A 57671-nucleotide genomic window follows, 5' to 3' on the forward strand; every position below is an offset into this window, starting at 1 on the left:
CGGAGGGGCCGCTTTGAATGTGAGTTCAGGCGCGGCGCCTATGTCTATATGGGCGAAGGGGACCTCGCGGTCAATATGCTGGAAAACGCCGCCAGCGTCACCTGCTTTCCCCTGAAAATGTATCAGGGCGTCTCCGTCTTTATGGATCTTTGGGCCGCCGGGAAATATTTTGAAGCACAGCTGCCCGGCTTCCAGATTCATCTGGACGGGCTGCGCGAAAAGCTCTGTCCCGAAAACCGGTGCTTTGTTCTGAAATCTCCGGACCGGATACAGCGGATTTTTGACGATATCTACCGGGCGGACTGGGAAACACAGGCGGGATATCTGCGGCTGAAAACACTGGAGCTGCTTTTTGTGCTGGAAGATTTGCCGTCCTCTCCTTATGAAACAATCCCTTATTATGACGCGAATCAGGTGCGGAAGGTAAAGCATATCCGGGACCACCTGACGCGCTCCCTCGAGAAGGACATCACGCTGGCACAGCTGGCGCGGGAGCACGGAATCAGCCTGACGGGCCTAAAAAACTGTTTCAAATCCATTTACGGAAAGGGCGCTTCGGCTTACCGGCGGGAATACCGTGTTCAGACCGCCGCGGAGCTGCTGCGCGACAGGACGCTTACCGTAGCGGAGATCGCGGGACGGGTGGGGTACGAGAATCCCAGCAAGTTTTCATCCGCCTTTAAAGAAATCATGGGGATGAGCCCCTCGGAATACCGCAATAAATAGCTGGCCTTTCGGAGCAGCCGGGGCTTTTTGGAGTGGAAATCCCTTTTTGCATCTTCTACAATAACTTATGGTTAGCGATTGCTAACTGAATATTTTGTATGTTGAAGGAGGAAATTTATGCATAAGCAAAAAACGGGGATTCCGCGCCTGCTTGAGTTTGCGGGGAAGTACAAAGCTCTTGTTGTGGCGGCCTGTGTCCTGTCGGGGATCAGTTCGGTCTTTATGCTGCTGCCGTTCGTCTGCGTCTGGTTATGTGTCCGTGAGGTCCTGCGTGCGGCCCCGGACATGTCCGCGCTCAACGGCGGCAGCCTTGCCCTGTACGGCTGGTGGGCGGTGGCCGCTTTCGCGGTGGGCTTCGTTCTCTATTTTGCGGCGCTGATGTGCTCCCATTTTGCGGCGTTCCATACGGCCAGAAATATGAAATCACAGGCTCTGCGGCATCTGGTCACGCTTCCGCTGGGCTTTTTTTCACTGAACAGCAGCGGAAAGCTGAGGAAAATCATCGATGAAAACTCCGGCCAGACCGAAACGTTTCTGGCGCATCAGCTTCCCGACCTGAGCGGGACGGTTGTAACGGCGGTGACCATGCTGGTCCTGCTGTTTGTGTTTGACTGGCGGCTCGGCCTTCTGTGCCTGGTCCCTTTGGCCGTTGGGTTTGTGATCCAGATGAAAATGATGACCGTGGAATCCGTGGATTTTATGAAAGTATATCAGGATTCGCTGGAGGAAATGAACAATGAGGCGGTGGAATACGTCCGCGGGGTGCCCGTGGTAAAGGTGTTCCAGCAGACGGTCTATTCCTTCAAGAGCTTCTACAGCTCCATCATGAAGTATAAAAAATATGTCTCCGCTTACGCCCTTTCCTTTAAGAAAGCGATGAGCGCTTTTACCACCATCCTGAACGGAACTTTTTTTCTTCTGATTCCGGCGGGGTTCCTTTTCGCCGTGTATGCGCCGGACATCCGCCTGTTTCTGCAGGACTATATTTTTTATCTCCTGTTTACTCCGGCCTGTTCCGCTATGATCAATAAGATCATGTATATGTCCAGTTATAAAATGATTGCGGAGGAATCGGTGCGCCGCGTTGATTCCCTGCTGCAGGAAAAACCGCTTCCGAAGCCGGACACGCCGAAGATGCCTTCCGGGTCGCAGATAGAGTTCTCCCATGTTTCTTTCACCTATTCCGGTTCGGAAATCCCGGCTCTGAACGACGTCAGCTTTACCGTCCCGGCCGGATCCACGGTTGCGCTGGTGGGTCCTTCCGGCGGCGGAAAGACCACGGCTGCCAGCCTGCTGCCCCGTTTTTGGGATGTAAACGCCGGAAGTGTCAAAATCGGCGGGACAGACGTGCGGGACATCGGGCCGGACGTGCTGATGAAGCAGATCGCCTTTGTCTTTCAGGATTCCCGCCTGTTTAAGGATACTGTTTTCAACAATATCCGCGCGGCGAAACCGGACGCCGCTGCGGCGGAGGTGGAAAAGGCCGCCCGGGCGGCTCAGTGCGGCGATATCCTCGAAAAACTGCCGCAGGGCCTGCAGACAGTGATCGGGACCAGGGGCGTTTACCTGTCCGGCGGCGAACAGCAGCGGATCGCTCTGGCGCGCGCGATCTTAAAGGACGCGCCGATTATTGTGTTGGACGAAGCCACCGCTTTTGCCGACCCGGAAAACGAGCATAAGATTCAGGTGGCCTTTGAAAAGCTGACGAAGGGAAAAACGGTGCTGATGATCGCGCACCGGCTTTCCACGGTGAAAAACGCGGACGAAATTCTGGTGCTGTCCAACGGTGAAATCGAGGAAAGAGGCCGGCACGAAGAGCTTCTCACAAACGACGGAATTTACGCTTCGCTGTGGCGCGACTATCAGAGCTCCGTTTCCTGGAGCGTCGGCAAGGAGGTTTCCTATGTTTCGTAAGATATTTGCCCTGAGCGAGCAGGGCGCCAAAGACCTGAAAAAAGGGATTATCGCAAGCGCCGCGGCCGATATCGGCCTGATGCTGCCGGTCGGCCTGCTGGTCCTGACCCTGCAGGAGCTCCTGAAGCCGCTGTTCGGCGGCTCCCCCGATACCGGAAAGGTCTGGAAATACACGGCGGCTGCCGTGGGGCTTCTGGTTATTATTTTTATACTGAACTACATTCAGTACTGCAACACCTATGTTTCCGCATACGAGGAAAGCGCGGACCGCCGGGTGACGCTTGCGGAAAAGCTGCGGACGCTGCCGCTCTCCTTTTTCGGACAGCGCGACCTGAGCGCGCTTACCACCACGCTGATGGGCGACTGTACGGAGCTGGAGCACACCTTTTCCCATGCGGTTCCCCAACTGTTCGGGTCCGTTATTTCCATTGCGCTGGTGGGGATCGGGCTGTTCGTCTTGGACTGGCGGATGGCGCTTGCCACTCTGATCGTTCTTCCTGCGGCGCTGGCCGTAACCGTCGGCAGCAGAAGGATTCAGGATAAGTGGGGGACCAGGAAGGTCGATATCAAGCTGGCCGCCGCCGACGGCGTACAGGAATGTCTGGAGACTGTCCGCGATATCCGCGCGTGCGGGCGGGAAGAGGAATATCTTTCGGCGCTTGACCGGAAGCTGGACAGGGTCATTTCGGCTTCCCTCCGTTCGGAGCTGATAACGGGTGTTTTTGTTTCCTCCTCCCAGCTGATTCTGCGGCTTGGATTCGCAACCGTTATTTTAGTGGGAGCCAACCTGCTTTCACGGGGACGGACCGATTTTCTGACTTACCTGATCTTTTTAATGACGGTTTCCCGCCTGTACGATCCCCTGTCCGTCTGCCTGATGTATCTGGCGGAAATATTCAATGCGCAGATCCAGATACGGCGTATGAAGGAGCTGGAAAATCATCCGGTTCAGGCCGGCGGCAGCCGGTACGACCCCGAGGGGTACGATATCGTATTCGACCATGTGGGATTTTCCTACAACGACGGGGAAACGGTTCTTGACAATGTATCGTTTACGGCGAAGCAGGGGGAGGTTACGGCCCTGATAGGCCCCTCGGGCGGCGGCAAGAGCACGGCTGCCAAGCTGGCGGCCCGGTTCTGGGACGCGGACCGCGGAAAAATAACGGTCGGCGGCGTCGACGTGACCACGGTGGAACCGGAAACGCTTCTGAAAAGCTTTGCCATCGTCTTTCAGGATGTGGTGCTGTTCAACGATACGATCCTCAACAACATCCGTCTGGGGCGGAAGGGCGCGGCGGATCAGGAGGTGTACGCCGCGGCCAGAGCCGCCAACTGCGATGAGTTCATCCGGCGCTTCCCCGACGGGTATCATACCGTGATCGGGGAAAACGGCTCCACCCTTTCCGGCGGGGAACGCCAGCGCATCTCCATTGCGCGCGCGCTGCTGAAGGACGCGCCGGTCATCCTGCTGGACGAGGCGACCGCCTCCCTTGACGTGGAAAACGAGACCCAGATCCAGACCGCGATTTCACGTCTGGTCAAGGACAAAACCGTGCTGATTATCGCACACAGGATGCGGACCGTCGCGGGCGCGGACCATCTGGTCGCGCTGGACAACGGCGTTGTGGCCGAACAGGGAAAGCCGGAAGAACTGATGAAGCGCGGAAGGCTTTATCCGCGGATGGTTCAGCTGCAGCGGCAAAGCGCGGAGTGGACTCTGAAATAACAAAAAAATTTTTTCATCCATGAAGGGGCCGCTGCAAAACGGCCCCTTCATGGATGAAAGTGTGTTATAATAAGCACAAAAGCTGTCAGGAGGAAAATGAGATTGGAAAATGAAGTTTTAAAACAACTGCGGGAGAGAAAATCGGTGCGGGTTTTTGAGAACCGGGAAGTTTCTCAGGATGTCAAAAACGAAATCATCGCCTCGGCATTTGAGGCGCCTACGGCCGGAAACATGATGCTGTACACGATCATCGACGTGACGGACGGCAAAATCAAGGAGCAGTTATCCGTCCTTTGCGATCATCAGCCGTTTATTGCCAAGGCCCCGGTCGTTCTGGTCTTCACGGCGGATTATGACAGATGGTATAAAATGTTCAGCGCCGCGGGGCTGTCCCCCCGCAAACCCGGACCAGGCGACCTGCTGCTCGCCTGCTCCGACGCCCTGATCGCCGCGCAGAATTCCGTGACGGCGGCTCATTCGCTGGGGCTTGGCTCTTGCTATATCGGGGATATTCTGGAAAACTGCGAAAAGGTCCGGGCGCTTCTCTCTTTGCCCGAATACACTATCCCGGCCGCCATGGTGGTCTACGGGTATCCCACTCAGCAGCAAAGGGAAAGGGTAAAACCCGGACGCTTTGAAAAGGAGCATATCGTCCACACGGATTCGTACAAGGAAATGCGGCCGGAAGAACTGCTCCGTATGTACGGTGAGAATGGCTCGCTGGAGAGTATAGAGGCTTTCTGTAAAAGAAAATACATGTCCGATTTTTCACTGGAGATGAACCGGTCCGTTTCGGAGTATCTGAAAAATTTTATGGACCGCTGAGCGGGTGACCGGCACTTCTGAATGTTAAGTTCCGTTGACAGATTTCCAGTTCTGGCCGGTAGAAAATCCTGAAGTGACAGTTCGGCTTCAGCGAAGCGGATACTTTCTTAGTATTGAAGGATATTTTGTATCAGGAGTACAGAAGCCGGAAAGGCAAATAGAAAAGCGGGACGGATTTTATTCCGCCCCGTTTTTTGTATGGGAAATGAATCCGGGCGGCCCATATCCCTGTCATGCAAAAGAAACCGGTTGAATAAGATGAAAAATAAAAGTATAATAAAGAAGAAATATGCGTCAATCCAAAAACGCAATAAAAATCTGCTTGAAAAAATCCGGCCTGTTGGATCAAAGATAAAAATGCAGGTCTTACAGGCGGAATTTATCAGTTCATAAAACCAGTACGGCACATTCGGAGGGGAGATAAAGAACATCGACATCAATCTGAAATATACCATGAAGTATTCGGCTGCTCACAGCTTTTATTGGTCGATCGTTTGCAGCAGCCTCGGCTTTGCATCCATCTTTTTATTGTCCGAGCATTTCAGCAACAGCCAGATCGGCCTGGTGCTTGCGCTGGCGAATATTTTTGCGGTACTGCTGCAGCCCGCGGTGGCGGCGTTTGCCGACAGGACCAGAAAAATATCGATGAAAAATTTAATTGTCGTCCTGACAGGAGCGGCGGGAGCGCTTGCGGCAGCCCGATCCTTTCTGTCGGGGAGTTTTTTTATACTTGCGGTTCTGCTTACGCTGGAATCCGCCGTTCTGTATACGCTGCAGCCGCTGGTCAATTCCCTCGGGATGCAGTTCATTAATAAGGGGATCGGAATCAATTTCGGCCTTGCCAGAGGAATGGGTTCTATTTCCTACGCGGTATTATCCGTTTTGCTGGGAATCCTTGTGGACAGCTTCGGCACCGGCCTTCTGCCGGTTATTTCCACGGGCCTTTATCTGGCGCTGGGGATTGTAATTTATACATTTACAAAGGAGCGGTCCGCTGATACCGAAAGCGATACGGCTTGTCCGGAAAATATGGAAACAAGCGAGCCGAAAAAAGCGGATGCGCATCCATTTTCCTTTTTTATGCAGAACAAAAAATTTGCCGCGCTGATGATTGCCGTATCCCTTACGTTTTGTTCGCATACCATGATCAATAATTACCTGATACAAATCACCGAAAATGTGGGCGGCACTGCAAAGGAGATGGGAATCGCCACCGGAATCGCGGCGGCGATAGAATTGCCCGCCATGGTTTTGTTCGGTTTTTTGGTGAAAAAGATCCGATGCAGTTCCATCCTGAAATTTTCTCTCGTTTTCTTTACCGTGAAAGCGGCGCTCACGATGCTGGCAGCCGATGTGCGGACGCTGTATGCGGCACAAATATTTCAGTTCGGTTCCTACGCGCTGTTTATCCCCGCTTCCGTCTATTATGTAAATGAAATCATCCGTAAAGAGGACCTGGCAAAAGGGCAGGCCTTTATGACAAGCGCGATCACGCTTGGCGGCGTGGCCGCAAGTCTTCTCGGCGGATTGCTGCTGGATCTTTCCGGTGTGAGAGGAATGATTTTTGCGGGATTGATCGCTACGGCGCTGGGCCTGATCATAGGATTTTACGGGATTGAAAAAGTAGAAGTAAAAGAATGCCAATCAGAGGAAGCGTCCTCATCCTCCGTATCGTAATATTTCATTCGGGCGGCTCTTCCCATTTTACAAAAGTCCGTAATCTTTCCCCGGGCATACAAGCGGCAGACGCTGAGAGCAGCGGAAGAACCGTTACGAAATATGGATGTTCACGCCGTTTACCTCGACGCCTTCGTCCGCGCGGATCAAAATGTATTTGGTGCCGTCGATGATCCGCGTTTCGACCAGGTCGTTGCGCTCCGGATTGACACGGATCGTCACGTCGGGAGTGCGGACCTCCAGCTGCTTTGTGTCAATCAGATTCTGAGGGCTGATTTCGGCATCGGCGCCGAATTCCGTGTCAAACTTTTCTTCAAAGGCGGTCACGCGCTCTTCGGAGACGCCGGAGGATTCCAGAATCCCCTTTACCGTTTTTTTGGAGACGGCCAGCGGCTCTTCCTCTTTATTGTTTTTGTGCTCCTCGATCATTTCGGACAACTGTCCCTGAACTGCCTGCACGACGTCGAAGCTGCAGTCCTCGGCAACGGTGTCCTCCAAAATGGCCCGGAAGGTTTCCTTCTGTGCGGCGGCGGGCATCGGGATCTCGCTTTTGAATACGGTGTCGACGAATTCTGTATGGTTCTCCGCAATGCTGCGGGAGTAGTAAAGGGCGTTGTAAATGTTGGCGCTGCGGTCGTTGAAGGCCGGAAACAGGAATCCAAGCTCCGGCGCCGACACGACCCGGTCCGTCCGGATATTGCGGAAGCTGTTTTCCGAAACATAGTAGCCAAGCGCCGGCTTTGTTAATTTTACAGGGCAGATGCTGCACAGGAAGTACGAAAATACCTCTGCGGAATCCTCCTGCTTTTCTCCGTCTTTTGTATAGTACGGAACGTCGTACTGGTCGTAAGCCAGAAGAATCAGGTAATGGCCTTCCGTATTGAGCGTCTGAATCACGCGCCCGTAAAATTCCCTCACGGCGTCGTCGTTTTCCAGCGAGGAATCTTTGAGCGCCATCAGCAGCTTGTGCTCTTCGCCTTCCAGAACCTGCCGGGTCGCAAATTCAATGTCGATCAGGTTCTTGCCAATCGTCCCGGACAGCGTCTTTTTCAGAATGGCCAGCAGCTCTTCGGATTCGTCCTGGGGCATTAACCCCAGCGGCTGGCTGAACTCCGAAACGATTTCTTTCTGATCGTTGACGTAACAGCCGCGTATCCGGGTAATATTGCTCTTGTCCGGACGGAAGCGGCGGCGGATTTCTGCAATTTCTTTTTCGTTCATAGCATCCTCGTTCAATTCTATATGTAGTTTGGTTCCAGTCATGTATTTTTTGATTATATCACGGAGGAATGTGGTTGTCATCCCAACGAGGAAAGCTTTGACTGCTCTTTTTTTCGTCCCGGCTGCCGTGGCTTCCTCGGAACCTTGTATGTAAGGCTTCCCGGTCACCATCGTTTACAATGGAAGCGTTTCAGGAAAAGCCCGTCATGCCTGTGTAATCAGGATGACGGGCTTCCGTAATTTTATTTATGTTGAAAATCCGCGGTCGGCTGTTTTGAGCGGTCTCCGAATATGTGGAACCGCCCCTTATGCGGAGAACTATTCCTGCGTGGATGTGCCGATCACGCCCCGAAGCGCCCAGCGGTACTGCTCCTGGGAAGAAAAAAGATTGAGCTTCGCCTGATCGAGCGCGGCCTGCGCGCTGTCCAGGTCTGTCTGCACGTTTTTCAGTTCGAGTACCGAGGCGATCCCCAACGTATTCTGGAGCTTTACGGCGTCAAGCGTTTTCGTTTTCGCGTCGTAAGCCGCCTGCGCCGAGGCGAGGCGGCTCTGCTTTTCCGCCACGTCGTTGTACACCTGCTGGAAGGAAGCGCTGAACGTGTTCAGCGCAAGGCCGTAATTCAGCGACGCCGCGCGATAGTCGTCGACCGTTGAATCCAGATTGGAATCCTTGTTGTCGTCGGCGATTTCCTTCGCCAGCTTCTTTTCTTTCAGCGTCCAGTTTGCGCCCTGCGCCGTCTGCCGGTCGGCCGCCTCGTTCACTGCGGCGGAGAAATTTGCATCCGGCGACGGTGCGGAAGAAATCGAGAGGTCGTAATCGGACGAGTATCCCAGAAGCACCTGAAGATTGTTTTTCACCGTCCGCATCTGGTTTGCCAGCGCGGTGAGGGTATCCGCCAATGTGTTTTTCTGCTGCCGGGCGTTGAGCAGGTCGGTCTGCGTAATGAGACCGAGGTCGGCTTTCAGCTGCGTGATTTTCAGCGTGTCGTCCAGCGCCTGCTGCTGCCTGAGCAGCTGATTGCGCTCCGCGTTCAGGTAGTGAAACGTCACATAGAGCTTCTGCGCCCCCACGACGATCTGGTCGGCGGCGTCGTCCATCTGCAGCTCGGTCTGGTCGATGGTGTCCTCGTTTACGTCGAGCTGATCGCTTTGGGCGCTCAGAATCGAACGGATCGCTGCAATTGACGCGAGACTGCCTTGGAGCGATGATGCAATGGCTTGCTGCTCCGGCGAGGAGGGCAGAGCGGCGACGGCATTGTAAGCGCTTTGGAGCTGGTCGCTCACGCTTTGCAGGGAAGCGCGGCTGGCGGCGAGCTCCTGCTGCTTCTGCCCGGCCGCGTCGTTGCTGTTCAGACTGTCCAGCGTTTTTTCATTTGCGCGGATGGTCTGATTGCCCGAACGCACGAGAAACTCAATGTCCGCGTAATTTACATTTACGATCTGGGGAGCGGCTGTGACCGCGTCGGAGGCCGTGTCGGCGAGCGCGGGAACCGGGGTTCCCGCCAGAAGAAAGACGGACAGCAGCCCTGCGGTGATTTTTTGAAAGTTCATAAGGTTTCCTCCCTTTGCAATAAAACTTTTGTCTGATCGCTGTGAAGAAAATTATTTTGTGGAATATTCATTTTGAAAAATAAACATCCACGGTGTAGCCCGGCTTCAGCAGGCCCTTCGGATCGTCGGGCTTTACCAGCACGCGCACGACGCGCTTGCCGTCCTTCTCCACGGCCAGGTCGGGAATCTGTGTAACCGTGCCGGTAAGCGAGGCGTCGGGGGCCGAGGCCGGAACGATCCTGACGGTTTCGCCGGCCTTCACGCTGCCGATGAATTCTTCGTCGACCTCCGCGCTGATGGCGATGGAGTCCGCGTCGATGATCTGGAGCACCTTGGTCGGCGCGCCCTGCACACCCAGATGGGCCGCGCTGCTGACGGTGATATTCTGTACGATCCCGTTTTTAAGATCGGAGACGATCTGGTTCCCCTTGAAATAGGTTTTTGCGGTTTTGGCCGTCATGGCGTCCAGATCCACCTGCGCGGCGGAGACGCCGCCCTGCTGTTTCGCGACATTCGCGGTGTTGCCGAGCTTTGCCTGTGAAAGCTGCGCCTGCTTGGATCTGAGCGAGACGTTCAGCTGGTCAAGCTCGTCTTTCAGGGCGTTTTTGGTTTTTTGCAGGGTTTCTGCGGCCTGGGTCACGGCGTCCTTGTACTGGTTCAGCGTTTCCTTCGAGACCCCGCCCGCGCTGTAGAGCGCCTGGTAGTTCGAGAGGTTGCGCTTCGCGGTGTCGAGCTGTGTTTGAGCGAGCTTCAAATCGGGGCTCGTGCCCTTGTTATATTCCGTCGTTTTGCGCGCGATTTGGCTCTGCGTCTGGGTAATGTCGGCCTCCAGCGCGGCGGTGTCCTGCGTGGCGGCGGGCAGCGCCGCCTGGTTTGCGGCAAGCTGCTGCTTCAGCTTTTCGACGTTCCCGCTGTATTCGGAAAGGTCCAGCGTTACGAGCGGCTGGCCGAGCGTGACCCGCTCGCCCTCCTTCACCAGTACATCCGTCACGATCGACGGGAAGTCGACGCTGATGTCCTCCATGCGGGTGTATTTCACCTCGCCCCACGCGTCGATCTCTCCGGCCTGATCTGCCGAAGCCGCAGAATCCGTCTTCTGCGGAGCGGCGGGGGCGTTTTTCTGGTGAAAAAAGATTCCGAGTACGACGAAGAGCGCGGCGAGCGCGCACGCCCCGGCCAACGCCGCCTTTTTATGCGATACGATCCAGTCCTTCACTGGTAAAAACCAATCCTTCATGGGTTCCTCCATCTATTTTTATTCGACGCTTTTCAGCGCTTCAAGCATGTCGATCTGTTTCATTTTCCGGGCTACGACATTGTTGACGATCCAGGCGAAGCACAGGGTCAGTATCCCGGCGATCAGCACGTCCGGCAGCGTGATGCTGCCCAGAAGGTCCATCTGTTCTCCCATTTTGCTTGCGATCAGCCACGACAGATACCGCCCTACGGGAATACCGGACAGCATGCCGAGCAGCACGGAAAAATAATTTTCAATCAGCACCAGATTCTGAATTTCCCGGTGGCGGAAGCCGAGTACCCGCAGCGTCGCAAGGTCGCGGATCCGCTCGGCAAAATTGAGGATGCCGGTATTGTACAGCACCACAAATGCCAGCGCCGCGCCCATAACGATCATCATGATCACCGCGAGGTTCACCACCTGTGTGCTGGAAGCAAGACCGGACTGCTGGTTTTCACGTGTCGTCGCGTCCGCCACCGCGTCGCTTGCCAGGAACCTTTGGTCCGGCGCGCCGTTCCATTTCACGAGCAGGGCCGTCGGCTTGAAGGTCTCCCCGAGGGATTTCCAGTAGGTATCGGTCATGTAAATTCCCTGGCCGGAGGCAAAGTAGGCCGTCTGTACGATCGGTACGGAGACATATCCTTCGTTCGTGCGCTTGATCCGGATGCTGTCTCCCGGCTGGACCCCGAGCGTCTCACACAGCTTGCGGCTCATAAGGATCCCGTTTTCCGGCAGGGAAACAGGATCTCCGGCGACGTCCTGCAGATGGATCAGGGGGCTGTCGCCGGTTGTGATGGTGATCGGCTCCATTTTCCGTTCGCCGTCCGGGGCGATCACCCCAATGGCGGATTCCTCCAGCTGCTGTACGACCCCGTCCAGCCCCAGGTTGCTAAGGTAGCGGGAATCGGTCTTTGTGGTGTCGAGGATGATCTTCTGATCATAGACAAAGGTGGACTCGTACATTTGCTCGCTGATCCCCGAAAGCATGCTTTGGACTCCCAGCGCCGCAATAATCACACCGGTGCAGCCCATGACGCCGACGGTGCTCATGATGAGACGGCTCTTGTTCTTCAGGGTGTTCCGCGCAATCAGCTTGCTGCTGAACTTCATTTTCCGCCAGAGGGACGGCAGAGCTTCCAGAAAGATGTGGTCTCCCTTGTTCGGCGGCTTTTCCCGGAGAAGCACCGCGGGGGTGTTCCCCTGAAGCTTCCAGCAGGCGTAAAACGAAATGCCTCCCGTGCACAGAAGGATCAGAAGGAGGGCAAACGCAAAGTGCGCGAAATTGACGCTGATACGGTAGTCGGAAAACGTCAGCTTCATCCGCGGCACCAACCACCTGCCAAAGAGGTTTGGCCCCGCCGCAAGGCCGGTGAGCGCGCCGAGCGCGCCGACCATGACTCCGTAGGAGGCGTAATGCCAGAGGATGCTCCGCCTGCTGTAGCCCAGAGCCTTCAGGATCCCGATCTGACCGCGCTGGTTTTCCACCAGCCGTGTCATCGTACTCTGCGTGATCAGCGCGGTGATGAGGAAAAACAGAAGCGGGAATATGAAGGAGAGCGACTTGATCTGCTGAACCCGGCCGCTCACACCGCTGACGCTGCTGTTGTCTTTCTGAAGGGTCATGCCGATGAGGCCGTCGCCGATGACGGCGTTCGCTTTTTGTTCCACCTGTATCAGATCGGTGCCCGGCGCGGTTTTTACGCTGATCTGGTTGTAGACCTTCTGCCCGTAAACGCTCTCCAGCATGCCGGAGCGTATCACCGCGAAACCGTATGCGGCCGGATCCGGCATGACGGTGGCGGAGTTTTTCAGGGCGAAAACCTGCTCGCTGTTCAGCGCCAGCCCGTCGATCGGCAGGCGCAGCCAGACGCCGTTCAGCTTGACGGAGATCCGGTCGCCGACTTTCAGGTTGTGCGCCTTGGCAAAGACGCTGTCCAGCACCGCGCCGCCGCTTTTGCCGAATTTCCCCTCCTGCATCTCCGGCTGGTCAAGAGAGCTGCGGTCACTGAGCGCGTAAATGTGCAGGGTGGGGTTGCCGGGCAGATCCGTATCCGCGTCGGCGGAAAAGCGCTTCTCCGCCTGCGTTACCCCGTCGATCTGACGGATGCCCCAGAGCTGCTGTTCCGAGGGATTCTGCACGGTCACCCAAAAATCGGAAAGGTTTGTCGCGCGGTACATGGCGTCCGCGTGGTTCTGTACGGTAAACCAGATGCTGTCGAGGCCCGTCATCAGGGAAACGGCCAGCGCAGCCATAATGAAAATCGAGATAAACTGCGCTTTCGACTTCTTCATGTCGCGCAGGGATTTCCTGAACAGGGCGCCCTTTACCATAGGATTTCCTCCACCTCTTTGGGGTGCTCGTGAAATTCCGTTTCGGCGATTTTTCCGTCCCTCATATGCAGCACCGTCTGGGCCATCTCGGAAATCGGCGCGTTGTGCGTGACGATGATGACCGTCTTGCCAAGGTCGCTCGCAACGTCGCGGATGAGCCGCAGGACTTTGCGCCCTGTCTCGGAATCCAGCGCGCCGGTCGGTTCGTCGCACAGCACGATCTGCGGGTTTTTCGCCAGCGCCCGCGCGATGGAGACGCGCTGCTGCTCGCCGCCCGACATCTGGCTGGGAAAATTGTCCATCCGCTTTTCAAGGCCGACGCGCCGCAGCATTTCCCGGGCGTCGAGCGGGTCGGCGCAGATTTCCTCGGCAAGCTGCACATTTTCCAGCGCCGTCAGATTCGGAACCAGATTGTAAAACTGGAATACAAAGCCGATCTGCGTGCGGCGGTAGTCGGTAAGCTCCCGCTCCGACATACCGGAGACCTCGTTTCCGTTGACGATGATCCTGCCGGCGGTCGGCGAATCCATGCCGCCCAGCATGTTGAGCACCGTGGTTTTTCCCGCGCCGCTCTGCCCGAGCACCACGTTGAACGTGCCGCTGCCGAGGCTGAAGCTGACGCCGTCCACCGCCCTGATCACGGCGTCCCCGACGCGGTATTCCCGCTCCACGTTTTCAAATGTGATAAAATCCATGAATGCTCTCCCTTGTTATGTAACTGCTTCTATTAAAATGACGGATTTCCTTTGGATCCTGGCCCGGATGGGACCAATGGCCCGATCCGCCGGGATGCCCCGGCCGCACTCCCCCGCGCATGAGGATCGGCGGCAATATTCGAAAATTCCTTCCAGGAAATCCATACTCATTCTTGACATTCGGTTAGAAACTCATTATAATGACACTGTGTTTATTTTGCAACCGTCAGATGTTTATAGATTGTAATGTTTGCGACAAAATCCGTATTACTGTTGATTTCAGAACAGAATCCATTGCATTCGATTGTTAACTGAGGGGAGAGACGCGCTTTATGAAGGAAATGAAAGAGAGCCGAAAAACGCGCTATACGCGCATGACTTTGCAGGACAGCCTGTTTGAACTGATGGGAAAAAAGCCGATTACAAAAATCACCATCAAAGAGCTGTGTGAGAACGCGGACATCAACCGTACGACTTTCTATGCGTATTATACCGACCAGTACGACCTTCTTCGCAGGATTGAGGACGAGACGCTTTCCTGGGTGAAGGAGGCGCTCACCAGTCTGATCGGTAAAACGGACAAATACGAATCAATGGAGGTCCTCGAAGGGATTTTCCAATACTTTGCCGAGAACAGAAAGCATATTCAGGTCCTGATGAGCGAGCAGGGCGATATCGATTTCCAGAAGCAGCTGTTCACCCTGATCTATCAGGAATGCGGGATTTCTCCCTCGGCCACAGCGGATGCGAATGTAAGCATCAAAGAGGATTATTTCGTATTTGTCGTAAACGGAAGCATCGGCCTGATACAGTACTGGCTTAAAAACGGCCTGAACAGGTCCGTGAAGGAAATGGCTGAAATTATTTACAGCATGTCTTCCCGGATCAGGTAAGCGGCTGTGCCCCCGGGCTTTGCAGCTTTATAAAAAATCGGATGATAAAAAAACCCGATTGTTATTCAGTATGTCATACTGAATAACAATCGGGGGGCTGTTCAGCAACGCGGGACCGCGCGCTTTCCTATGCTTTTTCAATGCCGCTCAGCTCAGCCATTTTTGTTCGAGAGCCGTCATCATTTCTTCGTATCGCTCCGCGCATTGCCGCGGGTTTCCGTCCTCCAGCGATTTCAGACAGGGGGACAGGTGCTTTTCCCAGATTTCCCGGTAGACGGCCTGACGGTTGTCCGCCCGGTCGATTCCGCTGACGATCATCGGGGCGAAAAGATAGTATTCGCCGATTTTGGCTTTGCCCCGCGGCGCGGCCGCAAGCCAGCCGTCGCGGAAACGGCGGAAAGCGTTCAGCTCCGGGCAGTCGTCCCCCTTGCCGAGCGAGGAGCAGACCGCGGTGGTGATAAAGCACAGCTTTTTTCGGAAGCCGCCGCTGATGGTGTCATAGTCTGATTTTCCCAGCGGGTTTTTGGGGTAATGCTCGTTCCAGACCTTTAAAAAGCTGTCCGCAAGCGCTTCGGCGGCGGGAGTGTGCTGTTCCAGGATGGCGGGCACCGTAAAGGCCACGATCATGTAGCGGTATTCAAAGAGCCGGGGGTCGCTTTCTTTTTTGATCCCGCTTTCTTCCATCTTTTTCCGAAAACGGTCAAAGAGAACGTTCGCAAAGAAGCCGGGCGCTTCGTCCTTGCCCGCCGCGGCAAGGCAGTAGGCTTTCAAAGCGGGGGAAATCAGGCTGTTGTATTTTTCAAACTCGGCGGGGTAAACGTTCTGCCTGACGTTTTTAAACCCGTTTTTCACGATGAAGCTCTCGTCCTTTAAAAGGGAAAAGGCTTCTTCCATCAGCCTTTGATAGTCGCCGTCCGCTGCCGGGCCGGTTTCCGGGAGCAGCGATTTCACATGAATGGGCTGCGCGCAGTACATGCACACAATATCCTCCGCGTCCTCCGGCACCTGCAGTTCTTTTTTGCAGTGAGGGCACAGTGCGGTGATATAATTCATTCGGCACCTCCGTCGCGGCTATGCTCCCGCGTATATTGCCTGATACGGTCGAAGCTTTCTTCGCTGATAATATGCTCGATACGGCAGGAGTCCTGCAGGGCGATGTCGCTGCTGACCCCGAGGGTCATTTCCAGAAACTGCGCGATCAGGTTGTGGCGCTCGTACACGGAGCCGGCCTTTGCGCGCCCCAGCTCCGTAAGGACCAGGTTGCCGTTCGATTCCATGGTAAGGTAGCCCGCCTCTTTTAAAATACTCATGGCCCGGCTGACGCTTGCCTTGGTAAAATCCAGGTAATTGGCAACGTCAATAGAACGGACATACCCGTTTTTGTTCTGTAAAATCAGTATGGTTTCAAGATAATTTTCGCCCGATTCCTGTATTTTCACCGGTATACCTCCTAATTGGCGCGAAAATGCGGTTTCTATTTTTCATATTGTAGCATTGTTCCTCAAAAATGACAAGCGTTATTGCGATTAGTTCATAATTTCCGCTATATTTTTCTGAGCGGTTTTATGTTAAAATATAAAAATATATCTTTTTCTATTTTCACATTGGAGGAACTATGATTACTGTATCCGACCTTGGCCTTGGGTTTAACGGCCAAAACCTGTTTTCACACGTCAATCTGTTGTTTACCGCCGGGAACTGCTACGGTGTCATCGGGGCGAACGGCGCGGGAAAATCCACCTTTCTGAAAATTCTTTCCGGCGAACTGGAGCCCACGAAGGGCGACGTTGTCATTGACCCCCGCCTGCGGATGTCCGTACTCAGGCAGGACCACCACGCCTACGACTCCTATACCGTTTTTGAAACCATCCTGATGGGCAACGACCGTCTGTACGAAGTGAGGAAACAAAAGGACGCCATTTACGAAAAAGAGGACTTTACCGACGAGGACGGAATCCTCGCCGCGGAGCTGGAAGCGGAATTTGCCGAGCTGAACGGCTGGGAGGCCGAAACCGAAGCGGGGAAGCTTCTGCAGGGGCTTGGCCTGGACAATGCGCTGCTGGATTCCGTGATGGGCGCCCTCACGGGAACGGAAAAGGTCCGCGTCCTGCTTGCCCGCGCGCTGTTCGGTCAGCCGGACATCATTCTTCTGGACGAGCCGACCAACGACCTTGACAATAAATCCATCGCCTGGCTGGAAAGCTTTCTGATGGATTATGAGGGAACGGTGATCGTGGTGTCCCACGACCGTCATTTCCTGAATAACGTCTGTACCCATATCGTCGACATCGATTTCAATAAAATCAGGATGTATGTGGGCAACTACGATTTCTGGTATGAGTCCAGCCAGCTGATGCAGCGCGTCATGCGCGACCAGAACAGGAAGGCCGAGGACAAAATCAAGGAGCTGCAGAACTTTATCCAGCGCTTTTCCGCCAACAAGTCGAAATCAAAGCAGGCGACTTCCCGGAAGAAGCTGCTGGAGAAAATTTCCGTCGAGGAAATGCCCGCGTCTTCGCGCCGGTATCCCTACGTCGGCTTTACCATGGACCGTGAGCCGGGCAAGGAAATTCTTGAGGTCACGGACCTTTCCAAAACCGTTGACGGCGTGAAGGTGCTGAATAACGTCAGCTTCCGCGTAAACAAGGGCGACAAGATCGCCTTTGTCGGTTCCAACGAGATCGCCAACACCACGCTGTTTAAAATCCTGATGGAGGAGCTGGAACCGGACGAGGGCACCTTCAAGTGGGGCGTTTCCACCAGTCAGTCGTATTTTCCCCAGGATAATTCCGCTTATTTCAACGGCTGTGAGGAAAGCATCCTGAAATGGCTGGAGCAGTATTCCAAGGACACGACGGAAACGTATCTGCGCGGCTTTCTGGGGAAGATGCTCTTTTCCGGCGAGGACGTTTTAAAGCCGGTAAACGTGCTTTCCGGCGGCGAAAAAGTGCGCTGTATGCTTTCGCGCATGATGATGTTCGGCGCCAATGTCCTTGTGGCGGACCAGCCGACCAACCATCTGGACCTGGAATCCATTACCGCCGTGAACAACGGCCTGACGGACTTCAAGGGCGTGGTGCTGTTCGCTTCCCACGACCACCAGTTTGTCCAGACGATCGCGAACCGTGTGATCGAAATTACGGAAGACGGCCTCATCGACCGTATTTCCACCTATGACGAATATCTGGAAGCGCGCGACGGCATCCTCTCTTAAAAATCATCTGTAAAAAGCCGGGGCGGACAGACCAACAATCCGCCCGGCCATACCGCTGTGGAAGGGGACGGAAAGATGGCAAACGGCGACTTTCTTTTAAAAATCAACGCCCGGTACAACCTTTTTACAAAGGCCGAAAAAAAGGTGGCCGATTATGTTCTTCAGGACCCGAAACGGGTTTTGTTCCTGTCCATCACCGACCTTGCGGAAGCGTGCGGGGTGGGGGACACCAGCGTGTTCCGGTTCTGCAAAACCATGCAGCTTCAGGGTTATCAGGAGTTTAAAATGCTGCTTTCGCTGAGCATCTCGGAGGATGAGGACGGCAGCCGGATCGCGTCCATGCTGTCGGGCAAAATCACGCAGGAGGACACCCTTGAGGACGTAGCCAAAAAGGTGCTGCAGACCAATATCAACGCGCTGAACGAAACGTATTCGCTGCTGGACTTTGAGGCGCTGTCCCTGACCGTCGACGATATGATCGGGGCGGAGCAGATTTATTTTTTCGGCGTGGGCTCGTCCCTGCTGACCGCTATGGACGCGGTGGACAGATTTGTCCGGATTACGCCGAAGGTCCACAATTACGCCGACGCGCATTTACAGGCAATGGCCGCTTCCATCCTTTCGCCGGAGGATCTGGCGTTTGTCATTTCCTATTCCGGCGCCACAAAGGACACGATCCAGGTGGCGCAGCAGGCAAAACAGGCGGGCGCCAGGGTGGTCTGTATCACCCGGTTCGCAAAATCGCCGCTGACCGCGTATTCCGATGTGGTGATTTTGTGCGGTACGAACGAGGGCCCGCTTCAGGGCGGTTCCACGTCGGCCAGAATCAGCCAGATGCTCCTGATCGACCTGATCTATATGGAGTATTTTAAACGGACCTATGACGAGAGCAGCGCCAACAAGCGGAAAACCTCCGGTTCCGTTTTAAAGAAGCTCTGTTGAACAGAGGTTACGGCATACCCTCGCCGGACGGCGGGGGTATTTTTTGCCCCCTTTCTCAAAATTAACAGCGCGTTCACAGAATTCCGGTTGAAATACGGTCTTCAAAAAGTTATACTATGAAAATATCAACAAATGTTTATTATCATGAAAAGTTTATTAAGGGTGTGTGAAATGGCGAAGCAGCAGGCCGATGAAGATCTTTTGCATTTTCTGATTTGTGTCCAAAGGGCGTTGACAAAGCCTTTTGAAGATCGTTTCAGGGGAAAATTTACAAGCCTGCAGCTGAACGCGCTGTGCGTTCTTTGCGCGAACGGACCGATGACGATGAGCGAGCTGGCCGCCAGCCTGCATACGCCGCGCCAGCAGATGAGCCGCATGATTGAAAAGCTGTATGAGGAAGGCCATATTGTGCGGAGCCTGGACACAAGGGACAGACGAAAAATACGGATTTCCGTTTCGGAAATCACCGCAAGGGAAATCCGCAACGGACGCGAAAAATTTGACGAAGCGCTGAAATCGGCTATGGACGGCTTCAGCGAAGCAGATTATCAGGATTTTAACGCCGCGGTTCGCATTGTTAACAGAATTCTCACCAAAATTCCCCAAAGGGAATAGCGTATAATGTAAAGAAAAGGAGATATGAAACATGGAGAAAAAAGCAAACGCAGACTTTTTTACGGTCACTCCCGAAATTCTGGAACTGACGGACCTTTGTAAAAGCCACAGTACGATCGAACCTTCCCTGTTTGCCAAGTACGACGTGAAGCGCGGCCTGCGCGATATTAACGGAAAAGGCGTCCTGACCGGTTTAACCGAAATATCGGATATTATTTCTTCGAAGGAAGCCGACGGCAAAAGCGTGCCCTGCGAAGGGGAGCTGTATTACCGCGGCATCAATATTCAGGATATTGTGCGCGGCTTTATCACGGAAAACCGCTTCGGCTTTGAGGAGACGACCTATCTGCTCCTGTTCGGCGAACTGCCGGAGGAGAGCAGGCTGCGGGAATTCAAAGGGCTCCTTTCCAAATACAGGACCCTGCCCACCAACTTTGTGCGCGACATTATCATGAAAGCGCCGTCGTTCGATATGATGAATACGCTGGCGAGAAGCGTGCTCACTCTGTATGCCTACGATGAAAGGCCGAACGATACCTCGCTGCCGAATGTGCTGCGCCAGTGCCTGGAAATGATCGCGCTTTTTCCGCAGCTCGCGGTCTACGGCTATCAGGCCTACGCCCACGACATGGACCCGAACTACAGCTTCTTCATCCACGCGCCCAAGCCGGAGCTCTCCGTGGCGGAAAATATTTTGTACATGCTTCGGATCGACAATCAATACACCGCCCTGGAAGCCCGCATCCTTGACCTTGCTCTTGTCCTGCACGCCGAGCACGGCGGCGGCAACAATTCCAGCTTTACCACCCACGTGGTCGCGTCCTCCGGCACGGACGCCTACTCGGTCATTGCGGCGGCGCTCAGTTCGCTCAAGGGGCCGAAGCACGGCGGCGCAAACATCAAGGTCATGATGATGTTTGAGGATATGAAGCAGAATATCGACGATTGGGAGGACGAGGACAAAGTCGCCGACTACCTGAGCAGGCTGCTGAATAAGCAGGCGTTTGACCGGGCCGGCCTGATTTACGGGATGGGCCACGCGGTTTATTCCCTTTCCGACCCGCGCGCGAATATTTTCAAGAAGTTTGTCAAGAGCCTTTCCGAAGAAAAGGGCCTTACCAGGGAATACAAGCTCTATTCTCTGGTTGAGCGGCTGGCGCCGGAGGTAATTGGACGCGAGCGCAAAACCTATAAGGGGGTCAGCGCGAACATCGACTTTTACAGCGGGTTCGTCTACCATATGCTCGGCCTGCCGCCGGAGCTTTTCACCCCTGTTTTCGCCATGGCGCGTATCTCCGGATGGAGCGCGCATTTACTGGAGGAGCTGATCAACGTCGGCAAGATCATCCGCCCCGCGTACAAGAGCATATCCATCCACAGGGACTATGTTCCCCTCCACGAAAGATAAGAGCTTCTTTACGGATAAATCCTGAAAAATTCAAACGGCTGACACTCCGCAAACCGGAAGGTCAGCCGTTTTTTGTCCGACGATCCCCCGGCCCCGCCGGGGAAGGACCTGAGGGCGGCCCGGAACAGCCCCGGTTTGTCAAATAAGCCGAGGCGTGACCGCGGAAAGGATATTTTTATTGAATAAGGAACGATATGATAAAATCAGGCAATGGTTTTTCCTTCATCCGGTACTGTTAAGCGGCATGAAGCGATGGAACCTCTGGCTGCCGCGGATTGTTTACTGCGCGTATCCCGCCCTGCTGGCGGTGCTGGCCGTTCGCAGGGATGGGCGCTTCTTTAAGGTGCTGCTGATACCGGCGGTCGTTTTCGGCGCCGTGACCGTGATGCGAAAGCTCTGGAACCTGCCGCGTCCGTATGAAAAGTTGGGGATAGAGCCGCTGATCCCCCGCGAAAAGAAAGGACAGTCTTTTCCGAGCCGGCACGTGGCTTCGGTCACTGTTATCGCAGTTGCCTGCTGGTATATCTGGCCTCCCATCGGGATTGCAATGTCGGTGATCGCGCTGCTGATTGCCGTTATCCGGCCCCTTGCCGGCATCCATTTTCCCAAAGACGTGATTGCAGGGATGGCGTTTAGCCTCCTGACCGGAATCGTCGGGTTCTGGCTTGTATAGAATGAACGGCTGAAGCTGGAGGTTTTGTATAAAAACCTTATGGATTTGAACAAAATAATGTCTGGATTTTCCATAAAAATTGTTCCTGTATCCTTTTTTCCGGTTTGCAATTTACCGCTTAATGGTTTGGATTTCACTCCCTGTTCTGTACAGAATTCTCTATAATAATAGATGGTAAGTTGTCTTGTGTACAAACAAGTGTTTTATTTTGTAAGGGAGGTCAACAACGTGTTAGAAAAAGGATTTTCCAAACCGACCGCCAGAGTAGAACGGCTGAAGGACATGATCATTCATGCGAAGCCCTGTGTGGAATCCGAGCGCGTGATTCTGATTACCGAGTCCTATCAGGAAACGGAGGGGCTCCCCATCATCATGAGGCGGGCAAAGGCAGTGGAGAAGATTTTCAACGAGCTGCCCGTGACGATCCGTGACGGGGAACTGATCGTCGGTTCCATGACGAAGAACCCGCGTTCGGCGGGAATCTATCCCGAATTTTCCTGTGAATGGGTGGAAAAGGAATTCGATACCATGACCGGCCGTCTGGCCGATCCTTTCATCATCTCCGGGCAGACCAAAAAAGAGCTTCATGACGTTTTTGCCTATTGGAAGGGAAAAACGGTCAACGAGCTGGCCTCTTCCTATATGTCGCAGGAAGCAAAGGACGCGATGGCGGCGGGCGTCTATACCGTCGGAAACTACTTCTTCGGCGGAGTCGGCCACGTGAACGCCGACTATGGCAAGGTGCTGAAGATCGGCTTCCGGGGGATTCTTGCGGAAGTGGTCGAAGCCATGGAAAAGCTGGATAAGCTGGATCCCAACTATGTAAGAACCCAGCAGTTCTATCATGCCCTGATTATTACATATTGCGCGGCGATCACGTTTGCCCACCGCTATGCGGCGAAGGCAAAGGAGCTGGCCGCGTCCGAATCCGATCCCGTCAGGAAAACGGAGCTTCTTCAGATCGCCCGCAACTGTGAGCGGGTGCCGGAATGCGGCGCGACCAATTTCTACGAGGCCTGTCAGTCGTTCTGGTTTGTTCAGGCGATGATCCAGATCGAGTCGAGCGGCCATTCCGTTTCCCCGGGGCGCTTCGACCAGTATATGTATCCGTATTACGCCGCGGATCAATCGGTTACCGAGGATTTCGCGAAAGAGCTGATCCACTGCCTGTGGGTCAAGTTCAACGACGTCAGCAAAATCCGCGACGAGGTTTCCGCGCAGGCGTTCGCCGGTTACGGCGGGTTCCAGAACCTTTGCGTCGGCGGGCAGACCCCCGGCGGGATGGACGCCTCCAACGAGCTGTCCTACCTCTGTATGGATGCCTGCGCCGCCGTGAAAATGCCGCAGCCTTCCTTCTCGATCCGCGTATGGCAGGGGACTCCCGACGAATTCCTTTATCGTGCCTGCGAGCTTGCCCGCCTCGGGCTCGGCGTGCCGGCCATGTACAATGACGAGGTCATCATCCCGGCCCTGGAAAACAGGGGAGTATCCCTGGAGGACGCCCGCAATTACGCCCTGATCGGCTGTGTGGAGCCGCAGTGTCCCCATAAGACGGACGGCTGGCATGACGCCGCCTTCGTCAATGTCGCCAAAATACTGGAAATCACCCTCAACAACGGAAAAGTCGGCGGTAAGCAGTTGGGGCCCGTCACGGGAGACCCGACCGAATGGAAATCTACCGACGACCTGTTCGCGGCATTTAAGAAACAGATTGAGTATTTTGTCTATTATGTGGCGGAGTCGGACAACTGCGTGGATGTCGCGCATACGGAAAGATGTCCTTTGCCGTTCCTTTCCGCTTTGGTGGACGATTGTATCGTCAGGGGCAAATCGCTGCAGGAAGGCGGAGCCGTCTACAACTTTACCGGTCCGCAGGCATTCGGCGTTGCCGACTGCGGCGACTCCATTTATGCGATGCAGAAAAATATCTTTGAGGATAAAAACATTACGGTTGCCCAGCTGAAGGAAGCGATGGACGCGAACTTCGGTCATGGTGACGGCTGCGCGCGGCCGGCCTCCTCTTTGACGGAGGAAGAAATTGACAGAAGGATGTACCAGGCTCTTACAAAGCTGGCGGGATGCCACTGCGGAATTGATCTGGCCTCTCTCAGAGACCGGGTAATGTCGGAAATCCAGGCTCCCCCCGCAGAGGATTACGAGTATATCCGCAAGCTGATGGACAGCACGCCGGGTTATGGAAACGACATTGACGAGATCGATATGATCGCGCGCAAGTGCGCGCTGCTCTACTGCAAAGAGGTCGAAAAGTACCGGAATCCGCGCGGCGGACTCTTCCAGCCCGGAATTTATCCGGTGTCGGCAAACGTCCTGTTCGGAAAGGACGTCGGAGCCATGCCGGACGGCCGACTCGCAAGGCAGCCCCTGGCGGACGGCTGCTCCCCCAGACCGGGCAAAGACGTCAAAGGCCCCACGGCGGCGGCGAATTCCGTTGCCAAGCTGGACCACACGCTCGTTTCCAACGGAAGCCTTTACAATATGAAATTCCTGCCCTCCGCCATTGCGGGTGATACGGGACTAAAGAATTTCGCCTCCGTTGTCAGAAGCTATTTTGACCATAAGGGCCAGCATATCCAGTTCAACGTCGTAGACAGGGAGACCCTGCTGGCCGCTCAGAAAAATCCCGACGATTACAGGGATCTGGTGGTGCGTGTCGCCGGATACAGCGCACACTTTGTGGTGCTGGCAAAAGAGGTCCAGGACGATATCATCAGCCGTACGGAACAGACCTTCAGCTGAAATCCTTTCTCAATCCTTTAGCAGGCAATGTGAAAGCGTTTGTGTGCGCCGTGAAACGCGGCAGGAAAACCGTCGCGCTTTCACACTGCCTCCTTCTGTAACAGAGGCGTTTCAGAATACCATCTGTTGCTTGTGGAAATTTCATATTTGTCATCATATTATATCGTAATGGGAGGATAGGCAATGGACCAGCAATTAATCAATAAGGTAGTGCAGCAGGTTGCCGACGAACTGAAAATAAAACCTGAGGAAAAAGCAGCGGAAAGCGGCACACCTTGCAGTTCACTGGGAGTGACGGAATTTGTGGGCACAGCCGTGGGCGATACGATCGGATTGGTCATCGCCAGCGTGGACCCGATGCTTGTCGACGTAATGAAGCTCGGTAAATACCGTTCGATCGGGATTATCGGGGGGAGAACGGGGGCAGGCCCGCAGATTATGGCGGTGGATGACGCCGTCAAAGCAACCAATACGGAAGTGATCACGATCGAGCTGCCCCGGGATACGAAGGGCGGGGCCGGTCACGGCGATTTGATCTATATCGGAGCGGAGGATGTTTCGGACGCGAGAAGAGCGGTGGAGATCGCCCTGGCCAGCCTTCCGAAATACTTCGGCGATGTTTACGGCAACGACGCCGGGCATCTGGAATTCCAATATTCGGCAAGAGCCAGCCAGTGCCTGGAAAAGGCGTTCGGGTCCCCGGTGGGGAAAGCGTTCGGCATGACCTGCGCGGGCCCCGCCGCGATCGGCACGGTTCTGGCGGATGTGGCGGTCAAGGCGGCGAACGTGGACGTGGTCTGCTACAGCTCTCCGGGCAACGGCGGAACCAGCTACTCAAACGAAGTGATCCTGATCTTTACGGGGGATTCCGGCGCCGTACGGCAGGCTGTCAGGGCGGCCAGGGATGTCGGCCTGAAGCTGCTCGGCGCTTTGGGCACCGAACCACAGTCAACCACTCATCCATATATTTAACAACACTAAAGCTACAATGAAGGAGGTTTACACATGAACTCTGATGCACTGGGTATGATCGAAACACATGGACTCGTACCGGCAATTGAAGCGGCCGATGCCATGGTCAAGGCGGCAAACGTCACCCTGGTCGGCTACGAAAAGATCGGTTCCGGGCTGGTGACGGTGATGGTACGCGGAGACGTCGGGGCCGTCAAGGCCGCGACGGACGCCGGAGCGGCTTCCGCCAAAATGGTCGGCGAAGTGGTCTCCATCCACGTCATTCCCCGTCCCCATTCGGACACTGAGAAAATTATTCCTCATATGGACTGACAGCCGAAAGCTTTATAATCGTATCAGCCCGGCCTGCTTTCCCAAAAGAGTAAGGATATTCAAGCCATATCAGAAATCCTCCTGCCGCAGTTTTGATTCTGCGTCAGGGGGATTTTTCGCAATGCCCTTTTCAGGGCTTTATTCAGGATTGACTTTTTTAACGGCTTCCTGTATTATTAACATATATAATTAGTATGCTATTTATGAATTCAGATGCTGATGGAAAGAAGGACGCTTCCGTCAGAAACAACGGAATTTTCACAGGAGGAATCGAAATGAGCAGTCAGTTTGATGAGGTAATAGAGAGAAAGGGTACGAATTCCCTCAAATATGATTTCGCCGCCGAAAGCGGAAAACCGGAGGACGTTTTGCCCCTTTGGGTAGCCGACATGGATTTTAAAACGTCTCCTTTTATTATCGAAGCTTTACAGAAAACCGCCGGGCATGGAATTTTCGGTTATTCCGAAAGCAAACCGGGCTATTTTGACGCCCTGCAAAGCTGGTATGACAAATATTTCGGTTGGAAGCTTCAGAGCGACTGGCTTGTAAAAACGCCGGGCGTTGTTTTCGCAATCTGTATGGCCGTCCGGGCCTTGTCGAAGGAAGGGGACTCAGTGTTAATCCAGCGCCCGGTGTATTACCCGTTTTCCAAGTCCGTTCTGAACAACGGCCGGAAGCTGGTGAATAATCCGCTCGTTTACCGCGACGGAAAATACCGGATCGATTTCGAGGATTTTGAAGAGGAAATCGTTCGGAACAAGGTGAAAATTTTTATTCTTTGCAACCCCCACAATCCGGTCGGCCGCGTGTGGACAAAGGAAGAGCTGGTCCGCTTAGGCGATATTTGTGTAAAGCACGGGGTCTATATTGTATCCGACGAAATCCATGCGGATTTCGTTTTCGGGGGACACCGCCATTCCGTTTTTGCAAATCTGAAACCGGAATACCTGGAGAGAACCGTCACCTGCACGGCGCCGAGCAAGACCTTTAACCTGGCGGGCCTGCAGGTGTCCAATATTTTGATCGCCAACGGGGAGATCAGGAAAAAATTTCAGCTTGAGATCGACCGGACCGGCTGTTCCGAGCTGAATACAATGGGGCTTGCCGCCTGTCAGGCGGCCTATGAAAACGGCAGGCCGTGGCTTGAGGAGCTCAAACAGTACCTTGCTGAAAATCTTGCGTTTACCAGGAATTTTTTGTCTGAAAAACTGCCGCAGATCAAAATGATCGAACCGGAGGGGACTTATCTGGTATGGCTCGATTTTTGCAGGCTCGGTCTGGACGACGGGCAGCTGGAAGATTTGATTGTGAATCGGGCGAAGCTGTGGCTGGACAGAGGGTCCATTTTTGGACCGGAGGGGAAGGGCTTTGAGCGGATCAATATCGCCTGCCCGCGGGCGACCCTGCAAAGGGCGCTGCTGCGGTTGGAGCGGGCGGTGAATCGGACGGAAACCTGACAACCCCGCGCCGGAAAGAGCTCTCCGGCGTTTTTCCGTTCGACAGCGCTAAAAATAAGCAGCGTTGCACCTATTCCATTAGACAAACGAGAGCATTGCATCCGGATACATCAAAACTCATCTTCTTTCTGTGGCGCTTTCGCCAATACCAGCGTACCGGAATCACTGGTATTATGCTCTTGTCCATATGCCATGCAAAGTTTATCAAACGATTCTTGACTCAGACAATGCTCCAGTTTACAGGCTTCTTTATCCGCCATGGCGGGATCGATTCCGGCGTTAATCAGCATTTGTCTGAAAAAGCAATGCTGCTCATAGATTTTGTCAGCTATTTCCGTTCCGCTTTCCGTCAAATGGAGTAGGCCTTCTTTATCCGCCTCCAAAAGACCTTCGCCAATCAACGAATTAATTGCCACGGTAATGCTTGGCTTTGTATAGCCGAAATAATCGGCCAAATCCACACGTCGTACCGACCCTTTCGTTTTGCTAAGGATCAAAACGGCTTCAAGGTAATCTTCTCCCGATTCGTGCAGATGAGCGGTTTTTGTCAGCATAAAGAATGCCTCCTCAACAAATGATGCATCCACAATTCATACCGGATTCTTCCGGCAGTTTCATTGTCCATTGTTCAGCTTACTAACAGTAAAAACTAATTTCGTTAGCAATAATCGTTTTAATTAACCTACGACTTATGCCGTAGGTTTTTGTTTTATTTCTCTAAAGCCATCTGTAAAAGCTTTTTCCGAATCCTAATGTATGCCTCGGCATCTTCGGGGCCGAGGTATTCCAACATTTTCGTCAAACCGTCTAACAGTGCCGCCCGATCCTTTTCAATCAAATGAGCGCCTTCATCCGTTAGCCTGACGATGACCTGACGGTTATCCTGCGCATCTGCGGTTCTGGTAATCAACCCGTCTCTTTCAAGCTGCTTTAATATTGCTGCGATCCGGGCGGTGCTGACCATCATGCTTTTACTCAGGTCCTTTGGATAAGCTTCATTATTGTTGGACGCTAAATAATTCAGCGCAAAATTTTCACCGACTATCATTTTTGAAAGCCGGCGTTCCGCTTGCACCTGAGGCATATTCGCCCATATGTCTAACAGTCTTCCCGCCATATTTTGATAATCCATGTTCTTACTCCCTAATAGAAATAGCTAATTTCATTAGGAATATTAGCATAACGGATCCCGTTTGTCAAGCGTTTTTTCACAATTTAGGCGTTTGAGTCATACTTATCAAATATGTTGATCGGTATGCCTTTCACAATTCTGAACACAATTTGCATGAATTCGTTTTTCGTTTCACGAAATCCACTTTTCACCCACTCCGTAATTAAACTGTTTGTCATACTGATCAGGGCGGCTAACGCGTAATTTTGAGGGATGGATAATCGCTGAATAAAATGCTCCCGCTCCCAAACTGTTCTGCTCATCTCGTTAAACTTGACGGCAAAAGCGGGGTCCCCTTTGTCGCTTTGCAATAAGGTAAAAAGCTCGCCATTGTCGTATACATAGTTCACGAACAGGGAAAAAAAAGATTTTATTTCCTCCCAGCTGATACGGCTTGCTTTGAATGCGTCGTTGGGCGCGGCTTTTGTAATCTCTATCAGAGACGACAACAGTTCGTCTTCCATCTTATTCAGCAAATCATATTTGTCCGCATAATGAATATAGAATGTGCCCCGGTTTATTTCCGCGCGTTCAATGATTTTTTTTACAGTTACGTTTGAAAACCCTTCCTCCCGCATTAGTTCAAGGAATGCTTTTTTGATTGCTTTTTCTGTTTTAATAACGCGCAGATCCGTTTTTTTCTCCATGAATATCCCTTTCAAAAGATAATGAATACTTTTCAAAAATCTGATTATTGTAATTACTGTCTCATGACATTATAATCTACACGTGAGCAATAATCAATATGTGTTTAATATTTTTAAGGAGGCCTATTTACCATGGAAAAGGTAAGATTTTTAAACAGACCGGAAGATTTTGAACGGTTGGGCATAAATCCCAAGGTTGTAGAGCCCTGGGAACACGGCAGGCGGAGGGACGCGGAAATTCCTCTGGCTATGGAAAACTGGTATTTTGACTCTATTATGGACGATGGAACCAAGGCCGTCGTAGTATTCATGACCAAAACCGGCGATAAGCGCCATCTGCCCGTGGACAGCCCCAATCTGCGCATCCAGCTCACTGCGCCGGATGGGAGGCATTTTGATGATGCGTTCTATCCGCCAGTGGAGGAATGCGAGACACGCAAAGGCGAGTGCTACGTCAAATACGGGCCCCACAGCTTCATTGGCGATCTGACGGACTGCGATATTTCAGTCAGCCCTGTAAACGGCATTGGGTGCGAGCTGCATCTTCACGGCCTGACAAAACCCTTCCGCCCGGGGACCGGATATATCGCTTTTGGCGACGACGAAGCCAAGGAATACACCTGGCTTACCTTCCCGCGGTGCGAGGTAACGGGCACCCTCATCTATGATGGAAAAGCACATGAAGTTCACGGGACGGGCTACCACGACCATCAGTTCCATAACAGCGACTCCATGAGCATCATCCACCACTGGTTCTGGGGACGCGGCTCTCTGGGAGACTACACGACCGCCATCTTTGACATTGTCGCCAACGAAAAATACGGTTTCAAGCATATTCCCGTTTTTTGCGTGATGGATAAGACTGGCGAGGTCATTTTCGACGGGACCGAGCACGGCGAATGCAAGATCAAAGAATTGTATTGGTCGGAGCCGGCCAAAAAATACTTCCCCAAAGTCGTTGAATTTGTATATGAGAACAACGGAAAGAAAGTGAATTACACAGTCGAATGGCAGCAGGAGATCGAGGTCAGGACCCCCGAAAACATTTATGGTAAGGATAATGCGGAACTCGCGGCAAAACTTGATAAAATGGGCCTTGATCCGTCGTATATCAGATATCGGGGAACCGCTGAACTGGTTATTGCCGAAGAAGACCACGTTATGAAGACATCCGGCGATACCATTTTTGAATTCGCATATTTCGGAAAATATGACAAACGGGCGCAGATCGAACTCGATTCTTAAGCCCGCGTGATTGCCGTAATCATGGATATTATCGATTGCTTAATCTCGAACTGGTATTAGGCGGTTTCGGACGGTCCTTGGCGAAATAGAAAAAGAGAAAAAAACAACAAAAAAGTACGGTATAATTGTCTGTTTTAGCAATTATACCGTACTTTTGCGTGGTCGAGGTGACTGGATTCGGGTGTTGGCACGCTGTACCCGCGTTCCGCGAGTCCCTCCGTTTTTCAGATCTTCAAAAGGGCTTCCCGTTTCTCCCGACCTGCACCGTCTGTTTCTGCTTACCAATCGCTTTGCCATAGAAAAAAGGGCCCGCGTCTGCGGACCCTTTTTTCTATGGTAGGAAGTAACGGAGACTCTACCGGGAACCACTGCCACATTGAAATCCGTGTAAACGGAAAAGCTGTTGATCCGATGGGTTTCCTAAAGTAGAAACTGTTATTTTTTCTCTGCTTTAGGCACTCTTTTTTTGCTGAAATTCTTTGATAAATGAGCCGGAAAGTGCTATAATATAATTAATAAAAGGAGGCTTTCCAATGGATCGTATAGAGAAAATTATAGGTGAAATCAATGGTACTTTAGCTATAGAAGGAATGCCTTTAACAGAAGGTGACAAAGACATGCTCCGAAGATGCATGAATGGCGAAACTTCTACAGATGAAATGATTAAGCGTCTTATTAAACAATATACCGTAATACCTGAGTAGGTGAGTATCATGAATGATTATCAATATGAGTATGAATGGGATAGCAAATATTGTTATCCCAATTCTTTTACCTTAAAAAATAAGTTGAATATCACAGATCAGGTAATTCTGAATGAAGCCGAAAGGAAATTCACAGCCCTGCGGCTACTTGATTAATGAGCAACAAGGATTTTATTGACAATTATAACAAAGGAAAGCCTGATAGAATATACACCCTTCCTAAAGGTAAAACACGCGATCTGGAACAAGATTTAGCTGATGCAAAAGAAGGTTTTGAGATCATCCATGATAGTGATTTTCAAAAATCAACTGCAGCAAAAAGGAGGGAGGCAAAGGCGATCAAAAAAGCGCATAAACAAAAAGTAAAGCAAGAGCCGCAAGGTGAACAGCTAAAGTTATTCTAAGACTTAGGCCATCGGATAATGAAAATCCGGTGGCCTTTTTGTATCCAGCAGGGATATAAAATATGTTATTTTTTCTCTGCTTTAGGCGCTCCCGGCCGGCTGGCCAAACATATTTTTCATTAAGAAAGACGAGGTAATTTCATTATGAAGACAATCACCGTAAAGCTCAAAATCGACCCGCACAGATTCGCCGCCGCGCAGCAGTTCATGGATGAAAAGGGTCTGGATCTAAGTGCAGAATTGAGCAATTCAGTAGAGAATTTTTACAAAAGATATGTACCGTCTGCGATTCGGAAGTACATCGAAAAGACGGCTGTCGTCTCCCGCGATTGCGCGGTAAAATCCTCTCCTTTTGTCCCCGGAGGGCCGTCGGAATCTGGTTCATTGGAACCGGATTCCGACACAGATGGTTCTGATTTAGGCTCTGGCGGTTCCTACGGCGGCTAAATTGCCGTTTTTTTGCATTCTCCCCAGGGGATTTCAGTGCAAGGAAAACTGTCGGAGCAACTTTGCAGGATAAAGCATTGTAATCAAAGATTACAATGCTTGACGCAACGCCCAGCGGTGCTGGGCGTAGAACGATTTTTCCGTTGTAATCAAAAAATTTAAACTGATTACAAGCATTTTAACTTTTAGGAGGGATTTAATTAATGGATAGTGTTGTGAATTCTCAAAGACTTGCAGATAACAGCATAGATGCTTCTGAAAAGCTTAGAACATTAATTTATTTAAAAAAGGAAAGCTATTTAAAAATTGATAGCATGATAAAGCTGCCAGGTACAAATCTATCGAGAAATGATGTGATCGAAAAAGCAATAGACTTTTATTTTGCTTACACGACTTCACAAATCAGTCAGGATTATTTGTGTGGAGTTTTTGGCGCAAAGATGGAAGGGCTTGTTGGTAATCTTGCTACCAGAATTTCAAAAAGCAATTTCCGAAATGCTGTTGAGAGCGACATGTTCACGCGTATGCTGGCGACTGTTTTTGAAATTGATCGAAATAAGTATGATAAACTTCGTGCGAAAGCGATTCAGGATGTTAAGAGAACAAACGGTTCAATAGATATTCTGGAGGCCAACAATGAAATGGAGGAAGATTAATTGGTATATATACTAAAGGAAAGTTGATCTGCCAAAGTTAAAATAAACAGAGAATCTAACCGACGGCGAGTGTGTATTTTATGAAAAATCATCCAATTAAGCATGGCATCAGCGCAAATTGTCCATAGCGTTAAGCATTATAGCAAATTGTAAATTGATATTTTAAAACGATTTATATTTATAATTGCAGTCTATAAATTTGAAATAATAAATTTTTAAAAACTTATATCAATAATAAATAGTGATAATGTATAAAAATTGTTAATATAATAAGGCTATATTGTCAATTGAAAATAAATAATTTGAATGATAAACTATAAACCAATAAAAACAAATTAAAACGTTTTAAAGGAGCCGTAAACATGAAACGGAAACTGAATGAATGTCTAATCGAAATTACTGATAACTTGGAAAATGGAATTATACCGTTTTGGCTGAAAAATGGTATTGATAAGCAATATGGAGGTTACCTTACAAATTTTGATGAAAATGGTAATCCTACAAAAGATACTGATAAATATATTGTTACTCAGACAAGAATGATATGGGGCTTCTCAGCTATGTACCGAGAATATAAGAAAGAGGAATTTTTGCAGGCTGCAAAACAAGGTGTACTTTTTTTTATTAACCATTTTTGGGATGAAGAGTTTGGTGGCTGGTGTTGGAAAACAAATCGCAAAGGCAGTGTGCTTGACAGTGGCAAAGTCGTTTACGGACAAACCTTTGCTATATATGCACTGAGTGAGTATACACTGGTGACAGGTGATCAACTTGGCTTACAGTATGCGAGTAAAACTTTTGATCTGCTCCAAAAATATTGTACAGATACGGAAGATGGCGGTTATTATGAAAATCTTGAAAGGGATTGGACGCTGTCACCTGCGGGATTTGCTGCCGGTGATTTGAAATCTCTCGATATACATATGCATACAATGGAGGCTTATACGACCCTTTATGAATGCTCACAGCAGGAAATACATAAGAGAAAACTGGAAGAAATTATAAATCTTCTTCTTAAGCGGATGATTAATAGTGAGATTGGTTACGGCTATAATCAATTTGATATTTATTTTAACCGAAAGCCGGCAAGCAACATTCGCAGGACCTGGAATGCAGAAAGAGAAACGGGGGAAGTAATAGAAAAGCCGACTGATACGACTTCTTATGGACATAACATTGAGTTTGTCTGGTTGATAAACCGTGCTTGCGAGATTTTGAAGCAACCATATCATAAATATGATGAACTCAGTAGGAAAATTGCAAATCATACGTTGAAATACGGCTTTGACCATGAACTGGGCGGCGTGTTCCGTGATGGACCCCATGAAGGTGCACCGCTTGTCAGAGATAAGGAATGGTGGCAGAACTGCGAAGTGCTGATTGGTTTCCTTGATGTTTATGAACGGCTGGGCGATGAAAAATATGGTGAAGCATTTATTAAAACATGGGAATTCGATAAAACCTATATGATAAATGAGGAAATTGGAGAATGGAGGCAACTTTTAACGCATGATGGCAAGCCGCTGATTTCAAATATTGGCAACCCGTGGAAAGCAATCTATCACACAGGCCGGGCTATGCTTGAGTGTAAGAAAAGATTGGAAAGAATTTTAGGTAATTAAGGAGGAAGATAACCGAATGCAGGAATATATAGTTGAGATGGAACATATTACCAAGATCTTTCCAGGAGTAAAGGCTTTGGATGATGTATCGTTCAATCTTAAAGCTGGAGAGGTTATGGCTCTTCTGGGTGAAAATGGTGCCGGTAAATCAACATTAATGAAAATATTGAGCGGAGTTTACTCCCGTAATAACGGTGATATAAGTATCTTTGGACAGAATATTGGAGAATTGAATCCTAAAATAGCGCAATCACTCGGCATCGCAATTATTCATCAGGAATTGAACATGTGCCAGCATCTTAGTATTGCGGAAAATATCTTTCTTGGAAGAGAAAAGAAAAAGAACGGTATTGTATCTTTCCAGCAGATGAATTTGGAATCCAAGAAAATTCTGGATCGGTTAAACATCAATCTTGATCCGGAAACTATCGTAGGAGATTTACCTGTTTCCAAACAGCAAATGGTAGAGATTGCCAAAGCCCTTTCCACCAACGCAAAAGTTCTCATAATGGATGAACCTACTTCTGCGCTGACCTCAAAAGAAATTGGAGACCTTTTTGTCATTATCAAGAAATTAAAAAACGAAGGTCATAGCATCGTCTATATTTCTCATCGCTTGGAAGAGCTGCAATATATAGTTGATCGGGTTACGATAATGCGCGACGGCAAATACATAACAAACGGAAATTTCAGCGATTTTTCTATGGATGAAATTATTTCCAATATGGTTGGTCATGAAATTAAAGAGAAATTTCCAAGGATGACCTGTGAAAGAAAAAACAAAATTTTAGAAGTAAAGCACCTGAATGCAGGGAAAATGGTTCGTGACGTTAGCTTTGATGTTTACGCGGGTGAAATTGTTGGAATGGCTGGGTTAATGGGCGCTGGACGTACTGAAACAACCAGAGCTGTCTTTGGAATTGACCCAAGAGAATCAGGAGAATTTTTACTGGATGGGCAAAACGTAAAAATCCGTAATCCGAAAGATGCAATAAAGCTAGGGATTGTTTTGGCACCTGAAGACCGTAAAAAGGATGGACTTTGTACACGATTAAGTGTGCGGGAAAATATTGCAATGCCAAACCTTGATATGCTATGTAACAAGTTTGGTATGGTAAACCAAAGAAAAGAGCAGCAAATGACTGAAGAAATGACGGAAAATCTGGCAATAAAACTGGCAAATTCCGAAGTTGATGCAGGAAGCTTATCCGGAGGAAACCAACAAAAGGTTGTTATTGCGAAATGGCTTGCGCGGAATTCACGTGTTGTAATTTTTGACGAACCTACGAGAGGAATTGACGTTGCCGCAAAAGTGGAAATTTATAACTTAATGAACCAGCTGAAACGAAAGGGAATCGGTGTCCTTTTTGTTTCCTCTGAAATGCCGGAAGTCATGGGCATCAGCGACAGAATTCTTGTTATGTGCGACGGAAAGATAACTGGAGAACTTCGTTCAGATGAAGCAACGCAAGATCAAATATTGGCTTATGCCACGATGTTTGATAAGAAGATCGGTTATTGATCTTGAAGTTTAAGGAGATTACAAAATGAAAAAAAAGTTGGAAGTCATGGGATTGAAAAAGGCATTTACCGCCAGAGGGGTTGGACAGGTAGTAACTGTAACATTTGGCTTGATTGTATTATGTGGGGTATTTGGAGTAATTAACCCTCAATTTTTCTCAGGGAAAAATGTAGGCAATCTGTTACGGCAGATTGCACCTATTCTTTTAATTGGCATTGGTCAGGCTTATGTTCTTATAACCGGCAATATTGATTTATCACTGGGCTCCGTTGTCGGAATGAGCTGTATGTTTGCCGCAACAATGATGACTCATGGGATCAATTCGTGGGCCAGTGTAGGTCTTACTCTGCTGGCCTGTCTGCTAATTGGACTGCTGAATGGACTTTTGGTTTCGCAGTGCAAGTTACCGCCGTTTATAGCAACCTTAGGAACAATGTCCATAGCCAGAGGCTTGGCACAAATTGTAAACGGCAATTATAACACGGATTCTATTGGAAGTAATGCCCAGCCATTCCGGGATTTTTTTTACTACGGCAAGATTTTTAATATATACAATGCAATATGGATTGCACTGCTTATTTGGATAATTTTCAATTTTGTTCTCGGGAAAACAGCTACCGGTAGGCATATTTACGCAGTAGGCAGCAATATTGAAGCTGCGAAGCTGTCAGGGATAAGCGTACTGAAAACGACGACTTTTGCATACATAGTTAGCGCGCTTTGCGCAGGAATTGTTGGCTTAATGACATGTGCTACCAGCGGTATGGGTTCCATGGATGCGGGTACTTCGTATGAAATGTATGCGGTTGCCGCTGCTGTTATCGGTGGGATCAGTACATTGGGCGGACAGGGCCTTTTGGTCGGCACAATCGTAGGTTCGTCAATCTGGAGCGTTCTGCAGAATGGGTTACAGTTCGCAGGTGCTCCGGTTGCAATCCGCAATATCGTAATTGGACTGATCGTCATCGTTTCCGTATTGCTTGATGTGATCGTAAGATCTGGAAAAATAGGTAAAAAGAAATCAGTTAATTAGTTAAAGCGAAAGCTTTGACCTAATTATAAAAATCAAGGAGGTTTTAAAATGAAGAGGAAAGTATTGGCAGTTTTGTTATCAATCGGGATAATCGGCAGTTCGTTAGCAGCATGCAGCCCTTCGGCCTCATCTTCATCCGCGTCTTCAGCGGCGGGTGAATCCGGAGGACAGTCGTCAGGCTCTGCAACGAACAATGCTTCCAGCGGCAAGAAAAAAATTGTTCTTATTACAATTGATTCTATGGATCAGCATTGGGTAAACATGGATAAGGGCTGCAAAAAGGCCGCGCAGGAACTAGGAAACATAGATTATAGCTGGCTTGCTCCGGATGTAAAGGATGATCAGAAACAGATTGAATGCGTTAACAATGCGGTTGCTAGCGGAGCAAATGCAATACTCATAGCCGCTAATGGCCCGGATGCAGTGACGTCTGCTCTGAAAGAAGCCGATACGGCTGGAGTTAAGATCGTGCAGGTGGATTCTTTTGCAAACTATCCTTGTGTTCAGAAACTGGGCACCAATAATGTGGAAGCAGGAAAAATTGCCGGCGAGCAGGTTTTGAAAGTACTAAAGGAAAAGGGAATTTCAAAAGGAAATATTGGCGTTGTTAGTGTTAACGCAGCGACCACATCTACTGTTAATCGTGAGGAAGGTTTCCGGTCTGCATTCGAAGGAACGGATTTTAAAATTCTTGCTACTCAATATGGCGAAGGTGATGCTGCGAAATCCAAAGATATTGCAGCAAACTTTATCACGCAGGGAGTGGTTGCGTTGTTCGGGGCCAATGAAGGTTCCACAGTTGGTGTTGGCAATGCAAACAAGGAAAGCGGAGACTCTGTAGTGGCAGCCGGTATGGACAAGTCAAATGCTGTTATCGGCCTTATTAAAGATGGATCATTGATTTGCACCATGGCACAAAATCCGGACAAAATGGGTTACCAAGGTATTCAGGCAGCTATGAAAGCCATGAATGGCGAAAAGGTTACCCCTGACTATATCGATACCGGTGTTTCCATTCTTGACAAAACAGCGGCGGAAAAATTAGGCTGATTTCTTATTGTGATATAATTTGGATAGTAGGGTTGGCTAAACGAGCCAACCCTACTTGCAGCTAATCCTTATTTTCTATTCAGCAATTACAGGTCGTTTCATCTGTTTTACAATTCTTAAAAATAATATATAACCCGGCATTGATAATGTAATAATTATCCAATATAATAATAGTAAAATAATTTAAAAATGAAGTAGGTTGGGATATGAAAAGTAATATAACGATAAAGGATGTGGCAATGTATGCCAATGTTTCACCTGCCACCGTATCCCTTGTCATAAATAACAGATCCGGAGTTAGTGCGGAAACAAAAAATAAAGTGCTTTTTGCAATAAAAAAATTAAATTACAAACCCAATCAGGCGGCAAGAAATCTTATTATGCAAAGGCCTTCTGCGATCGGACTGGTTGTAACAAACATTGAAAATCCATTTTACAGTGAATTGATCCATTATGTGCAGGAGGAAGTCGATAATACGGATTATTCCCTGTTGCTGGGAATATCGAACGACAGCGTAAAAAAAGAGATAAAAGCAATTGAGGATATGGTTACCAGAGATGTAGGGGGGCTTATTATTGTTCCATCCCGAGATGGAGAAGACAATCTGCATCATCTTTATGCTTTGAAAGAACTTCAGATTCCGTTTGTTTTTATTACCAGTGCCTACAATGGAATTCAATCTGACTGCATTATGTCTGACTTGGAAAAAGGTATGTATGATGCTACAATGTATCTTCTGCGAAAAAATAAGAGAAAAATATATTTTATAACAGAAAAACGTCTTCTGCGTTTATCAGAAGACAGAATATGCGGATATATCCGTGCATATAAAGAATGTGACTTAAAGTATAATGATGAATACATTATCGAAACAAATCCTACTGTAGAAAGTGGTATCAAGATAACTCAAAAGATATTGGAACATGATACACCCGATGCAATTATCACCGTAAATGCGCTTTTATCTCTAGGTGTTATGAAGTGTATAAAAGATAAAGAATTAAGCGTACCAGAAAATATATCAGTAATTTGTTTTGATGAACTGTCATATTCATCACTTTTATATACACCTATCACAACAGTAAAGCAGCCGTTGTACGAAATCTGCCACGAAGCGGTTTCTTTGCTCTGCAGCCGCATTGATGGGAATGATGAGCCTTATAAAGTACAATATTATCCCACAGAAATGATTATTCGTCATTCTTCTTAACAACTTGAGTTTAATGAAACAGGATAACGTTTATGCGTTTGAAGCTGTGCGATCTCTACCAACTGGTTCCAAGGAATATGCTTGATATTGAGGAAATCGAACTATCTTCATTGAGAAGTCAGCGTTAAGATACTCGTAGAGTATCTGCAAGACTTTAATATAGAATTACTAACCTGATTCATCGACAGAAAAAGTAATCATTGCAGTATTGACTGAAAATTTACTGCCGATGGTGCTCCAATCAAACTTGAAAGGCTTTATCCTGTTATAAATCAAAACTAAATGTTACATAATACTAAGATTTCAAAACGCTCCTATCAACTGAACCGACCCCTGTTAATCAGACACGGAAAAAGCATCCGAATCGTAGGATAGGTTTCATTTACTCGTGCTGGCACCGCATTTGATACGGTGTCAGCATATTTTCTTACTCGCCGATATCCATACGTTTTGTCACTCTTCTTCTGGCATTCCCGAATGACCGCGGCAAGCGCCTGATCTTGTTGTTCTCGCTGCCTCCTTTTCAGCAAGGCCTTTATCCAACTGTAATAACCGCTGCGGGATACTTTAAAATACTCGCAAAGTTCTTTGACAGCCAATTCTTCTGCATATTTTTGTATCAGGCATATTTTGAGATTGGCTTCACTTCCTTCCAGTAAGCTGTGCATAATTTTCCAGCATTTCAATTCGCTTTTCTAGACTGTGTATCCGGTAATCCTTTCGGCCCATTACATATTTTTGCGCTGCAATCATTTGGTTTTTGTCCTGCTCAGTGAGTATATGATTTTTCGGCGGTCTTCCTTTCAGGCGTGGAACAATTCCCATTGCAGTTTTACGTTCGTGAATGTACTTCCGCGTAAAATACCATTTTATTTGCTTCTTTGTGACTCCTAATTTTTCTGCGATTTCTTTCTTTGTTTTTCCTTGCATATGCAATCTTCTATTAACTTTGAGTATTGTTTTAATTTCGTATATTTCCTTGTCATATAAAACAGCCTCCTGTCGTATTTTATCCTACGACAAGAGGCTGTTTCTTGCAATGTCCATTTTTCGGGGTTCTGTTCACACAACACAGGGGCGTTTTTATCTCAAATTCAAATCATTGGAGGCGCTACGAATGCCCGGAGCAAGAATCGTCTTAAACTCCCGCTACTTTCACATTGCCCGAGCCGGCGAGAAAGCGGACGGAAAACATACCATGACGAGGGATGCCGCCATGGGCCTTGCCAATTATGTTGGAACTCGGGAGAGTGTGGAACTGAATGTAAATCAGACATCTATCAACGGAGAAGAAATTACCGCCTTAAACCTTGATCCGCTGAAGCTCAGTGCCGAGGTTGCCGCACGGCCTGCGACCGGCAAGCAAATGAAAACCATTGCGGATCTCTTATGGGAAATACCAGAAGCAAAAAAGGGTCTGGAATATCAGGACTTCAAAGCTAACCCAACGATCGGGAACGCGTCGGAACTTATTTCATACGCTGCGGAAATGGGTTTGGGGTTTGCCGTTGATCTTGGAAAAGCAAAAAATCTGATTGAATATGTCGGGAAGCGTCCCGGAGTTGACCGTGTTGGAGAACACGGTCTTTTTTCTTCTGAGCAAAATGTGGATATCCGGAAAGCTCAGGAGGAAATCGCAAGCTGCAAAGGGAACATCTGGACGCACGTTATCTCCCTTCGGCGTGAGGATGCCGACGCGCTGGGGTATGACCATCAAAAGCCCTGGCGCGACCTGGTGCTGCAGAAAGTTGATGTCATTGCAAAAGCGTCAAACATCCCCGTGTCCGATCTTCACTGGTATGCGGGAATGCATAACACAACCCATCATCCTCACATCCACCTTTTTATATTTACCGATGACCCAAAAGTCGGCCACTTGAACGTGTCCGGTATCAACGAAATGAAAGCCGCTTTTTCAGAGGTGATTTTTGCCGATGAAAGGCGGCATATTTATGAGCATAAGACGGAGATTCGGGACAGCTTGAAACAAAAGATCGACGATATTTTATCGGATATCCGGAACGGCTCCTCCGATCAGCTGAACAGGAAGCAAATAGACTCTCTTTCTGAAAAGCTTCTCCATTTGGGTGATCAGCTGAAGGACAGGCCCGGAAAGACGCAGTACGGCTGGATCAAAGACAATGATATCCGGAGGGAAGTAAAAGACATCATGTCCGGCCTTGCGGAAGCTCCGGCCATCCGGCAGCTTTATGGACTCTATTGTGAAGATCACAAGGACCTGCAGAGGATGTACCGGAACGACCCGAAAGATATCGGCCCGATCATTGAGAACCGCGAGTTTAACAGCATTAAGAATAAGATTATCCGTGCCGCGATTGCATTCAGTAAAAACGCTCCTGAACTTGACGGAACTTTGATTACCATAACAGCTCCGAACGATCTGCAGGTAGCCGGGGAGAAACCGCAAAGCTCCATGGCGGGTGCCGAAGATTCCTTTTCCGACGAAGCATCCCTTTTCCTATCTGCTCCGGATGAGCGGTTCGACTGGATGCCACCCCGGGACGAAGAAAATCCTTTTGAACCGGATTCCGCATCCGCTGTCAGTGTTTCCGATGCCGGCAATGACAGAGATTGGGAAAGAAGAAAGCCCTCTAAAAATAAGGTTGTGGGCAGCTTTGAAGAGTGTTTCGGTAAAGCAATGAATGGGGATGTAAAGGCCAAATATGAGCTTGCAAAGAAATACTTTTATGGGAACGGCGTGGAGAGGGATTATGAGCAGGCGCAAATGTGGTATGGCCTTGCAACTGCGGCCGGACATTCCTTTGCGAAATACGAGCTGGGAAAAATGTACCTCTATGGCATCGGTATTGAAAAGAATCAGGAATTAGGCACGGAATACTGTCTGGACGCCTACTGGGATTTCCGGGGCTCAATTGAAAAGAGCTACGGCTTTGATGTGGGCCGTTCCGTCGACGATGGAACGGCAGAACAGGCAGGATTCTCAGGAAGGAAAGACACCGCTTTTCTAATGTACACTTTGGGGAGGATGGAATACGCTGGCGAAGGGCTTCCCCGGGATTACGGGAAAGCATATCAATGGTTTCGGCTTTCCGCTGACGGAGGACATATCAATTCTAATTACCGTTTGGGAAAGATGTTTTACGCGGGAGAAGGTGTCCAGCAGGATTATGCGGTTGCTGAGTCCTATTACAAGGAGGCAGCGAACGGCAAGGACAAATATGCTTACTATGCGCTGGGGAAAATGTTTGATACCGGTATCGGAGCCGAACAGAATTACAAAGTGGCGGCTGAGTGGTACACAAAGGCTTCCATGGAGGATGTCTCCTATGCCGATTACAGGCTCGCTCAGATGTATAGCAGCGGGCAGGGCGTCGAAAAGGATGACGAGCTGGCCGGAGCATTATATCAAAAGGCCCTAAATGAGTTTATCGAGCAGGGCAGGCAGCAGCCGGACGCCGACACCGAATTCCGGGTTGCCAACATGTACCTGAAGGGGTTGGGTATGGAATCAAACCCGGAGGAAGGCTTAAAGTGGCTGGAACTCTGCTGTGAAAAGAAAAACGCCTGGGCGCAATATCAGTTGGCTGGCATGTACCAGAATGGAGACGGCGTTCCACAGGACGAAATAAAAGCTCAAAAATTGTACAATGAAGCGCTGACCGGATTTTTAGAACAGGAAAAAGAAACACCTGCAGCTTATGTTGAATATGAAATTGCCAGCATGTACAAGCACGGCAATGGAACGGAGCAGGATAATGACGTAGCTTTTCAATGGTACGTTGATGCCGCAGAAAAGGGACATCCTCACGCGGCCTACTGTACCGCCCGTGCCTGCTATGAGGGAGCTGGCACGGAGCAGAGTTATCCGGACGCTGTAAAGTGGTATCAAAAAGCCGCCAAAGGCGGGGATGCCTATGCGATGTATGCGCTGGGGAAAATGTTCCGGGACGGCATCGGGGTGGAATTGAATAATGAAAAGGCTTATCAATACTTTTTAGCGGCGGCAAAGCTGGGGCATGAATTCGCTCAGTTTGCAGCCGCCAAAGCTTTGCTGTCCGGTATCGGCGTGGAAAAGAACGTACAGGGTGCTGTTGGTTGGTTCCGAAAATGCGCAGAGAAAGGGAACCCTTTTGCAGCATATCAGCTGGGCTTGCTTTTATCAGCGGGAAAGGAAATTCCTAAAGATGATTCACTGGCACAGAAATTCTACTCTATAGCAATTTCCGGATTTATTTCTCTCGATCATAAGAAGCCGGATCAGGCATGGAACGCAAAATTGCACAGATGTTTTACTCCGGCAACGGCACGGCTCAGAGTTATGCCGCTGCAGCGCAATGGTTTTCCATGAGCGCCGTGAAAGGCGATCCTTATTCCCAGTTTCAACTCGCACGCATGATACAGAAAGGGGAAGGTATTCCTGTTGATGCACTCAAAGCGCAGCTAATCTATGCGGCCGCTCTCGCCAGATTTCAAAAAGTCCTGCAGGGAAACCCTGACGCGGATCTGCTGTATAAAGTCGGGATGATGTATGAAGCCGGTCTGGGAACAAAACGCGATCTCTCCACCGCCAAACAGTATTACGCGGAAGCGGCGGCCGAGGGCAATGTTCACGCGCAGCTCCGTCTGAATCAGATTCAGGCTTATCAAAATCAAGCGGCCGTCAGTGCGGTTATGGGGCTGTTTAACGCCTTTGCGTACAGCCTGGGTGATAACATCAAGGACAGCACGACACGCAAGTACCGGCATGATCGTAAACTGATGCAAAAACAAAAGGCACTCAAAGAAGTTCATGGTCATCAATACGACGATCAGGAAGAAATGATGTAAGGGGGAATTCACTTGTCAAAATTCATACCGTTTACGGAAGAGGAAATCTATCAGGCCGCGCATACGGAAATCAAGAGCATTCTGGACGCGAAGGGGGAAAAATATGAGCGGAGCGGTACAGAATGGCTGTGGGAAGCTAACCACAGCGTCAAGTTTCGCGGACATGTTTTTTATGACCATAACACCGGCGACAAAGGAACCACGATTGATTTCCTCTGCACCTTTTTTAACATGCGGTTTCAGGATGCCATCTGTACGCTGAACTGCAGGGATTACAACGGGATTGAATTTGAGAGATCCACGCTGAAAAAGGACAGAAAACGGCGCCCGTTCGCGCTGCCGGGCAAGAGCCGCAATATGAAGCGTGTTTATGCTTACCTGATGCAGGAACGCCGCATTGATTCCGAAGTAATTTCCTTCTTTGTACATAACAGGAGCCTCTATGAGAGCGCCAACACACATAACGCCGTCTTTGTCGGGTACGATTCCACCGGCAAGGCCAAGGCGGCTTTTCAAAAAGGAACACTTACCGAGAAGCCATACCGTGGTGATGTTGATGGATCGGATAAAGAATATTTCTTTAATTATCACGGCGGGTCAGAGAGACTCTATGTCTTTGAAGCGCCCATAGACATGCTGTCCTTTATCTCCCTTCACAAGGAAAAAGGATGGCCGAAACATAACTACCTTGCATTGGGCTGTACAGATCTCCCTGCCCTGCTCCGCTTCCTATCAGAGTATCCAAGCATCCATCAAAGTAGTTTTGTGCCTGGACAATGACCACGCCGGTATCAAAGCCGACGCAATCATTCAGGAAACGCTGCAAAGGCTTTCCAAGGAGATGTATGTGGAAGATCTGTCCGAAGAAATGCGGGAGCAGCTGCGGAGGCCTTATGAGGTGAGTATTTTGAAGTCAGTCAAAAAAGATTGGAATGATGATTTGAAATATGGGTAATAAATATGATCTTTTATTCATAATTTGGTAAAATTTAGTTGAATTAGACGAAGAATAAAAGTATAATGGAGAATAAAGATTATGATGGATTGATAATCTGATTTGGTTTGATAAAGATACAATATGAAGATGGAGGAGTTATTATGGCGTTAAACAAAATACTTTCTGGAATGGTAGAAGAATTTAAAGCAAAAAACTCATTTGATTTAAAAGAAAGTAAAGCATATGAATATCTTGTAAACTATACTCTTATATCTAAATTGCATCCCGAGGCGTTTGTAGATCCACGATTTCTTGAAGTGGTTGACGTTGACGATAGATCAACATTTGGGCTAGATGGTATCGCTTTTATAGTTAATGATAATCTAGTGTTGAGCAAAGATGATATATCATTATATGCTAAGTCAAAGAATCTAGATGTGAAGATTTTATTTATTCAAACCAAAATTGAAACCGGATATGATACGGGAGATATTTCCAAAACAATAAATGCGGCCAAGAGTTTTTTAGGTACTAGAATTCTCTTGCCAAAGGACAATAATTCTATCCAAAACGCTTACGAAATATACGAGGAATTGTTCAAGTATGGTAATTCGAAATATTTAAATTCCCATAGCCCTGAATGTATTATCTATTATGTCACAGCAGGAAAACCTTGTGTAGATTCTTTAGTTAATTCTTTATGTACTTCGGAGCAAGATACATTTACCAGACTTTTTCCTGATATAAAAAGCGTTCATATTCATACTATTGATGCTGACAATATTATAAGTTCTTATAAAGAGCTCGAAAATCGGATTGAAGTAATTATAAATTTCAAAAACAGTATTTCATTTGATAAGATCGATCAAGTGGACCAAGCATATTTAGGATATATGTCTGCAAACGAATATCTGAATATTATAACTGATAGCCAAGGGGATTTAAGAAAGAGGTTGTTTTACGAAAATGTAAGAGATTATCAAGGCTTCGATAATCCAGTAAATTCAGAAATCCGTAGCACCATATTGGACTCTAAAATGCAAGACAAATTTGTGTTACTTAATAATGGTATAACTATTGTTACGAAACATTTTAAATCCTTAGGTGCTAATCAATATGAGATGTCTGATTTTAACATTGTGAATGGTTGCCAAACCAGTTATGAAATATATGCTTCTAAGGATAAAATCCGAAATGTTGTATTGCCTCTTAAAATAATACACACTACAGATCCTGATATTATTTCTAAAATTGTGAAGGCAACAAACAGACAAACCCCAGTTCCTGATGAGGCTTTTATTGCGCTTGATACATATCATAAGCGGTTGCAAGAGGTGTTTGGATTATACAGCAAAGAACTCCCTGTAAAAGTTTTTTATGAAAGACGGTCAGGAGAGTTCGACTTAATAGAAATGCCTATAAATAACTATCAGATTATTAACTTGCATGGTCTTATCCGTGCTGTAACATGCACATATTTTCAAGCGGCTTACATGGTATACAACAATAATCCTGCCAACATCTTACGTAACAGATCTCACATGCTATTTCAGCAAGATCATAAGCCTGAGATATATTACATCTCTAACTACCTATTGGCATTATTTATCAAAATGGATAATGAACGGAGATTTGGCCGGGCCTCATATAAGTATAGATTTTACATTCCAATGATTGTTAAGGTATTACTTAGTCAAGATATACAAATACCCAATTTAAACTCAAATAAGATCGAGAAAGATGCAGCAAAAATAATTGATATATTAAAAGGAGACCCCAAAGTTATTGAGTCAAATTATTTTATAGCGATGAAATTACTTCAAGACACTATTTCGCAATATCAAAAACAATATCCACATGTTTATATCGATAATATTTTACGTGACCCACGTTTGAACAGGATGATTCTCGCTAATGCGGAGAAGTATATTAAGACTTCCATCTAAATAAATAGGTCATAAGTACAATAGTCAACGAATTTCCCATTATGTTAAAACAGTAAGATACCTCTGTTTATGACAGTACGTTAATTACATCTGTTAAGCACCTCTTCGGAGGTGCTTTTCTTATATCATTTTTAAGGAGGGAAAATCATGCCAAGTACAATTGCTATTCTTGTCTCTATAGCGGCCATCGCTGTTATAGTCGAGCTTTTTGTTTCAGAAGCAGTACACGGGAACCTGAATATCAAGGCCCGAACCGTCGGTGACGGCCAATACGGGACCGCACGATGGGCTACCAAACAGGAAATTCAGGAAACCTATGACAACATCCCCTTCGAACCGCAACTGTGGCGCAAAGGCAAACATCTTCCGGATGAACCGGACGGCGCGGCTGTTCTGGGAATGCTTGAAGGACGGGGAGATGTACGCGCAAGGATAGACAACTCAGACAGCCATACTTTAATTCTCAGCACAACCGGCGGTCGCAAGACCACCGGTTTTCTTTATCCCAATCTGGAATTCACCTGTGCCTGCGGCTGCAGCTTCCTGGCCACCGACACCAAGGGAGACGTTTTCCGGGATTACGCCGGGATCGCTCAGAAGTATTATCATTATATCCCGTACATCATCGATCTACGCAATCCCACACGCAGCCATGGATTCAACCTTCTGCACCTGGTCAATAAATACACGGATCTCTTTAAGAAAACCGGCGACATTACCTATAAGGCCCGGGCAGAGCGGTACGCAAAGATCACCGCGAAAACCATTGTCCGCATGGAAGGTTTTGACGGCGGCGGCCAGAACGCTTACTTCTATGACGCAGCCGAAGGTCTGATAGCGTCCACCATTTTGCTTGTAGCGGAGTTTTGCGGCTATGGTGAGCGTCATATCGTCAGCGTGTTTAAAATCGTACAGGAGCTTCTGCAGACGAAAACACAGCCCTCTACCCAAAGTGATAAAGCAAACAATGTGAAGCTGAAGAACGAATATCAGAGACTGATCGAACTGCTGCCGGCAGAACACAAGGCGCGATGGCTTGCCGGTGCTGCACTCAACACTGCGGAATCCAGTATGCACAGCGTCATGAGTACGGCCATGAGCCGCCTGCTTTCCTTTATCGACTCCGAGCTTGAACAGGTATTATGTCTTGACAGTGACGTAGACGCGGAGCAATTCTGCAATGGCCACGCTGCTGTTTTTATTGTATTCCCAGAGGAAGATGCCACAAAGCACTTTCTTGTCTCCCTGTTTGTTTCTCAGCTTTACAACGAATCTCTTGTGGTAGCGAATCAGGATGATAAAAACAAGCCGGACAAGCGCGTCTATTTCTATCTGGATGAGTTTGGTACTCTTCCGAAATTTGATAATGCAGAGCAAATGTTTACGGCTGGTAAGTCAAGAAACATTCTATTATTTCCTATGATTCAGTCCATGGAGCAGCTGCGCAAAAACTATGGCCGGGAAGGTGGAGAAATCATCATTGACTGCTGCACCAACGCCTTATTCGGCGGGTTCACCCCTCTGTCCAAGGGAGCGGAGGATGTCTCCCGGGCGCTGGGCAACCAGACCGTCATGTCCGGAAGCACTTCCCGCAGCGGCAGCTTTGAACGTGACAGTTCAACAAAAAGTCTGCAGATGATTCAAAAACCGCTGATGACTGCGGAGCAAATCAGGAATATGCCGGAAAATCAATGGATATTAACAAAAACCAGGACTCATCCTTTGAAAACCATTTTGAAGCGGTTCGACGAGTGGGGCATCAAGCTGGACACTCCGTTTGCAATGCCCGAAAACGCGACGCGCACAGTCCGGTATGCAAGCCGGGAAACTAAAGGCGGCTGTACTACGGAGATATCCGCACAAAGAGCGGATGGAGCCGCTTGACATTAGTTCTCTGGGTTCAGCAAGATCTGCAGGAAGAAAAATCACCTTTGAAGAGGAAGATCTATAATACAATCTGGCAGGGCGGGAGGATAAACACTCCCGCTCTTTTATTATGAATATTTAGGGGGAGCAACATGAAGGGATACTTTGTATCGAATGTGATGAAGATCGTTCGGAAATTGGAGCTGACAGCCAAAGTAATGCGTGTCTATTCCTATTTAGCGGAGTGCAGCAACATCAACGGCGAATGCTGGCCGTCTAAAAGGACGATTGCACAGGCTTGTAGGGTCAGTGTAGCGACGGTAACGCGGGCTTTACGGGAACTGGAAAAGGCGGGCATGATCATTTCCGAGCCGCGTCACCGCTTGAATAACGGGCAGACTTCAAATCGGTACATAGTATTCACCGAGCCGCAGGTTGCGGAACCGACAGATCAATCAGGAGAGGCAATTCCGGAAGCGCCGGATCTCCCGCAAGTGGAGGAAGTTTATGAGGAGCTTGAAATTCCCGAATACATACCTGATATGCCTGCAGATTTTCCGGCCGGCGAAAAGCCCATGGAAAGCACGGCACCCGGCAGGAAAAAGCAAAGCGGCCGTCATGCAATCCCACGCATGCAGAAAAGTATTCCTTCAAAACTTTTATCTGTGTCCCGGCTGCTCAAGCTGCGGCTGTTCTGCCGCCTCCTTTTGAGTCAAGTTGATACGGCCCCCCATATCAATATGACACCCCAAGGAACTAATTCCACAACGAAGGTTACGTTAAAGCAGAGAAAAAAAGACTTTGTCTCTAAGATAGCTAAGAGGAAGCTTCTAAGTAAGAGAAAATATGGCAGTGATAAATCCGGCGATGGGTAAAATGCGCCATGAGTGATTTTTTGATCATCAATGCCCGTCCTCCTTTTTCCCTGCTTTGGAAACATGGGGAACACACCGAAAAAGTAAGAGCAGATCAGGAACAATCCCGGTCTGCTCATTTTTTATGAATGGAGAATGAGAATGGAATACATGGAAATCATTGGTGTGCCGGCAGTCGTTTCGGCGCGGCACCGCATTGTAATCGACAAAAGTGTTCCGCACCGCGAAAATAGACATTGAAAGACAAAGCCTCCAGTCGTAGGATAGAACTACGATTGGAGGTTTTGTCATGTCAGGAAAAAAGGGAATGCCAAGATATAGTGAAGAAATGAAAGAAATGGTTGTTGAAGAATATCGCACAGGGATAAGTGTGAGTGAATTGAACCGACGATACGGAGTCAGCCGATATGCCATTCAAAGCTGGTGCGGCCTGCGTAAGGAGGTGGAATTACGTCATGCTGCACCGTCACCAAAAGGCAGGCCACGTCAACAACAGGAAAGTCAAGAACAGATCATCAAACGGCTTCGGATGGAAAATGAACTACTGCGAAATTTTCTCTCAGTCGTTGGAAGGAAGTGAAACCAAGCATGAAGTACAAAATCATTCACGCATGTGCCGACCGATACCCAATACTGGCTATGTGTCAATTTTTTGAGGTCTCTCGCAGTGGATATTACTGTTACCTTCGACGATTAAACCAGCCAGATAAAGACTTACCACTCGCGGAGCTCATACGGGAGTGTCAGTCTAAACGAGGGAAAATTCACGGATATCGGTATGTGCATCTGTGGCTGGCTCGCAAAAAACAAATGCATTGCAATTCTAAAACGGTTCTGCGGGTTATGCACAAATACGGCCTTCTCAGTGAGGTTCGCAGAAGAAAATATTACTCCTGTGGACAGCAGCTGCGCCGTTATGCGAACTTTCTGAATCGAGACTTCAAGGCGGAGCATCCAAATACTAAATGGGTGACAGATATCTCTTACATTCCAACACAGCAGGGCTTCCTGTATCTTTCGATCATCCGTGATCTGTTTGACAACAGTATCGTTGCTTACCAAACCAGCCGCCAGCAGACAGTCTCCCTGGTTCTGGATACCATACGCTCCACTATGGAAAAAGAGAAAGTCGCCGGGGAGTTGCACCTCCACAGCGACCAAGGGTTTCAATACACCTCACAAGCATATTTCAACCTAACTAAAGAATATGGCATTATCCCCTCCATGTCAAGACGGGGGAATCCTTATGACAATGCCATGGCCGAGAACTTCTTCTCCATCCTGAAAACAGAATGTATTTATCGGCATAAAATTCAGACCTTTGCTCAGGCACAGGAACTGATTGACGATTACATCAATTTTTACAACTTTGAGCGTTTTCAAATGAAATACCGGCTGACACCACTCGAAAAACGGTGCCAGCCGGCGTAATCCAGCGATATTCTACGATTGGCTTTTCTTTTTTGTGTCTATTCCCTCTGGTGCGGTTCAAAAGCGCACGCAAGCTTTATGGTATCCGTAAAACGTCAGAGGTCTACATGCAGCGCAATAAAAACCTGTTGATAATTACTCCTGCCAACCATCGAAGCTCAAGCAAAGAGCTAAAGGAGCTGAGCATTGGACGGTTTAATCTGCCGGTTGAATGGGCAAGGTCGAACCGCATCCAGATCGGAGACTACGTTTACCTTGTGGCCACGACCGAGGGAATCATCGTCTGCCCGGCCGGAGTGAAGTTTCTTTGTGTGAAAGGGGAGAAGACCCGTTGAATGTTTTAGGGTGCCCACTAAAAATCTCCGCTATGAAGGAAATTTACTTTCCACGGCTTTATATCCAGCACTTTGGGATATCCCCAGACAGGCCGGTTGCCGTCATCCGGGAAAATCACGACGATTATTATATTTTCCGTAATGACGACGGCCGGGAGCTGCTTGAAAATGAAATCCGTGTAACTGTTCGGAAAGGCTTTGCTTCCATCCCTGCGGAATTTCTCAGAAGAAACGGATTGACGCCTGGGGTAGACAGCCTGTATCTGCTGGGAGTCGAGGATGGGTTAAAGGTCAGCGTGAAGAAGGATATGCTGTAAAAAGCGGAAGTACTTCCGCTTTTCGCTGGGGGGAGGGGTTACCCTTTTTCTTTTCGCATGTCAGTATCAATTAGATCGCAAATGTAAGCATTCAGGCTTTTCCCCTTACTTTGTGCAAAAGCGTGTATAATATCACGCTGTCCTTTTGGAACCCGGATTTTAATATCATCGAGTTTTTCGAGATGTTTTTTATTTCCGCGCAGTTTGGCTTCACTTGCCATAATATCGCCTCCGCGTTATAGTATAACACAATAATCATCATGGGTACATGAACTATGATGAATTCATAAGATGAATCGAGGGGGATTAAGGATGTTCAAAATTCAATACAGCTATTTACTCAAAAGGATTTTCATTGTCTGCTTGGTTTTCCTGATTGCGATATCGGTAGAAATAGCCCCGGATTTTCCAATCTTATTTGGTTTAGCAGTATTATCTGACCTATCTTGTGTGAAATGTCTTTGGAAATCAATGCTTAAAGACGAGGAAAAAATAAAAAAGCGGAAGCACTTCCGCTTTTCGCAAAACAGCGAAAGGGAAATCTCCCGTAAAAAGGCTGCTTAAAATAATTAAGCACTTGCAAATTACTAGAATTTGGTATATAATTCTCCCTGTGGAGAACAAAAAAGCATCCACAGGCGAAAAACTGCCTACGAAACAGTTAATCGCCTTGCGCCATAAGTGGGACCAGACCCATTATGACTTGTGAATGCCGTTTATGCGGTGTTATTTTAACACGCATTTCGGATACATGTCAAGGTCTGTACCCTTATGTGGCTATTAGGGTGCAGACTTTTGTTTTTCATTAACGATTCCGCAATGATGAGCATTGTGTACCTCATCGTGACCGATGCTGTCACAGCGCGAGGTTGGCGCTCTTTGACAATTTAGTAAGTCACGACCAACATTTGAATTCCATCTTCAAATGTTCGTGTCGGCTTGCTGCAATATGCTTGCCGGAAGAGTAATATCGGAGTTTATTGGACCGAACCAAAGTTAAGCTACGCAGCGATGAGCGAAAATATGAAACGAGGTGGTACAAAGCTCGGAGCGAGTCTCTGAACTCCCTGAAAACGCGATAGATCTTATCTGCACCAGAAATGTGGATATGCGGCGGTACCGGCTTCCGGATGCCAAGCAATCAATCTATGATTATATCTCTCTGGTTACGTGGTCAGCGTAGCTGGAGAGTTATCATAAAAATATATATTCTGTCTATTCTTTAAGAGTACATATTTTTATGATAACAGGGGCAAAAGCGTCTGCTTTTACCCTCATATCATAAAGCTGGTCGAGGTGACTGGATTCGAACCAGCGGCCTCTACGTCCCGAACGTAGCGCTCTACCAAGCTGAGCCACACCTCGAAAAATGCGGCCCCAAAATTGGGGCCATGGCTGCGGAAGAAGGATTCGAACCCTCACAAACAGAGTCAGAGTCTGTCGTGCTACCTTTACACAATTCCGCATCAAAATATTTCAAACAGCAAGAATTATTATACCAAAAACCAGAAATTTGTCAATCCTTTTTTAAAAATAAATCTTTGAGTTTTTTAATTTGTATTTAACACAAATGGATTGATAAATAATCAAAGGTAAGATATAATTGAAACAATTTATATTAAAATGGATTGTGTGCCGAACGGCATACGAGTGATTAAGGAGGAATTCACAGTGATACTCAACCATACCATAGAGGCTTTGCTCGACAGGCGGGCGGTTCGCGCTTATCGGCCTGAGCAGATTTCAGAGGAAGAGCTGACAGATATTTTACTCGCGGCAAAATTCGCCCCGTCAACCAAGGGGATGCAGGCAAGGCATTTTACCGTGATTCAGAATAAACAGCTGCTTGCGGATATTGTATCCGCCGCTGTGGAAAACAGCGCGAAATTCCTTCCGGGCCATGTGCCGTTCTACAACGCTCCCACCGTCATTGTTTTGTCGGCCCCGGAATCGGCGAAATACAACCGCGAGGATTGTTCCTGCGCGATCATGAATATCATGCTTGCCGCCCAGGCATACGGGCTGGGAAGCTGCTATATCTGTTCGGTCAACGACGGCCTGCGCGACGAGCGTATCCTGAAACGCCTCAAGCTGCCCGACCGGTACCTACCGTTCGGCTGCGTTACCGTGGGGTATCCGAGCGAAAATGCACCGGCTCCCAAAGAGCGCCGTGACGATGACATCAGCTACGTAAGATAATTGTATTATTATATGAAAATGTTGGCGATGCATACGGGCAAAATCCGCTTGCTTCAACGGCGGCCATAACATTTTGATAGAACCCTTCCTGTTGCCGGAGAGAAGCAGCTTAGCTCCTCCTCTACAATAGGGAGGGTTTGTTATTTACGGCTTTATAGCTTTTTCTCGATTTTCAAAACTCCTTGACAATAGGGTTTAGCAGGTATACAATTGAGAACATGGAAAAGCAATACGATGCGCAGAAGATCTCAAGGTGTCTCCTGGATGCTGTGGAACAATTTAATAAATACGATAGAAGATCCCGCACTTTTGGCACGGATCATGAGCTTTTTATTGCTGAAATACATTTGATTGATTTTATCGGAAGCAATGAAAGCTACTGTATCTCCGATATTGCCAAGTCCATTCGGGTGACAAAGGGAGCCGTTTCTCAAATGGTAAAAAAGCTTGAGGAAAAAGGGTATCTGATGAAGTCGGCGGATTCCGGCAATAAAGCGAGAGTCATTGTGCGGCTGACGCAAAAGGGCCAAAAGGCTTTTGAAGAGCATCGCCGCTATCACAAAGAGCTTGACGGGAAAGTTTTTGACGTAGTGCAAAACTATGACGGACAGAAGCGCGCGGTAATCTGTGAGTTTTTAGAGGAGATTCAGAAAAAATGGGAATAGTGCTGCAAGGCGCTATTTTTTTTGCGAAATCGTATAGCAGCTAAACGATTTGGAAGGGGTAATTTTCAATGAATAAAAGATTGGCTGTGATGGAGAGCGGGAAAGTGAATACCGCTTTGCTGTACTTAGGAATGCCGACCATCGTCGGGTTACTGATGACGGGGTTCTACAATTTTATCGACAGCTTCTTTGTGGCGCAGCTGGGTACCGCGGCGATGGGGGCGATTTCCATTGCCTATCCGCTCGTCACGTTCATTCCCGGAATCGGGCTGCTCTTTGGAAATGGGGCGGCAGCGTATATCTCCGAGCTTCTCGGGGCGGGCGAAAAGAAAAAAGCGGAAATCGTGCTTTCGTCGACTCTTTTTTACTGTGTTCTTGCAAGCGTAGGGTTTCAGTTCGTCCTGCTGTTTCTGCGTCCGCTGCTCAGGGCAATGGGCGCTTCCGCCGAGGTGATGCCCTATGCAATGGACTATACGGGAATCCTGATTGTCGGCTTCCTGTTTCAGATCCCTTCCATCTGCCTGATGAACCTCGTGCGCGCCGAAGGTGCGGTAGCGCTCAGCACGTGGTCCCAGATCGTGGGTTCCGTGGTAAATATCATTTTGGACCCGATCTTTATCTGGCCGCTGAAGATGGGAATTGTAGGCGCCGCCGTGACCGATGTCATCGGGCAGTTTATCAGTGTTGCGATTTTGCTGCCATATTATCTGAGAGGGAAGAGCTACTTGACCCTTTCCGTCAAAAATATCCGCTTTCAGTCGTGGTTTATAAAACCGATTCTCAAAACGGGGATTCCCATCTTTACGATCAACCTTTTTCAGAGCCTGTCCATCAGCGCGGCAAACGTTGTGGCGGCTCCGTACGGCGACAACACCATTGCCGCGCTGGGGATCGCCAACCGCATGGTGGGGATGACCACGTTTGCCATTACCGGATTTTCAAGAGGGTATCAGACCTTTATTTCCTATAATTACGGCGCGCGGAATTTTGACCGTATTAAAGAGGCTACCCGGAAGGCATATCTGTGGGCAATTTCAGGCGGCGTGATTCTGGCGGCTCTGCAAATTCTGTTTGCGCAGCCGATTGTTGCCGCGTTTTCCAGAGACCCCGCCGTTATTAAGCTGGGCATACGGGCAATGATCGGGGCAAGCGTTTTGTTTTTCACCTATGGCTTTCAGGCGATGGCGATCGTATATCTGCTTTGCATCAAATACAGCAAGTCCGGATTTGTATTCAGTATTTCCAGACAGGGGATCATCTACCTTCCGATTCTGATCCTGATGGAACGTCTGTGGATGGAAAACGGGATTTACTATGCGCAGGCGGTTGCCGATCTGATTACAACTTTCGTGATGCTGGTCTTTCTTGTGTGGACCAGACAGAAACGGACGGACGCTTTGCGGGAGGTGCCTCTTCGGACAGACGCCTTATCCCCGGCACAGGACAGGGAAGCCTGCTCCGGGGCTTTGAATGAGAAATACACAGATGCGCAGGATTTCTCTGCGGATGACGGGGAAGGGAAGAACTGAGAACAAAGGAATGCCTTGATCGGATTATCAAAGCCGATCAAGGCATCTTTTATGCATCGTTTATTTTTGATTATTTGGCGTTGGTTCCCTGTATCAGCTGAATCAGCAGCTTTTCCGCTTCCGTCGCGTCCGCGCGGCCCCGTGTCGCTTTCATAACGGAGCCCAGAATGGCCTTGAGCGCCTTTTCTTTGCCGGAGAGGTAATCCGACACCGCGTTGGGATTGGAGGCGATAGCCTGCTCGCAGGCGGATTTAAGAGCATCCGCGTCCACACCGCCCATATCGGCCTCGCTGATGAGCTCGCCCGGAGCTTTCCCGGTGTCGAGCATTTTTTCAAGCGTCGCCTTTAAAAGGTTCATTTTGATTTTGCCTGCGTCCAGCAGCTTCACAAGCGCGTTTAAGTTTTCGGGCGTTACGTTCACCTGAAAGCTTTCTTTCGCGCTGTCGCCGTTCAGACGGCTGAACATCTGTCCGATCATGCAGTTCGCGACGATCTTCGGATTCTGAACGCCGTCAATGGCGGCTTCAAAATATTCCGCAATTCGGCGGTATTTGATCAGCTGCTGCGCGTCGGCTTCGGGAATGCCGAATTCGGCCCGGTAGCGCTCCAGCCTTTGGTGGGGCAGCTCCGGCAGCTTTTCCCTTAACCGGGCGACTGTCTCGCCGGAAACCTGAATGGTCACGAGGTCCGGCTCGCGGAAATAGCGGTAATCGTGGGCGTCTTCCTTGCCGCGCATGCTTTCGGTGCAGTCGTCCTCCTCGTTGTAGCGGCGGGTTTCCTGCACGACCTTTTCGCCGCTCTGCAGCAGGTCGATCTGACGGTTCACCTCGTATTCCATCGCCTTTGCCATGTGGGTGAAGGAGTTCATATTTTTAATTTCGGTCCTTGTGCCGAGTGCTTCGGTCCCCTGCGGACGCACGGAAACGTTCACGTCGCACCGCATGGAGCCCTCCTGCATTTTACAGTCCGAAATACCGAGAAAGCGCATGACGAGCTGCAGCCTTTCCAGATATTCCCTCGCTTCGTCAATGCTGCGGATATCGGGCTCGGTAACGATCTCAATCAGCGGCACGCCGCCGCGGTTATAATCCACATAGGTGCTGCCGCGCTGGTGGACCAGCTTTCCGGCGTCCTCCTCGATATGGATGCGCAGGATGCGGATTTTTCTGCCGTTGCTCAGCTCCACATATCCGTTTTTGCACAGCGGCATATCGTACTGTGAAATCTGGTATGCCTTCGGAAGGTCGGGGTACACGTAGTTTTTGCGGTCCATTTTGGAAACCGGGCTGATTTCGCAGTTTGTCGCCAGACCGGCCATAACGGCGTATTCGACCACTTTTTTGTTCAGCTTGGGCAGAGTGCCCGGCAGCCCGATGCAGACGGGGCAGCAGTGGGTGTTCGGGTCGCCGCCGAACTCCGTGGTGCACGAGCAGAAGATTTTCGTTTTGGTGGATAATTCAATATGAGTTTCCAGTCCGCAGACCAGTTCGTAATCGCTCATAGCTTCACCCCCATGTCCGCAGAGCGGAAAACCGTGTCTCCCACGGCCGATTCATACTGATGCGCAATATTCAGGATGACCGCCTCGCTGAAGCTGCTGCCGATCAGCTGCATGCCGATGGGCAGGCCCGCGGCGTCAAAGCCGCAGGGGATGGAGACGGCGGGCAGGCCCGCGATGTTCACCGGCACGGTGCAGATGTCCGTCTGATACGTTTCCACCGCGTCCTGTGCGGTGAAGTTCAGCGGGAAAGCCGTCATGGGGACGGTGGGGGCGAGAATCGCGTCGCATTTCCCGAAAGCGTCCTGAAACGCTTTGACCAGCGTGCCGCGCAGATTCTGCGCCTTTTTATAGTACGCGTCGTAGTACCCCGCGCTCAGCACGTAGGTGCCCAGCAGGATCCTGC

At 49.1% G+C, this 57671-nt stretch carries 53 protein-coding genes and 2 tRNA genes (1 of these 55 running past the window's edge); 39 read left to right on the forward strand and 16 right to left on the reverse strand.

Features of this window, described 5'->3' with window-relative positions; genetic code table 11:
* From ACQGQ5_RS06065 to ACQGQ5_RS06085, 5 genes are all read left to right on the forward strand, one after another.
* Window positions 1-726, forward strand: a 726-nt coding sequence (locus ACQGQ5_RS06065) for a helix-turn-helix domain-containing protein (RefSeq protein WP_455735663.1), incomplete at its 5' end; no start/stop codon positions are given.
* Between the two features lie 117 nt (window positions 727-843).
* The gene (locus ACQGQ5_RS06070; RefSeq protein ID WP_455735664.1) at window positions 844-2640 is read left to right on the forward strand and encodes an ABC transporter ATP-binding protein; all 1797 of its coding nucleotides are present in this window, start codon (window positions 844-846) and stop codon (window positions 2638-2640) included.
* Entirely contained in the window at window positions 2630-4366 is a 1737-nt protein-coding gene (locus ACQGQ5_RS06075; RefSeq protein WP_455735665.1) for an ABC transporter ATP-binding protein, read from the forward strand. The genes ACQGQ5_RS06070 and ACQGQ5_RS06075 overlap by 11 nt, the downstream gene beginning before the upstream one ends.
* Window positions 4367-4462: 96 nt before the next feature.
* Window positions 4463-5191 (forward strand): nitroreductase family protein, encoded by a 729-nt coding sequence (locus ACQGQ5_RS06080; RefSeq protein WP_455735666.1) that lies wholly within the window; start codon window positions 4463-4465, stop codon window positions 5189-5191.
* Between the two features lie 453 nt (window positions 5192-5644).
* Window positions 5645-6868, forward strand: a complete 1224-nt coding sequence (locus ACQGQ5_RS06085) for an MFS transporter (RefSeq protein ID WP_455735667.1) — start codon at window positions 5645-5647, stop codon at window positions 6866-6868.
* Window positions 6869-6961: 93 nt separating this feature from the next.
* Here the strand turns inward: ACQGQ5_RS06085 and ACQGQ5_RS06090 are convergent, their stop codons facing one another.
* The 5 genes from ACQGQ5_RS06090 to ACQGQ5_RS06110 form a co-directional block, all read right to left on the reverse strand.
* Complete coding sequence (locus tag ACQGQ5_RS06090; protein WP_455735668.1) at window positions 6962-8089, reverse strand: DUF4317 domain-containing protein; 1128 nt, start codon at window positions 8087-8089, stop codon at window positions 6962-6964.
* Between the two features lie 318 nt (window positions 8090-8407).
* A complete protein-coding gene (locus ACQGQ5_RS06095; protein WP_455735669.1) occupies window positions 8408-9640 on the reverse strand; it encodes a TolC family protein in 1233 nt (410 codons plus the stop codon).
* 67 nt (window positions 9641-9707) lie between these two features.
* Complete coding sequence (locus tag ACQGQ5_RS06100; RefSeq protein ID WP_455735670.1) at window positions 9708-10877, reverse strand: HlyD family secretion protein; 1170 nt, start codon at window positions 10875-10877, stop codon at window positions 9708-9710.
* A gap of 18 nt (window positions 10878-10895) precedes the next feature.
* Window positions 10896-13208 (reverse strand): ABC transporter permease, encoded by a 2313-nt coding sequence (locus ACQGQ5_RS06105; protein ID WP_455735671.1) that lies wholly within the window; start codon window positions 13206-13208, stop codon window positions 10896-10898.
* Window positions 13202-13903, reverse strand: a complete 702-nt coding sequence (locus ACQGQ5_RS06110) for an ABC transporter ATP-binding protein (protein ID WP_455735672.1) — start codon at window positions 13901-13903, stop codon at window positions 13202-13204. Before ACQGQ5_RS06110 ends, ACQGQ5_RS06105 begins: the two co-directional genes overlap by 7 nt.
* 332 nt (window positions 13904-14235) lie before the next feature.
* On the opposite strand from ACQGQ5_RS06110, the gene ACQGQ5_RS06115 reads away from it, so the two are divergent.
* Window positions 14236-14796 carry a TetR/AcrR family transcriptional regulator gene (locus ACQGQ5_RS06115; RefSeq protein WP_455735673.1) on the forward strand — a complete coding sequence of 187 codons (561 nt, stop codon included), beginning with the start codon at window positions 14236-14238 and terminating at the stop codon, window positions 14794-14796.
* 147 nt (window positions 14797-14943) lie between these two features.
* Here the strand turns inward: ACQGQ5_RS06115 and ACQGQ5_RS06120 are convergent, their stop codons facing one another.
* Window positions 14944-15849, reverse strand: coding sequence for a CFI-box-CTERM domain-containing protein (locus ACQGQ5_RS06120; protein ID WP_455735674.1), 906 nt, complete (start codon window positions 15847-15849; stop codon window positions 14944-14946).
* Window positions 15846-16235 carry a metal-dependent transcriptional regulator gene (locus tag ACQGQ5_RS06125; RefSeq protein ID WP_455735675.1) on the reverse strand — a complete coding sequence of 130 codons (390 nt, stop codon included), beginning with the start codon at window positions 16233-16235 and terminating at the stop codon, window positions 15846-15848. Before ACQGQ5_RS06125 ends, ACQGQ5_RS06120 begins: the two co-directional genes overlap by 4 nt.
* Before the next feature lie 176 nt (window positions 16236-16411).
* Here ACQGQ5_RS06125 and ACQGQ5_RS06130 point away from each other — a divergent pair, with 176 nt between their 5' ends.
* From ACQGQ5_RS06130 to ACQGQ5_RS06170, 9 genes are all read left to right on the forward strand, one after another.
* On the forward strand, window positions 16412-18010 hold the full coding sequence (locus ACQGQ5_RS06130) for an ABC-F family ATP-binding cassette domain-containing protein (RefSeq protein WP_455735676.1): 1599 nt from the start codon (window positions 16412-16414) through the stop codon (window positions 18008-18010).
* A gap of 75 nt (window positions 18011-18085) precedes the next feature.
* Entirely contained in the window at window positions 18086-18952 is an 867-nt protein-coding gene (locus ACQGQ5_RS06135) for a MurR/RpiR family transcriptional regulator (RefSeq protein ID WP_455735677.1), read from the forward strand.
* 171 nt (window positions 18953-19123) lie between these two features.
* A complete protein-coding gene (locus ACQGQ5_RS06140; RefSeq protein WP_455735678.1) occupies window positions 19124-19567 on the forward strand; it encodes a MarR family winged helix-turn-helix transcriptional regulator in 444 nt (147 codons plus the stop codon).
* Between the two features lie 31 nt (window positions 19568-19598).
* Window positions 19599-20975, forward strand: coding sequence for a citrate/2-methylcitrate synthase (locus ACQGQ5_RS06145; protein ID WP_455735679.1), 1377 nt, complete (start codon window positions 19599-19601; stop codon window positions 20973-20975).
* A gap of 178 nt (window positions 20976-21153) precedes the next feature.
* On the forward strand, window positions 21154-21648 hold the full coding sequence (locus ACQGQ5_RS06150) for a phosphatase PAP2 family protein (protein WP_455735680.1): 495 nt from the start codon (window positions 21154-21156) through the stop codon (window positions 21646-21648).
* A gap of 228 nt (window positions 21649-21876) precedes the next feature.
* Window positions 21877-24405, forward strand: coding sequence for a glycyl radical protein (locus tag ACQGQ5_RS06155; protein WP_455735681.1), 2529 nt, complete (start codon window positions 21877-21879; stop codon window positions 24403-24405).
* 183 nt (window positions 24406-24588) lie between these two features.
* Window positions 24589-25377 carry a propanediol utilization microcompartment protein PduB gene (pduB, locus tag ACQGQ5_RS06160; RefSeq protein WP_455735682.1) on the forward strand — a complete coding sequence of 263 codons (789 nt, stop codon included), beginning with the start codon at window positions 24589-24591 and terminating at the stop codon, window positions 25375-25377.
* Window positions 25378-25410: 33 nt separating this feature from the next.
* Entirely contained in the window at window positions 25411-25689 is a 279-nt protein-coding gene (locus tag ACQGQ5_RS06165; RefSeq protein ID WP_141825982.1) for a BMC domain-containing protein, read from the forward strand.
* A 275-nt stretch (window positions 25690-25964) separates the two neighbouring features.
* Complete coding sequence (locus ACQGQ5_RS06170; protein WP_455735683.1) at window positions 25965-27146, forward strand: MalY/PatB family protein; 1182 nt, start codon at window positions 25965-25967, stop codon at window positions 27144-27146.
* Window positions 27147-27256: 110 nt separating this feature from the next.
* Here ACQGQ5_RS06170 and ACQGQ5_RS06175 read toward each other — a convergent pair whose 3' ends face one another.
* From ACQGQ5_RS06175 to ACQGQ5_RS06185, 3 genes are all read right to left on the reverse strand, one after another.
* Window positions 27257-27700, reverse strand: a complete 444-nt coding sequence (locus tag ACQGQ5_RS06175) for a metal-dependent transcriptional regulator (protein WP_455735684.1) — start codon at window positions 27698-27700, stop codon at window positions 27257-27259.
* A gap of 155 nt (window positions 27701-27855) precedes the next feature.
* Window positions 27856-28278: a MarR family winged helix-turn-helix transcriptional regulator gene (locus ACQGQ5_RS06180; RefSeq protein WP_455735685.1), complete on the reverse strand. Its 423-nt coding sequence runs from the start codon at window positions 28276-28278 to the stop codon at window positions 27856-27858.
* An 83-nt stretch (window positions 28279-28361) separates the two neighbouring features.
* The gene (locus ACQGQ5_RS06185) at window positions 28362-28964 is read right to left on the reverse strand and encodes a TetR/AcrR family transcriptional regulator (protein ID WP_455735686.1); all 603 of its coding nucleotides are present in this window, start codon (window positions 28962-28964) and stop codon (window positions 28362-28364) included.
* A 132-nt stretch (window positions 28965-29096) separates the two neighbouring features.
* Here ACQGQ5_RS06185 and ACQGQ5_RS06190 point away from each other — a divergent pair, with 132 nt between their 5' ends.
* The 10 genes from ACQGQ5_RS06190 (at window position 29097) to ACQGQ5_RS06235 (ending at window position 38858) form a co-directional block, all read left to right on the forward strand.
* The gene (locus ACQGQ5_RS06190; RefSeq protein WP_455735687.1) at window positions 29097-30209 is read left to right on the forward strand and encodes a hypothetical protein; all 1113 of its coding nucleotides are present in this window, start codon (window positions 29097-29099) and stop codon (window positions 30207-30209) included.
* Window positions 30210-30742: 533 nt separating this feature from the next.
* Complete coding sequence (locus ACQGQ5_RS06195; RefSeq protein WP_455735688.1) at window positions 30743-30913, forward strand: antitoxin VbhA family protein; 171 nt, start codon at window positions 30743-30745, stop codon at window positions 30911-30913.
* 155 nt (window positions 30914-31068) lie between these two features.
* Window positions 31069-31317: a hypothetical protein gene (locus tag ACQGQ5_RS06200; protein ID WP_455735689.1), complete on the forward strand. Its 249-nt coding sequence runs from the start codon at window positions 31069-31071 to the stop codon at window positions 31315-31317.
* Window positions 31318-31461: 144 nt separating this feature from the next.
* Entirely contained in the window at window positions 31462-31764 is a 303-nt protein-coding gene (locus ACQGQ5_RS06205) for a hypothetical protein (protein WP_455735690.1), read from the forward strand.
* A gap of 203 nt (window positions 31765-31967) precedes the next feature.
* Window positions 31968-32420 (forward strand): hypothetical protein, encoded by a 453-nt coding sequence (locus ACQGQ5_RS06210; protein WP_455735691.1) that lies wholly within the window; start codon window positions 31968-31970, stop codon window positions 32418-32420.
* Between the two features lie 362 nt (window positions 32421-32782).
* Window positions 32783-34042, forward strand: a complete 1260-nt coding sequence (locus ACQGQ5_RS06215) for an AGE family epimerase/isomerase (protein WP_455735692.1) — start codon at window positions 32783-32785, stop codon at window positions 34040-34042.
* Between the two features lie 16 nt (window positions 34043-34058).
* Complete coding sequence (locus ACQGQ5_RS06220; protein ID WP_455735693.1) at window positions 34059-35564, forward strand: sugar ABC transporter ATP-binding protein; 1506 nt, start codon at window positions 34059-34061, stop codon at window positions 35562-35564.
* 25 nt (window positions 35565-35589) lie between these two features.
* Window positions 35590-36597, forward strand: a complete 1008-nt coding sequence (locus ACQGQ5_RS06225) for an ABC transporter permease (RefSeq protein ID WP_455735694.1) — start codon at window positions 35590-35592, stop codon at window positions 36595-36597.
* Between the two features lie 48 nt (window positions 36598-36645).
* Window positions 36646-37647, forward strand: coding sequence for a substrate-binding domain-containing protein (locus ACQGQ5_RS06230; RefSeq protein ID WP_455735695.1), 1002 nt, complete (start codon window positions 36646-36648; stop codon window positions 37645-37647).
* Between the two features lie 206 nt (window positions 37648-37853).
* Window positions 37854-38858: a LacI family DNA-binding transcriptional regulator gene (locus ACQGQ5_RS06235; RefSeq protein ID WP_455735696.1), complete on the forward strand. Its 1005-nt coding sequence runs from the start codon at window positions 37854-37856 to the stop codon at window positions 38856-38858.
* Window positions 38859-39500: 642 nt separating this feature from the next.
* On the opposite strand, the gene ACQGQ5_RS06240 is transcribed toward ACQGQ5_RS06235, so the two are convergent.
* Entirely contained in the window at window positions 39501-39788 is a 288-nt protein-coding gene (locus ACQGQ5_RS06240) for a hypothetical protein (RefSeq protein WP_455735697.1), read from the reverse strand.
* 187 nt (window positions 39789-39975) lie between these two features.
* On the opposite strand from ACQGQ5_RS06240, the gene mobP3 reads away from it, so the two are divergent.
* The 10 genes from mobP3 (at window position 39976) to ACQGQ5_RS06290 (ending at window position 51374) form a co-directional block, all read left to right on the forward strand.
* The gene (mobP3, locus tag ACQGQ5_RS06245; RefSeq protein ID WP_455735698.1) at window positions 39976-43188 is read left to right on the forward strand and encodes a MobP3 family relaxase; all 3213 of its coding nucleotides are present in this window, start codon (window positions 39976-39978) and stop codon (window positions 43186-43188) included.
* Window positions 43104-43667 (forward strand): tetratricopeptide repeat protein, encoded by a 564-nt coding sequence (locus ACQGQ5_RS06250; protein ID WP_455735699.1) that lies wholly within the window; start codon window positions 43104-43106, stop codon window positions 43665-43667. Before mobP3 ends, ACQGQ5_RS06250 begins: the two co-directional genes overlap by 85 nt.
* Window positions 43668-43679: 12 nt before the next feature.
* Window positions 43680-44447: a DUF3991 domain-containing protein gene (locus tag ACQGQ5_RS06255; RefSeq protein ID WP_455735700.1), complete on the forward strand. Its 768-nt coding sequence runs from the start codon at window positions 43680-43682 to the stop codon at window positions 44445-44447.
* A 318-nt stretch (window positions 44448-44765) separates the two neighbouring features.
* Entirely contained in the window at window positions 44766-46550 is a 1785-nt protein-coding gene (locus tag ACQGQ5_RS06260; protein ID WP_455735701.1) for an AIPR family protein, read from the forward strand.
* 147 nt (window positions 46551-46697) lie between these two features.
* Window positions 46698-48434 carry a type IV secretory system conjugative DNA transfer family protein gene (locus ACQGQ5_RS06265; protein WP_455735702.1) on the forward strand — a complete coding sequence of 579 codons (1737 nt, stop codon included), beginning with the start codon at window positions 46698-46700 and terminating at the stop codon, window positions 48432-48434.
* A gap of 134 nt (window positions 48435-48568) precedes the next feature.
* A complete protein-coding gene (locus ACQGQ5_RS06270) occupies window positions 48569-49291 on the forward strand; it encodes a helix-turn-helix domain-containing protein (RefSeq protein ID WP_455735703.1) in 723 nt (240 codons plus the stop codon).
* A gap of 289 nt (window positions 49292-49580) precedes the next feature.
* Window positions 49581-49871: a transposase gene (locus tag ACQGQ5_RS06275; protein WP_455735704.1), complete on the forward strand. Its 291-nt coding sequence runs from the start codon at window positions 49581-49583 to the stop codon at window positions 49869-49871.
* A gap of 8 nt (window positions 49872-49879) precedes the next feature.
* Complete coding sequence (locus ACQGQ5_RS06280; protein ID WP_455735705.1) at window positions 49880-50722, forward strand: IS3 family transposase; 843 nt, start codon at window positions 49880-49882, stop codon at window positions 50720-50722.
* Between the two features lie 107 nt (window positions 50723-50829).
* Window positions 50830-51057 carry an AbrB/MazE/SpoVT family DNA-binding domain-containing protein gene (locus tag ACQGQ5_RS06285; protein ID WP_455735706.1) on the forward strand — a complete coding sequence of 76 codons (228 nt, stop codon included), beginning with the start codon at window positions 50830-50832 and terminating at the stop codon, window positions 51055-51057.
* A complete protein-coding gene (locus ACQGQ5_RS06290) occupies window positions 51054-51374 on the forward strand; it encodes a hypothetical protein (protein ID WP_455735707.1) in 321 nt (106 codons plus the stop codon). Before ACQGQ5_RS06285 ends, ACQGQ5_RS06290 begins: the two co-directional genes overlap by 4 nt.
* A 38-nt stretch (window positions 51375-51412) precedes the next feature.
* On the opposite strand, the gene ACQGQ5_RS06295 is transcribed toward ACQGQ5_RS06290, so the two are convergent.
* Window positions 51413-51595: a hypothetical protein gene (locus ACQGQ5_RS06295; RefSeq protein ID WP_455735708.1), complete on the reverse strand. Its 183-nt coding sequence runs from the start codon at window positions 51593-51595 to the stop codon at window positions 51413-51415.
* Window positions 51596-51686: 91 nt separating this feature from the next.
* Between ACQGQ5_RS06295 and ACQGQ5_RS06300 the strand changes: the two genes are divergently transcribed.
* The gene (locus tag ACQGQ5_RS06300) at window positions 51687-51938 is read left to right on the forward strand and encodes a hypothetical protein (protein WP_455735709.1); all 252 of its coding nucleotides are present in this window, start codon (window positions 51687-51689) and stop codon (window positions 51936-51938) included.
* Window positions 51939-52662: 724 nt separating this feature from the next.
* On the opposite strand, the gene ACQGQ5_RS06305 is transcribed toward ACQGQ5_RS06300, so the two are convergent.
* Both ACQGQ5_RS06305 and ACQGQ5_RS06310 read right to left on the reverse strand, forming a co-directional pair.
* Window positions 52663-52739: transfer RNA gene (locus ACQGQ5_RS06305), tRNA-Pro, on the reverse strand.
* Between the two features lie 27 nt (window positions 52740-52766).
* Window positions 52767-52840: transfer RNA gene (locus ACQGQ5_RS06310), tRNA-Gln, on the reverse strand.
* 205 nt (window positions 52841-53045) lie between these two features.
* On the opposite strand from ACQGQ5_RS06310, the gene ACQGQ5_RS06315 reads away from it, so the two are divergent.
* From ACQGQ5_RS06315 to ACQGQ5_RS06325, 3 genes are all read left to right on the forward strand, one after another.
* Window positions 53046-53573, forward strand: coding sequence for a nitroreductase family protein (locus tag ACQGQ5_RS06315; protein ID WP_455735710.1), 528 nt, complete (start codon window positions 53046-53048; stop codon window positions 53571-53573).
* A 218-nt stretch (window positions 53574-53791) separates the two neighbouring features.
* Window positions 53792-54238, forward strand: coding sequence for a MarR family winged helix-turn-helix transcriptional regulator (locus ACQGQ5_RS06320; RefSeq protein ID WP_455735711.1), 447 nt, complete (start codon window positions 53792-53794; stop codon window positions 54236-54238).
* A gap of 68 nt (window positions 54239-54306) precedes the next feature.
* Window positions 54307-55767 carry an MATE family efflux transporter gene (locus ACQGQ5_RS06325; protein ID WP_455735712.1) on the forward strand — a complete coding sequence of 487 codons (1461 nt, stop codon included), beginning with the start codon at window positions 54307-54309 and terminating at the stop codon, window positions 55765-55767.
* A gap of 70 nt (window positions 55768-55837) precedes the next feature.
* Here ACQGQ5_RS06325 and gatB read toward each other — a convergent pair whose 3' ends face one another.
* Both gatB and gatA read right to left on the reverse strand, forming a co-directional pair.
* The gene (gene gatB, locus ACQGQ5_RS06330) at window positions 55838-57268 is read right to left on the reverse strand and encodes an Asp-tRNA(Asn)/Glu-tRNA(Gln) amidotransferase subunit GatB (RefSeq protein WP_455735713.1); all 1431 of its coding nucleotides are present in this window, start codon (window positions 57266-57268) and stop codon (window positions 55838-55840) included.
* Window positions 57265-57671, reverse strand: the 3' portion of a protein-coding gene (gene gatA / locus ACQGQ5_RS06335; RefSeq protein WP_455735714.1) for an Asp-tRNA(Asn)/Glu-tRNA(Gln) amidotransferase subunit GatA. Its footprint extends 1057 nt past the window's final position; only the last 407 of its 1464 coding nucleotides appear in the window; its start codon lies off the right edge, out of view — the gene reads right to left on this strand; its stop codon occupies window positions 57265-57267. Before gatA ends, gatB begins: the two co-directional genes overlap by 4 nt.

The organism is Caproiciproducens sp., assembly GCF_053840905.1.

Coding starts and splice junctions, on each gene's coding strand:
- ACQGQ5_RS06135 (WP_455735677.1), top strand. CDS start 18,086: ATGGCAAACGGCGACTTTCTTTTAAAAATCAACGCCCGGTACAACCTT.
- ACQGQ5_RS06100 (WP_455735670.1), bottom strand. CDS start 10,877: ATGAAGGATTGGTTTTTACCAGTGAAGGACTGGATCGTATCGCATAAA.
- ACQGQ5_RS06070 (WP_455735664.1), top strand. CDS start 844: ATGCATAAGCAAAAAACGGGGATTCCGCGCCTGCTTGAGTTTGCGGGG.
- ACQGQ5_RS06095 (WP_455735669.1), bottom strand. CDS start 9,640: ATGAACTTTCAAAAAATCACCGCAGGGCTGCTGTCCGTCTTTCTTCTG.
- ACQGQ5_RS06220 (WP_455735693.1), top strand. CDS start 34,059: ATGCAGGAATATATAGTTGAGATGGAACATATTACCAAGATCTTTCCA.
- ACQGQ5_RS06115 (WP_455735673.1), top strand. CDS start 14,236: ATGAAGGAAATGAAAGAGAGCCGAAAAACGCGCTATACGCGCATGACT.
- ACQGQ5_RS06300 (WP_455735709.1), top strand. CDS start 51,687: ATGTTCAAAATTCAATACAGCTATTTACTCAAAAGGATTTTCATTGTC.
- ACQGQ5_RS06110 (WP_455735672.1), bottom strand. CDS start 13,903: ATGGATTTTATCACATTTGAAAACGTGGAGCGGGAATACCGCGTCGGG.
- ACQGQ5_RS06200 (WP_455735689.1), top strand. CDS start 31,069: ATGAGCAACAAGGATTTTATTGACAATTATAACAAAGGAAAGCCTGAT.
- ACQGQ5_RS06285 (WP_455735706.1), top strand. CDS start 50,830: ATGCAGCGCAATAAAAACCTGTTGATAATTACTCCTGCCAACCATCGA.
- ACQGQ5_RS06180 (WP_455735685.1), bottom strand. CDS start 28,278: ATGGATTATCAAAATATGGCGGGAAGACTGTTAGACATATGGGCGAAT.
- mobP3 (WP_455735698.1), top strand. CDS start 39,976: ATGCCCGGAGCAAGAATCGTCTTAAACTCCCGCTACTTTCACATTGCC.
- ACQGQ5_RS06175 (WP_455735684.1), bottom strand. CDS start 27,700: ATGCTGACAAAAACCGCTCATCTGCACGAATCGGGAGAAGATTACCTT.
- ACQGQ5_RS06170 (WP_455735683.1), top strand. CDS start 25,965: ATGAGCAGTCAGTTTGATGAGGTAATAGAGAGAAAGGGTACGAATTCC.
- ACQGQ5_RS06265 (WP_455735702.1), top strand. CDS start 46,698: ATGCCAAGTACAATTGCTATTCTTGTCTCTATAGCGGCCATCGCTGTT.
- ACQGQ5_RS06320 (WP_455735711.1), top strand. CDS start 53,792: ATGGAAAAGCAATACGATGCGCAGAAGATCTCAAGGTGTCTCCTGGAT.
- gatB (WP_455735713.1), bottom strand. CDS start 57,268: ATGAGCGATTACGAACTGGTCTGCGGACTGGAAACTCATATTGAATTA.
- ACQGQ5_RS06225 (WP_455735694.1), top strand. CDS start 35,590: ATGAAAAAAAAGTTGGAAGTCATGGGATTGAAAAAGGCATTTACCGCC.
- ACQGQ5_RS06075 (WP_455735665.1), top strand. CDS start 2,630: ATGTTTCGTAAGATATTTGCCCTGAGCGAGCAGGGCGCCAAAGACCTG.
- ACQGQ5_RS06260 (WP_455735701.1), top strand. CDS start 44,766: ATGGCGTTAAACAAAATACTTTCTGGAATGGTAGAAGAATTTAAAGCA.
- ACQGQ5_RS06295 (WP_455735708.1), bottom strand. CDS start 51,595: ATGGCAAGTGAAGCCAAACTGCGCGGAAATAAAAAACATCTCGAAAAA.
- ACQGQ5_RS06270 (WP_455735703.1), top strand. CDS start 48,569: ATGAAGGGATACTTTGTATCGAATGTGATGAAGATCGTTCGGAAATTG.
- ACQGQ5_RS06185 (WP_455735686.1), bottom strand. CDS start 28,964: ATGGAGAAAAAAACGGATCTGCGCGTTATTAAAACAGAAAAAGCAATC.
- ACQGQ5_RS06085 (WP_455735667.1), top strand. CDS start 5,645: ATGAAGTATTCGGCTGCTCACAGCTTTTATTGGTCGATCGTTTGCAGC.
- ACQGQ5_RS06215 (WP_455735692.1), top strand. CDS start 32,783: ATGAAACGGAAACTGAATGAATGTCTAATCGAAATTACTGATAACTTG.
- ACQGQ5_RS06280 (WP_455735705.1), top strand. CDS start 49,880: ATGAAGTACAAAATCATTCACGCATGTGCCGACCGATACCCAATACTG.
- ACQGQ5_RS06275 (WP_455735704.1), top strand. CDS start 49,581: ATGTCAGGAAAAAAGGGAATGCCAAGATATAGTGAAGAAATGAAAGAA.
- ACQGQ5_RS06145 (WP_455735679.1), top strand. CDS start 19,599: ATGGAGAAAAAAGCAAACGCAGACTTTTTTACGGTCACTCCCGAAATT.
- ACQGQ5_RS06240 (WP_455735697.1), bottom strand. CDS start 39,788: ATGCAAGGAAAAACAAAGAAAGAAATCGCAGAAAAATTAGGAGTCACA.
- ACQGQ5_RS06165 (WP_141825982.1), top strand. CDS start 25,411: ATGAACTCTGATGCACTGGGTATGATCGAAACACATGGACTCGTACCG.
- pduB (WP_455735682.1), top strand. CDS start 24,589: ATGGACCAGCAATTAATCAATAAGGTAGTGCAGCAGGTTGCCGACGAA.
- ACQGQ5_RS06250 (WP_455735699.1), top strand. CDS start 43,104: ATGGAACGCAAAATTGCACAGATGTTTTACTCCGGCAACGGCACGGCT.
- ACQGQ5_RS06080 (WP_455735666.1), top strand. CDS start 4,463: ATGAGATTGGAAAATGAAGTTTTAAAACAACTGCGGGAGAGAAAATCG.
- ACQGQ5_RS06325 (WP_455735712.1), top strand. CDS start 54,307: ATGAATAAAAGATTGGCTGTGATGGAGAGCGGGAAAGTGAATACCGCT.
- ACQGQ5_RS06195 (WP_455735688.1), top strand. CDS start 30,743: ATGGATCGTATAGAGAAAATTATAGGTGAAATCAATGGTACTTTAGCT.
- ACQGQ5_RS06120 (WP_455735674.1), bottom strand. CDS start 15,849: ATGAATTATATCACCGCACTGTGCCCTCACTGCAAAAAAGAACTGCAG.
- ACQGQ5_RS06130 (WP_455735676.1), top strand. CDS start 16,412: ATGATTACTGTATCCGACCTTGGCCTTGGGTTTAACGGCCAAAACCTG.
- ACQGQ5_RS06090 (WP_455735668.1), bottom strand. CDS start 8,089: ATGAACGAAAAAGAAATTGCAGAAATCCGCCGCCGCTTCCGTCCGGAC.
- ACQGQ5_RS06235 (WP_455735696.1), top strand. CDS start 37,854: ATGAAAAGTAATATAACGATAAAGGATGTGGCAATGTATGCCAATGTT.
- ACQGQ5_RS06230 (WP_455735695.1), top strand. CDS start 36,646: ATGAAGAGGAAAGTATTGGCAGTTTTGTTATCAATCGGGATAATCGGC.
- ACQGQ5_RS06190 (WP_455735687.1), top strand. CDS start 29,097: ATGGAAAAGGTAAGATTTTTAAACAGACCGGAAGATTTTGAACGGTTG.
- ACQGQ5_RS06105 (WP_455735671.1), bottom strand. CDS start 13,208: ATGGTAAAGGGCGCCCTGTTCAGGAAATCCCTGCGCGACATGAAGAAG.
- ACQGQ5_RS06210 (WP_455735691.1), top strand. CDS start 31,968: ATGGATAGTGTTGTGAATTCTCAAAGACTTGCAGATAACAGCATAGAT.
- ACQGQ5_RS06205 (WP_455735690.1), top strand. CDS start 31,462: ATGAAGACAATCACCGTAAAGCTCAAAATCGACCCGCACAGATTCGCC.
- ACQGQ5_RS06140 (WP_455735678.1), top strand. CDS start 19,124: ATGGCGAAGCAGCAGGCCGATGAAGATCTTTTGCATTTTCTGATTTGT.